The organism is Moraxella canis (assembly GCF_002014965.1).
Classification (GTDB): Bacteria; Pseudomonadota; Gammaproteobacteria; order Pseudomonadales; family Moraxellaceae; genus Moraxella; species Moraxella canis.
Window position 1 is genome coordinate 159,889 of the sequence record NZ_MUXT01000001.1, and the last position, 57,671, is coordinate 217,559.

General features: G+C 45.6%; 52 protein-coding genes and 1 pseudogene (2 of these 53 only partly in view). 33 read left to right on the plus strand and 20 right to left on the minus strand.

What is annotated here, in order from left to right:
- The 4 genes from rpoH to B0180_RS00730 all read left to right on the plus strand — a co-directional run.
- A protein-coding gene (gene rpoH / locus B0180_RS00715; protein WP_204371699.1) for an RNA polymerase sigma factor RpoH crosses the window boundary here: on the plus strand, nucleotides 1–13 show its final stretch. It extends 842 nt beyond the left edge of the window; only the last 13 of its 855 coding nucleotides appear in the window; the start codon falls outside the window, past its left edge; it ends in the stop codon at nucleotides 11–13.
- A 70-nt stretch (nucleotides 14–83) separates the two neighbouring features.
- Nucleotides 84–467, plus strand: a complete 384-nt coding sequence (locus B0180_RS00720; RefSeq protein WP_078255224.1) for a DUF423 domain-containing protein — start codon at nucleotides 84–86, stop codon at nucleotides 465–467.
- 24 nt (nucleotides 468–491) lie between these two features.
- A complete protein-coding gene (gene thiS, locus B0180_RS00725; RefSeq protein ID WP_078255225.1) occupies nucleotides 492–692 on the plus strand; it encodes a sulfur carrier protein ThiS in 201 nt (66 codons plus the stop codon).
- Nucleotides 693–939: 247 nt separating this feature from the next.
- Nucleotides 940–1,794 (plus strand): carbon-nitrogen hydrolase family protein, encoded by an 855-nt coding sequence (locus tag B0180_RS00730; RefSeq protein WP_078255226.1) that lies wholly within the window; start codon nucleotides 940–942, stop codon nucleotides 1,792–1,794.
- 39 nt (nucleotides 1,795–1,833) lie between these two features.
- Here B0180_RS00730 and B0180_RS00735 read toward each other — a convergent pair whose 3' ends face one another.
- Both B0180_RS00735 and ccmA read right to left on the minus strand, forming a co-directional pair.
- Nucleotides 1,834–2,508 carry a heme exporter protein CcmB gene (locus B0180_RS00735; RefSeq protein ID WP_078255227.1) on the minus strand — a complete coding sequence of 225 codons (675 nt, stop codon included), beginning with the start codon at nucleotides 2,506–2,508 and terminating at the stop codon, nucleotides 1,834–1,836.
- Nucleotides 2,505–3,190 (minus strand): annotated as a pseudogene (gene ccmA / locus B0180_RS00740) (heme ABC exporter ATP-binding protein CcmA). Before ccmA ends, B0180_RS00735 begins: the two are co-directional and overlap by 4 nt.
- A 162-nt stretch (nucleotides 3,191–3,352) precedes the next feature.
- Here ccmA and B0180_RS00745 point away from each other — a divergent pair.
- From B0180_RS00745 to B0180_RS00755, 3 genes are all read left to right on the plus strand, one after another.
- Entirely contained in the window at nucleotides 3,353–3,916 is a 564-nt protein-coding gene (locus tag B0180_RS00745; protein ID WP_078255228.1) for a lipocalin family protein, read from the plus strand.
- Between the two features lie 236 nt (nucleotides 3,917–4,152).
- Complete coding sequence (locus B0180_RS00750; RefSeq protein ID WP_078255229.1) at nucleotides 4,153–4,791, plus strand: type III secretion system chaperone family protein; 639 nt, start codon at nucleotides 4,153–4,155, stop codon at nucleotides 4,789–4,791.
- A 36-nt stretch (nucleotides 4,792–4,827) separates the two neighbouring features.
- Complete coding sequence (locus tag B0180_RS00755) at nucleotides 4,828–5,730, plus strand: histone deacetylase family protein (protein WP_078255230.1); 903 nt, start codon at nucleotides 4,828–4,830, stop codon at nucleotides 5,728–5,730.
- Here B0180_RS00755 and B0180_RS00760 read toward each other — a convergent pair.
- The 4 genes from B0180_RS00760 to B0180_RS00775 all read right to left on the minus strand — a co-directional run bounded on the left by B0180_RS00760 (nucleotide 5,720) and on the right by B0180_RS00775 (nucleotide 11,334).
- The gene (locus B0180_RS00760) at nucleotides 5,720–6,586 is read right to left on the minus strand and encodes a hypothetical protein (protein ID WP_078255231.1); all 867 of its coding nucleotides are present in this window, start codon (nucleotides 6,584–6,586) and stop codon (nucleotides 5,720–5,722) included. The genes B0180_RS00755 and B0180_RS00760 overlap by 11 nt on opposite strands.
- Entirely contained in the window at nucleotides 6,583–7,257 is a 675-nt protein-coding gene (locus B0180_RS00765; RefSeq protein WP_227538688.1) for an OmpA/MotB family protein, read from the minus strand. The genes B0180_RS00760 and B0180_RS00765 overlap by 4 nt, the downstream gene beginning before the upstream one ends.
- Nucleotide 7,258: 1 nt before the next feature.
- Nucleotides 7,259–8,365, minus strand: coding sequence for a hypothetical protein (locus B0180_RS00770; protein ID WP_078255232.1), 1,107 nt, complete (start codon nucleotides 8,363–8,365; stop codon nucleotides 7,259–7,261).
- Nucleotides 8,366–8,451: 86 nt separating this feature from the next.
- Nucleotides 8,452–11,334 (minus strand): valine--tRNA ligase, encoded by a 2,883-nt coding sequence (locus B0180_RS00775; protein WP_078255233.1) that lies wholly within the window; start codon nucleotides 11,332–11,334, stop codon nucleotides 8,452–8,454.
- A 292-nt stretch (nucleotides 11,335–11,626) separates the two neighbouring features.
- Here B0180_RS00775 and B0180_RS00780 point away from each other — a divergent pair, with 292 nt between their 5' ends.
- Nucleotides 11,627–13,084, plus strand: coding sequence for a DASS family sodium-coupled anion symporter (locus tag B0180_RS00780; protein ID WP_205276520.1), 1,458 nt, complete (start codon nucleotides 11,627–11,629; stop codon nucleotides 13,082–13,084).
- A gap of 104 nt (nucleotides 13,085–13,188) precedes the next feature.
- Here the strand turns inward: B0180_RS00780 and B0180_RS00785 are convergent, their stop codons facing one another.
- Both B0180_RS00785 and B0180_RS00790 read right to left on the minus strand, forming a co-directional pair.
- Entirely contained in the window at nucleotides 13,189–14,043 is an 855-nt protein-coding gene (locus B0180_RS00785) for an NAD-dependent epimerase/dehydratase family protein (protein WP_078255235.1), read from the minus strand.
- Between the two features lies 1 nt (nucleotide 14,044).
- Entirely contained in the window at nucleotides 14,045–15,892 is a 1,848-nt protein-coding gene (locus B0180_RS00790) for an Lnb N-terminal periplasmic domain-containing protein (protein ID WP_078255442.1), read from the minus strand.
- 123 nt (nucleotides 15,893–16,015) lie between these two features.
- On the opposite strand from B0180_RS00790, the gene ampD reads away from it, so the two are divergent.
- The 5 genes from ampD (at nucleotide 16,016) to B0180_RS00815 (ending at nucleotide 20,256) form a co-directional block, all read left to right on the plus strand.
- Nucleotides 16,016–16,633: a 1,6-anhydro-N-acetylmuramyl-L-alanine amidase AmpD gene (gene ampD, locus B0180_RS00795; protein ID WP_078255236.1), complete on the plus strand. Its 618-nt coding sequence runs from the start codon at nucleotides 16,016–16,018 to the stop codon at nucleotides 16,631–16,633.
- A 150-nt stretch (nucleotides 16,634–16,783) separates the two neighbouring features.
- Nucleotides 16,784–18,334 carry a murein biosynthesis integral membrane protein MurJ gene (murJ, locus tag B0180_RS00800; protein ID WP_078255237.1) on the plus strand — a complete coding sequence of 517 codons (1,551 nt, stop codon included), beginning with the start codon at nucleotides 16,784–16,786 and terminating at the stop codon, nucleotides 18,332–18,334.
- 276 nt (nucleotides 18,335–18,610) lie between these two features.
- Entirely contained in the window at nucleotides 18,611–19,114 is a 504-nt protein-coding gene (locus tag B0180_RS00805) for a hypothetical protein (protein WP_078255238.1), read from the plus strand.
- A gap of 256 nt (nucleotides 19,115–19,370) precedes the next feature.
- Nucleotides 19,371–19,694 (plus strand): ferredoxin FdxA, encoded by a 324-nt coding sequence (gene fdxA, locus B0180_RS00810; RefSeq protein ID WP_049236408.1) that lies wholly within the window; start codon nucleotides 19,371–19,373, stop codon nucleotides 19,692–19,694.
- A gap of 52 nt (nucleotides 19,695–19,746) precedes the next feature.
- Nucleotides 19,747–20,256 (plus strand): protein disulfide oxidoreductase, encoded by a 510-nt coding sequence (locus B0180_RS00815; RefSeq protein WP_167366896.1) that lies wholly within the window; start codon nucleotides 19,747–19,749, stop codon nucleotides 20,254–20,256.
- A 74-nt stretch (nucleotides 20,257–20,330) separates the two neighbouring features.
- Here the strand turns inward: B0180_RS00815 and B0180_RS00820 are convergent, their stop codons facing one another.
- The 4 genes from B0180_RS00820 to B0180_RS00835 all read right to left on the minus strand — a co-directional run bounded on the left by B0180_RS00820 (nucleotide 20,331) and on the right by B0180_RS00835 (nucleotide 25,071).
- Complete coding sequence (locus B0180_RS00820; RefSeq protein ID WP_078255240.1) at nucleotides 20,331–21,680, minus strand: MFS transporter; 1,350 nt, start codon at nucleotides 21,678–21,680, stop codon at nucleotides 20,331–20,333.
- 63 nt (nucleotides 21,681–21,743) lie between these two features.
- Complete coding sequence (locus B0180_RS00825) at nucleotides 21,744–22,565, minus strand: thioesterase family protein (RefSeq protein WP_078255241.1); 822 nt, start codon at nucleotides 22,563–22,565, stop codon at nucleotides 21,744–21,746.
- Nucleotides 22,566–22,643: 78 nt separating this feature from the next.
- Entirely contained in the window at nucleotides 22,644–24,344 is a 1,701-nt protein-coding gene (locus tag B0180_RS00830; RefSeq protein ID WP_078255242.1) for an AMP-binding protein, read from the minus strand.
- Nucleotides 24,345–24,420: 76 nt separating this feature from the next.
- Nucleotides 24,421–25,071, minus strand: a complete 651-nt coding sequence (locus B0180_RS00835) for a TetR/AcrR family transcriptional regulator (RefSeq protein ID WP_049236415.1) — start codon at nucleotides 25,069–25,071, stop codon at nucleotides 24,421–24,423.
- Nucleotides 25,072–25,363: 292 nt separating this feature from the next.
- Here B0180_RS00835 and B0180_RS00840 point away from each other — a divergent pair, with 292 nt between their 5' ends.
- The 5 genes from B0180_RS00840 to B0180_RS00860 all read left to right on the plus strand — a co-directional run bounded on the left by B0180_RS00840 (nucleotide 25,364) and on the right by B0180_RS00860 (nucleotide 32,033).
- Complete coding sequence (locus B0180_RS00840; protein WP_064620927.1) at nucleotides 25,364–26,536, plus strand: isovaleryl-CoA dehydrogenase; 1,173 nt, start codon at nucleotides 25,364–25,366, stop codon at nucleotides 26,534–26,536.
- 151 nt (nucleotides 26,537–26,687) lie between these two features.
- Entirely contained in the window at nucleotides 26,688–28,289 is a 1,602-nt protein-coding gene (locus B0180_RS00845) for a carboxyl transferase domain-containing protein (protein ID WP_049236416.1), read from the plus strand.
- A gap of 27 nt (nucleotides 28,290–28,316) precedes the next feature.
- Nucleotides 28,317–29,105, plus strand: a complete 789-nt coding sequence (locus B0180_RS00850) for an enoyl-CoA hydratase/isomerase family protein (protein ID WP_078255243.1) — start codon at nucleotides 28,317–28,319, stop codon at nucleotides 29,103–29,105.
- Nucleotides 29,106–29,140: 35 nt separating this feature from the next.
- A complete protein-coding gene (locus B0180_RS00855; RefSeq protein WP_078255244.1) occupies nucleotides 29,141–31,117 on the plus strand; it encodes an acetyl/propionyl/methylcrotonyl-CoA carboxylase subunit alpha in 1,977 nt (658 codons plus the stop codon).
- A gap of 13 nt (nucleotides 31,118–31,130) precedes the next feature.
- Complete coding sequence (locus B0180_RS00860) at nucleotides 31,131–32,033, plus strand: hydroxymethylglutaryl-CoA lyase (RefSeq protein ID WP_078255245.1); 903 nt, start codon at nucleotides 31,131–31,133, stop codon at nucleotides 32,031–32,033.
- Between the two features lie 51 nt (nucleotides 32,034–32,084).
- On the opposite strand, the gene B0180_RS00865 is transcribed toward B0180_RS00860, so the two are convergent.
- Together B0180_RS00865 and B0180_RS00870 are read right to left on the minus strand one after the other, a co-directional pair.
- Complete coding sequence (locus tag B0180_RS00865) at nucleotides 32,085–33,587, minus strand: alanine/glycine:cation symporter family protein (protein WP_064611393.1); 1,503 nt, start codon at nucleotides 33,585–33,587, stop codon at nucleotides 32,085–32,087.
- Between the two features lie 148 nt (nucleotides 33,588–33,735).
- On the minus strand, nucleotides 33,736–35,046 hold the full coding sequence (locus B0180_RS00870; protein WP_078255246.1) for a solute carrier family 23 protein: 1,311 nt from the start codon (nucleotides 35,044–35,046) through the stop codon (nucleotides 33,736–33,738).
- 203 nt (nucleotides 35,047–35,249) lie between these two features.
- On the opposite strand from B0180_RS00870, the gene B0180_RS00875 reads away from it, so the two are divergent.
- The 7 genes from B0180_RS00875 to B0180_RS00905 all read left to right on the plus strand — a co-directional run bounded on the left by B0180_RS00875 (nucleotide 35,250) and on the right by B0180_RS00905 (nucleotide 42,841).
- Complete coding sequence (locus B0180_RS00875) at nucleotides 35,250–35,846, plus strand: class I SAM-dependent methyltransferase (RefSeq protein WP_078255247.1); 597 nt, start codon at nucleotides 35,250–35,252, stop codon at nucleotides 35,844–35,846.
- A gap of 194 nt (nucleotides 35,847–36,040) precedes the next feature.
- Nucleotides 36,041–38,824 (plus strand): isoleucine--tRNA ligase, encoded by a 2,784-nt coding sequence (ileS, locus tag B0180_RS00880; protein ID WP_078255248.1) that lies wholly within the window; start codon nucleotides 36,041–36,043, stop codon nucleotides 38,822–38,824.
- Nucleotides 38,817–39,338, plus strand: coding sequence for a signal peptidase II (gene lspA, locus B0180_RS00885; RefSeq protein ID WP_049236427.1), 522 nt, complete (start codon nucleotides 38,817–38,819; stop codon nucleotides 39,336–39,338). The genes ileS and lspA overlap by 8 nt, the downstream gene beginning before the upstream one ends.
- Before the next feature lie 205 nt (nucleotides 39,339–39,543).
- Entirely contained in the window at nucleotides 39,544–40,035 is a 492-nt protein-coding gene (locus tag B0180_RS00890) for an FKBP-type peptidyl-prolyl cis-trans isomerase (protein ID WP_078255249.1), read from the plus strand.
- 68 nt (nucleotides 40,036–40,103) lie between these two features.
- Complete coding sequence (gene metX, locus B0180_RS00895; RefSeq protein ID WP_078255250.1) at nucleotides 40,104–41,339, plus strand: homoserine O-succinyltransferase MetX; 1,236 nt, start codon at nucleotides 40,104–40,106, stop codon at nucleotides 41,337–41,339.
- 55 nt (nucleotides 41,340–41,394) lie between these two features.
- Nucleotides 41,395–42,012, plus strand: coding sequence for a methionine biosynthesis protein MetW (metW, locus tag B0180_RS00900; protein ID WP_078255251.1), 618 nt, complete (start codon nucleotides 41,395–41,397; stop codon nucleotides 42,010–42,012).
- A 259-nt stretch (nucleotides 42,013–42,271) separates the two neighbouring features.
- Complete coding sequence (locus tag B0180_RS00905) at nucleotides 42,272–42,841, plus strand: tetratricopeptide repeat protein (RefSeq protein ID WP_049236434.1); 570 nt, start codon at nucleotides 42,272–42,274, stop codon at nucleotides 42,839–42,841.
- 108 nt (nucleotides 42,842–42,949) lie between these two features.
- Here B0180_RS00905 and B0180_RS00910 read toward each other — a convergent pair whose 3' ends face one another.
- Nucleotides 42,950–45,025, minus strand: a complete 2,076-nt coding sequence (locus B0180_RS00910; protein WP_078255252.1) for a TonB-dependent siderophore receptor — start codon at nucleotides 45,023–45,025, stop codon at nucleotides 42,950–42,952.
- A 301-nt stretch (nucleotides 45,026–45,326) separates the two neighbouring features.
- Entirely contained in the window at nucleotides 45,327–46,799 is a 1,473-nt protein-coding gene (gene guaB / locus B0180_RS00915) for an IMP dehydrogenase (RefSeq protein WP_049236437.1), read from the minus strand.
- A 227-nt stretch (nucleotides 46,800–47,026) separates the two neighbouring features.
- Between guaB and B0180_RS00920 the strand changes: the two genes are divergently transcribed.
- The 5 genes from B0180_RS00920 (at nucleotide 47,027) to B0180_RS00940 (ending at nucleotide 51,590) form a co-directional block, all read left to right on the plus strand.
- On the plus strand, nucleotides 47,027–47,803 hold the full coding sequence (locus tag B0180_RS00920; RefSeq protein ID WP_078255253.1) for a DsbC family protein: 777 nt from the start codon (nucleotides 47,027–47,029) through the stop codon (nucleotides 47,801–47,803).
- Between the two features lie 330 nt (nucleotides 47,804–48,133).
- A complete protein-coding gene (locus B0180_RS00925; RefSeq protein WP_049236440.1) occupies nucleotides 48,134–49,435 on the plus strand; it encodes a homoserine dehydrogenase in 1,302 nt (433 codons plus the stop codon).
- A 159-nt stretch (nucleotides 49,436–49,594) separates the two neighbouring features.
- Nucleotides 49,595–50,281 (plus strand): ribosome biogenesis GTP-binding protein YihA/YsxC, encoded by a 687-nt coding sequence (yihA, locus tag B0180_RS00930; protein ID WP_078255254.1) that lies wholly within the window; start codon nucleotides 49,595–49,597, stop codon nucleotides 50,279–50,281.
- Nucleotides 50,278–51,123: a 16S rRNA (cytidine(1402)-2'-O)-methyltransferase gene (gene rsmI, locus B0180_RS00935; protein ID WP_078255255.1), complete on the plus strand. Its 846-nt coding sequence runs from the start codon at nucleotides 50,278–50,280 to the stop codon at nucleotides 51,121–51,123. The genes yihA and rsmI overlap by 4 nt, the downstream gene beginning before the upstream one ends.
- Before the next feature lie 20 nt (nucleotides 51,124–51,143).
- On the plus strand, nucleotides 51,144–51,590 hold the full coding sequence (locus B0180_RS00940) for a GatB/YqeY domain-containing protein (RefSeq protein WP_078255256.1): 447 nt from the start codon (nucleotides 51,144–51,146) through the stop codon (nucleotides 51,588–51,590).
- A 37-nt stretch (nucleotides 51,591–51,627) separates the two neighbouring features.
- On the opposite strand, the gene B0180_RS00945 is transcribed toward B0180_RS00940, so the two are convergent.
- From B0180_RS00945 to trhP, 3 genes are read right to left on the minus strand one after another with little or no spacing between them, the layout of a single operon-like run.
- Nucleotides 51,628–51,885, minus strand: a complete 258-nt coding sequence (locus B0180_RS00945; protein WP_078255257.1) for a YfhL family 4Fe-4S dicluster ferredoxin — start codon at nucleotides 51,883–51,885, stop codon at nucleotides 51,628–51,630.
- Nucleotides 51,886–51,889: 4 nt separating this feature from the next.
- Nucleotides 51,890–52,621 carry an NYN domain-containing protein gene (locus tag B0180_RS00950; RefSeq protein WP_078255258.1) on the minus strand — a complete coding sequence of 244 codons (732 nt, stop codon included), beginning with the start codon at nucleotides 52,619–52,621 and terminating at the stop codon, nucleotides 51,890–51,892.
- A gap of 9 nt (nucleotides 52,622–52,630) precedes the next feature.
- On the minus strand, nucleotides 52,631–54,052 hold the full coding sequence (trhP, locus tag B0180_RS00955) for a prephenate-dependent tRNA uridine(34) hydroxylase TrhP (protein ID WP_078255259.1): 1,422 nt from the start codon (nucleotides 54,050–54,052) through the stop codon (nucleotides 52,631–52,633).
- A gap of 204 nt (nucleotides 54,053–54,256) precedes the next feature.
- Between trhP and B0180_RS00960 the strand changes: the two genes are divergently transcribed.
- The 3 genes from B0180_RS00960 to B0180_RS00970 all read left to right on the plus strand — a co-directional run bounded on the left by B0180_RS00960 (nucleotide 54,257) and on the right by B0180_RS00970 (nucleotide 57,185).
- Nucleotides 54,257–55,651 (plus strand): FAD-binding oxidoreductase, encoded by a 1,395-nt coding sequence (locus B0180_RS00960; RefSeq protein ID WP_078255260.1) that lies wholly within the window; start codon nucleotides 54,257–54,259, stop codon nucleotides 55,649–55,651.
- A gap of 176 nt (nucleotides 55,652–55,827) precedes the next feature.
- A complete protein-coding gene (locus B0180_RS00965) occupies nucleotides 55,828–56,496 on the plus strand; it encodes a TerD family protein (RefSeq protein ID WP_078255261.1) in 669 nt (222 codons plus the stop codon).
- A gap of 89 nt (nucleotides 56,497–56,585) precedes the next feature.
- Complete coding sequence (locus B0180_RS00970; RefSeq protein WP_078255262.1) at nucleotides 56,586–57,185, plus strand: DUF2939 domain-containing protein; 600 nt, start codon at nucleotides 56,586–56,588, stop codon at nucleotides 57,183–57,185.
- A 46-nt stretch (nucleotides 57,186–57,231) separates the two neighbouring features.
- On the opposite strand, the gene B0180_RS00975 is transcribed toward B0180_RS00970, so the two are convergent.
- A protein-coding gene (locus tag B0180_RS00975) for a M3 family metallopeptidase (protein ID WP_208609372.1) crosses the window boundary here: on the minus strand, nucleotides 57,232–57,671 show its 3' portion. The gene runs 1,771 nt beyond the window's last position; 440 of the gene's 2,211 nt are visible here — the last part of the coding sequence; its start codon lies beyond the right edge, outside the window; the stop codon is at nucleotides 57,232–57,234.

Here is a 57,671-nt window from a genome sequence, read left to right on the forward strand (position 1 = left end):
TATTGATGAATAAAAGGCTTGATTTGGCTGATTTATTTTGACTAATTTGTTGTATTTTAATTATCATCATATAGAAGACTGTTATGACTCCTAAGATCAATTGGCTTTCGGTGGCTGCGCTTAATCTTGCCTTAGGCGTCGGCTTAGGGGCATTTGGGGCACATGGGCTAAAGCGCATCGCTGATGAGTATGCATTGCAGATTTGGCAAACTGCAACGCTATATTTATTCATTCATGCTTTGGGGTTGTTAGTCATTGGAGTTTTACATCATATCGGACGCTATCGCTCCGCTTTGGCAGCGTTATTATTACAGGTGGGGATTGTAATATTTTCAGGCACACTGTATGCCATGGCGCTTGGTGCACCTCGTTGGCTTGGTGCGATCACACCCATCGGCGGGACTTTATTAATCATCGGTTGGCTTGTATTTGCCTTACAAATCGCCAAAACCACTCGCTCAATTTAAGTCAATTTAATCAAAATTTAGACCATGAAACAATTCACTTTAAACGGACAACCGACCGAATCGGATCATTCAACGGTATTTGAGCTGCTTGATGCCCAAGGCTTGACCCAAGGGCGCTTTGCGGTAGAAATCGACGGGATGCTCGTGCCAAAATCACGCTTAACCGCCACAGAGCTAAAGGACGGCATGAGTATCGAAGTCGTGCAAGCCGTTGGCGGTGGCTGATACACGCCTGATAGATAATAAGCACAGTCTGAGCCAAATTTTAAATACGCCAAAAAATACCCAATGATGATCAAATGCCTGTTAGAGATCGTCATTGGGTATGTTTTAATATCGCACAGCTTGCCTAATTTTGCAAGCAGTTTTGTTGTGATCTTGTATTAATCTGCCTGATGCCGCCTTGACAATCCAAACAAATATCGATAAGTTAATTAAAATCATCTGAAAAATCAAGGATCAAGGAGATGTCATGACCATTCGCATTGCCAGTATTCAGCTAAATAGCCAAACCGACATTGATGCCAATCTAAGCACGATCAATGATGCCGTCAGCGAAGCCGCCCGTCACGGTGCTAAGTTCATCACATTACCCGAAAATGCTTGCGTCATGGGTCGGCAGACTGAGCTAGCTGATCGCTTTGATGAAGTTTGCCAGTTTTATCAATCGCTAGCCAAGACGCACAGCGTGCATCTGTTGGCAGGCACTTTGCCTTGCCCGACTCGTCCTGATGGCAGCGATGTGCGTGAAGATCTTGTTAGACAAGTCAGCCTGCTGATCGATGATCAAGGTGATATCAAGGCACGCTATGATAAAATTCATCTGTTTCGAGCGACCGTTGATGATAGCACAGGCAGCTATGATGAAGGCAAAACCTTTGAGCATGGCGACAAGTTGGTGTGTCAGCCATGCATCATTGATGGGCAGGCGGTGAATGTTGGCATGATGATTTGTTTTGATGTCAGATTCCCTACCCTTGCTCAGAGACTAAGGCAAATGGGGGCGGATATTATCACTGTACCAGCGGCTTTTACGCATCGCACAGGCGAGGCGCACTGGCAGATGCTCCTGCAGGCGCGCGCTTTAGACAGTCAGTGCCTGATCGTCGGCTCAGCCCAAGGCGGCACCCGTCAGATCGGTAGTCGCACACGCGAGACTTGGGGTCACTCCATGATTGTGGATGCGCATGGGCAAATCATGGCAGACAGTGGCAGCGCTGATGTCGCAGACAGCGGATATTGTATTGTTTATGCCGATTATGATGCCGATCAGCAAGCCAAAGTCCGCGCTAGCATGCCGATTTTTGATTGTCATCGCTTGGCGTAGTACGCCTGCTAGCAGCTCACTTTAGGATGCTTCGGTAAGTTAGTCCGCCCATGCCATTTTGAGCACCGAGGCGACCACCCATGGCGTCACCAACACCGTGATGATACTGCCTGCCGCCAATAATGCCAATGTCGGCAAGCCATTTAACCCTGTGGCATATAAATCCACTGCACCAGTAGCAAATATCAGCACAGGCAGCTGCATGGGTAGCGCAATCAATGGCACAAGGACCGCGCCATTTTTAAGTGTCAAAGTCAAACTACTAGCGATGGCAGATAAGCCAAGCAAAATCGGAGAACCCACAAAGATCGAAACCATCAAGATACCCGCTTCGCCAAACGGCATCTCAAACAGCACAATCACCAATAAGGATAAGACCGCTACCACGCCTGCACTAAAGAGCCAATGCACCAAAAGTCGCGCCAAAACCCAAATGGTCAAGGGTGCTTTGGCGACCACCATCTGTGCCAAGGTGCCATTATCAAATTCACTGCGGAATAAATCATCCACGCCAATCACTAAGGCAAGCAAGGCAGCAATCCACACCGCCGACGGTGCCAATCTGAGCAAAAGCTGTGGCTCATTACCAATCGCCAAGGGAAATAGCGTAATGATCAATAAAAACAGCACCAAAGGATACAGCCACTGAACTGCGCCTTGGCGTTTAATTTGCCATTCGCGGGCAATCATGGTCAAAAAAGGATGAGTCATCATAACGCAAATTCCGCCAAATTCAGCTGTCGATTTGCAGCTTTTGTCGTCTGATGACTGGTCATCAGCACCGCCCCGCCCGTCTTAGCAAATGCCAAAATACGCGCCTCAAGCCCCTGAACCATGGCAGTATCCAGTGCCGTCAGCGGCTCATCAAGCAGCCAAAATGGCGCCTCATTTGGTGTCAAGACAAATAAGCGAGCCAATCCCACTCGGCGCATCTGACCTGCCGACAGCTGAACGCTTGAGACATCTTGCAGCCCCTCAAGCCCCACTTGCCATAGCGCCTCATCAATCAGGTCATCATCTGCATCCACACCATATAATGACAGCAAAAATCGCAAATTTTGTGCTACGGTCAGCGCCGTACTGATGCCAAGCTGATGCGAGACATATACCATGCTGCCAGTACATAGACAGGTGCCATTAACAATAGGTAATAGCCCTGCTATCTGAGACATGAGCGTCGTTTTACCCAAGCCATTTTCGCCGATCAGATGGCACACATCGCCCGCCCCTAAGCTCAGTTGCACCCCTTGACACAACACAAAATCACCGCGCTGTACATCCAGTGCCTCAATCCTAAGGATCGGCTTATGATCAGTCTGATAAGGTAAAGTCGCTGTGGTCATGGTATGGTCAGGGTTAATCATGAAAAAATGCGATCCGCTGAATGTCGCTGCATAAGGCTAAACCTAAATTTTACCATAACCACACCAAATAAAGCTATGCCAAGCCGATACGATCGCCAAGTATTAAGTAGCACCGTCCCCACCGACTCATAAATACACACAAGCGCACTGTAAATTTATGGTACAATGAACTTTCATACATCTTGGAGCTTATCATGCGCCTAAAAACCTCATTAATCTTGGCTTTGGCTATTGTGACTGTTGGCGTGAGCGCTTGTGCGACCACCGCATCACAATCCGCTCAAACCCCGCAAACTGTCGATCATGTGCGTCTAGATGATTATTTGGGCACATGGTATGAAATTGGGCGCTTGCCAATGAGCTTTCAAAATAAATGTACGCACAATGTCACTGCCAATTATACTCTCAAAGACAATGGCAAAATCAAGGTCTTAAACACTTGCCAAACTAAAGACGGACAAATGTCAGCAGATGGCGAAGCCTACCCCATCGATGGTACCAATGCCAAGCTTAAGGTCAGTTTTTTACCAAGCTTTCTCAAAAAACTGCCAATCGGTCAAGCTGACTATTGGGTGCTAGCTACTACAGAAGATACCCAAAACTACACGTCTGCCTTGGTTGGTACGCCTGATCGCAAATATTTATGGGTGTTGTCACGCACGCCAAGCCTTGATGAGCGCATTTATCAAAACTATCTGGATATCGCGCGCCAAAATGGCTATGATTTGAGTGCGTTTAGCAAAACGCCTCAAAAATAAGCCAAAGTGACATTTATACTAACTCTCAGTTTGATTAATGGTAATGATGCTCTGCCTTAAAGATTGACAATCTACCGATCGCCATCCGAAGATCGGTATCTTTGGTTTGATAGCTTGATTGGCTTTTATTAAATAGTTAAACTAATTTAGTCCAAGCTATCGCACTACCAAAAAGTTTGCTATGCTATCTATAATAGCCCTTCAAATTTTGCTTATTGACCAACTTGCTGAATGCGATGAAATTATTAAAAAAATTAAAATCTTTACTCAAGACATCAGATGCCGAAGTTTCAAAAAAGCGCACTCAGCCCATCGCCGAGCCTGAATCAGAAGTAAGCCAGCAGCCCATCACCGATCGCCTCATGCAGTATTTGGAGCGCCACAGCTGGCACTATGAAGCACGCTCAAGCAACAGTTCGATAACGCCACCAGTTCATCATCTGATCGTATTATTTAGTGATACTGAACACCAGTGGACCTGCGTGTTTCGGATTAATGAAAAAAGCCAACTTGTTTCTATCTTTGGCGTTTTACCTGAGGTGGTGCCGCACAGTCATTTTGCGATGATGCTGATGGCGATCGCGACAGCGAATTTATCCATCCCATTTGGCAGCATTGAGCTTGATCCAACTGATGGGGAGGTGCGCGCCAAAGTCAGCCTAGATGCTGAATTTACGCCACTGAGCGATAAAGCTTTGGGCGTGCATTTGCAAGGCGTAGCAAGCCTAACTGAGCTTGCCCAAAGGCTGTATGATGATGTGCTTTATGAGCCCGACCCTAGCCCCATCGCTACCGATTACCTGCAGCACCCTACCGATGTCCATACCCAAGACTCATCAGAGCAATACTATGAGCCTACCGATCAATATCAGTGATCGGCTTGATCGTATTTTATGTATTTTAGTTAAGTCATGCTAAAAATTGCTTATTCGCCCCTGTTTTGCCATACTGTCCCAGACAGTCATCGTTTTCCGATGGCAAAATATGAACTCATCCCCAAAAAACTGCTTGCCGATGGCATCATCACGCAGGATAATTTGTTTCACCCACAGCTTTTGTCCGAAAATGAAATACTCACCACCCATACGCCCAATTACTGGCATAAGCTCAAAACAGGCACATTGAGCCCCCAAGAAATCCGCAAAATCGGACTGCCAATGTCGGCAGAGCTGGTGAAGCGTGAGCGTTATATCGCGCATGGGACTTATGAATGTGCGTTGTATGCCAAAAAATACGGCATATCCTTGTCGGTATCAGGTGGCACGCACCATGCTTTTGCCGACCACGGCGAGGGCTTTTGTGTGTTTAATGACATCTGTATCGCCAGTCATCTACTCTTAAATCGCAAAGAAGCTCAGCGGATTTTGATTGTGGATTTGGATGTTCATCAAGGCAATGGTAATGCGTCTATCATGGCAAATCATCCCCATGTTTTTGTGTTTAGTATGCACGGCAAAAAGAATTATCCGTTTTATAAACCGCCGTCTGACCTAGATATAGAGCTCGATGACGGCACGGGTGATGAGATGTATTTGGCGATATTGGGCGAGACCCTACCTAAGATTATCCGTGAGTTTGACCCTGATATGCTGTTTTATCAAGCAGGCGTGGATGTGCTGGCGACGGATAAACTGGGTAAACTGTCACTTAGTATGGCAGGCTGCTATGAGCGAGACAAGCTGGTACTCACCACCGCCCACAAGGCAGGTATCCCTGTGGCGGTGGTCATGGGTGGTGGCTACTCACCTGATATTGAGACAGTGGTGGAGGCTCATTGTGGGGTGTTTGGGGTGGTTTGGAAAATCATAAAATGATACCCTGCTGCTTTTTTATGATTTTAACTTGCTCAATTCTTGTATGTGTCATTGGGTTATTTAGCATATGACTATGCATAGGTCTCTTTGAGTGACAGTCTACACACAGCGCTTCTAGGTTGCTGTCATTACACTCATATTTATTACCATTTTTATGATTAGTTTCTAATAGACCTTGATTATTTATCAAAACCACGCCACATTGTTCACACGTCCAATTTTTTCCTTGTCTATAATTACGACTAATTTCAGTCCAATGTGGGGGATATACATTCAGTGGTGATTTAGAGCTTGAAAATCCATCGTTATCTGATAGGAATTTTGGGTACTCTTCAAAAAATTTTGAAATTGTAAATCTTGCAACACAATCATCTTTTTGTGCCTCAGTCCAAGTATTAACAGAATAACCTTCCCAACCTAACACATCTAAACAATTTTTACAAACATTTAATCGCACTTCTTTTTTGATTGGTTTGTTTCCACTAATAATATTAACAAAAAATATGCCTGTTTCATTTTGAGTACGAACGTATCTACCTTTTCTGTTATTTGTAAACATATTTCGCAAGGTTGAACATTTTGCGATATGAAATCTAGGTAAGTTATAATGACCATAATTGCTAACGTCTCTAATATAGACAATAATTCGTTCATTATTGTAAGTTAGTGTATGGTCGCTTAATGGTGTAATTTCTGAAATATTTTCAAAATCCTGACCTTCGCCATTTAGTAAGTCCCTAATACCTTGAATTTGACTATCACCAAAATTTCCATAAGTATATCTGTCAATTCCCATTTTTGCTTTTAGGGAATTGAGTTTATTGTCTTGAAAGAAATTTGGTAAATTAATTATCATTTATTTTGCCCTAAATCATTGATGATTTGTTGAATATGCTCATCCGCATTGGTTCTTACTTTAAACTCAACACGTTGCGAACCTTGTTGGTTTTCTGTACCGTCATCATTGTATATAAGTTTAGATGACGATAAACCATTCGCGGTTAAAATTCCTTTTACCCAATCTTTATTTTGTGTGTTTGTGCTGACAAGAGCATATTGCAAGACACTTAATGTACGAGCTTGTGATAATTGCATATTTAAAAAATAGGCTTGATTATCATTTATACCAATTCTCCATTTACTTGATGTATGACCTTCTATGCGGATTTCTTCAATATTATCTTTATACTTATCTTGACTTAATATTTTAATGTACCTAGGAAAGAAATCATTTAATATTATGGCAAATTGTGGTTTTAGAGTAGATTGACCTGTATCAAATAGTACATCAGGAGATTTAAAGCGAATAACCAAATTTTTGCTATCACATTCGGCATGCCATTTTATTAAATCCTTGGAAAATTCTGCACATAAATCTCTACCTAGTTCATCTTTTGAAGCAGTATAGCTTGATACAGCATTACTTACTCTGAGCATATATAGTACAGCTATAAGCATAAACATCATCATCAAGCCTGTCATCAGGTCAGCAAGTGGTATCCAATGTTGTTCAGAATTTTTAGCCATGTTATCTACCATACTGTCTTGTGATTTGAGATATTTGTGCTAAGGCATTTGATAGCTCATTATAATCTCTTACGAATTTCTCTGTCATGGCTCCAAGTTGTCCACCAAGTCCCGTCAAAGATTCGGTGAGAGCTTTTTCAATACCTTGCTGTAAAGCACCGGTCTGCCTTTCAGTATTGGTAGCTAACTCACCAATTCTTCTATGAAATTCTTCATTTGAATTTTTCATGGTGTTTGCAATACCAAGTATTTGATTTTCTATTTGTGGCAAATTATTGGAGGTCTGATTTACTAAATTAGATAGTGTGGTTAATTGATTTTGGATAGATTCTCTCTGCGTATTTAAATTGCCTAACGTCTTTTCTAAATTATCAGCTATTGATTGGAAGTTTTTAGCTTGCTCAACGAATACATTAAAATCCTTAATTATTTGATCTGAATTATTTACTACGCTATTCAAATTATTACTTATTTTATCAAAATTAAAAATAATATTATTTAATGAAGCTGTACTTGTATCTATGTAATCAGTATACTGTTTTTGCCAAACTAGAATTTTTCCAACAGCTTCATTAAGTTGTTTAAAGTTTTCACCAAACTGCTCGTTAATTTTGGCATTAAAATCTTTAATCACATCCTCTAAGGCTTTTACCAACTCATCAGACGAAGATTGTGCAATATTTTTTAACGCTTCATTTTGTGATTGTATGGATTGTTCCAAAAGACGGTTATTATCTTCTCTAAGCTGTCTAATTTCCTCAATTAAAATCCTATTAAATTCTTCGTCATAATCTTCATCATAAAAAGGCAAGATTATATCTCTAATTTTAAAAGTTAAAGCACCGCCCACACCAAAGACAGAAGCCCAAAAAGCAGTTTTTAGACTATCTAACAATGCAGGTACGCTATCTTGTATATTTGTAACATTAAATTGTAGCAAACCAAATGCAATCGCAAAGAAGGTTGCAAAAATTCCAAAAGTTGTTAAAAGCGTTGGAGCTTTATCAGAAATATTTTTATCATATCGCACATGAAAGATAAAGCAGAGAATTACAATAACTATTATGAAAAACAATGTTTCAAGTGGCAAAGAAGACATAACATTCATAAAAACTCATACAAATTATAGTTGCGGATTTGTGGTAATCAATAGCGTATCAAAGAATACGCTATCTTTAATGCAATGAATGAGAATTACAAATTCCCAAGCTCCCCCAACTGCTTCTCCACTTCCCCAATCTGAGCTTCTAGCTCAGAGAGTTTGGTTCGCTCGGCTTCTACCACAGCCGCAGGCGCTTTGGCGACAAAGCCTTCATTGGACAGCTTTTTGGCAATACCGTCTGCTTGAGCTTGCAGTTTATCGCGCACTTTTTGTAGGCGGGCGATTTCGGCGGTCGGGTCAATCAAGCCTTTCATAGGTACCAGTACTTTGAGTGAGCCAATCAACGCTTGTGATGACAATGGCACTTCATCATTCTCGCCCACAATCGTCAGACTCTCCACCTTGGCAAGGGCTTTAAACTGACTGTCAATGCGTACCAGACTTGCTTGCTGTTCATCGCTCGCCCCTTGAATCAGCACAGGCAGACGCACAGCATTGCCCAGTTTCATCTCGCCACGGATATTACGCACCGCACCGATGAGGCTTTGTAGCCATGCCATGTCGCTTTCGGCTTGTTCGTTGATTTTGCTGTCATCACATTCAGGATAGGCACTTAGCATGATACTCTCGCCGCCCTTACCCAGTAGTGGTGTGATGGTCTGCCACAGCTCTTCGGTGATAAAAGGCATAATAGGATGAGCAAGGCGTAGAGCGACTTCTAGCACGGACAGTAGCACACGGCGGATTTCTGACTTTTGCTCACCACTGACAGCCGGGTCATTTAGCACAGGCTTGGTCAGCTCCAAATACCAATCGCAGTACTCATTCCAAATAAAGTCATAAATCGCCTGTGCCGCCAAATCCAAGCGATAGGTCTCAAACGCCTGTGCCACCGCTTTTTCACACTTTTGTAAGCGGCTGACAATCCACTGCTCAGGCAAGCCCCATAAGTCTGGGTGAGGTTCTGTGCCAATCGCTTGCTCTTGGCAGTTCATCAGCACAAAGCGGGTGGCGTTATAGATTTTATTACAAAAATTGCGATAGCCTTCCACACGTTTTAAATCAAAGTTGATGTCTCGTCCTGTGCTGGCTAGGCTGGCAAAAGCAAATCTCAGGGCGTCTGTGCCAAAAGCAGCGATGCCGTCAGCAAACTCTTTGCGAGTAGCTTTTTCAATTTTGGGGGCATCTTTGGGGTTCATGAGTCCCGTGGTGCGTTTAGCGACCAGACTTTCTAAATCAATGCCATCAATCAAATCCAGTGGGTCAAGCACATTGCCCTTAGATTTGCTCATTTTTTGCCCTTCGCCGTCACGCACAAGCCCATGCACATAGACGGTTTTAAAGGGCACTTGTGGCTTGCCGTCTTTGTCTTTGACAAAATGCAGCGTCATCATAATCATACGAGCCACCCAAAAGAAAATGATGTCAAAGCCAGTTACCAAGACGCTCGTTGGGTGGAATTTTTGCAAGATGTCATTGTCAAAATCTTTGTTGGTGCCTGTCCAGCCAAGCGTACTAAACGTCCATAACGCCGAGCTAAACCACGTATCTAGCACATCATCATCTTGGCGTAGAGAGATGTCGCCTAGGCTGTATTTGGCACGCACTTCGGCTTCATCACGCCCCACGTAGATACCGCCTTTATCATCATACCACGCAGGGATGCGATGACCCCACCACAGCTGACGGCTGATGCACCAGTCTTGGATATCACGCATCCATGCCATGTACATATTGGTGTACTGTTCAGGCACAAATTTAATGTCGCCGTTTTGCACCGCTTCTATGGCAGGTTTGGCAAGGGGGGCGATTTTGACATACCATTGGTCGGTCAAAAGTGGCTCAATCACCACACCAGAGCGGTCGCCTTTGGGGACTTTTAGGGCGTGCGGTTCGATTTTTTCAAGCCAGCCTTCATTTTGGGCTTGTTCGATGAGTTTTTTGCGGGCGACAAAGCGGTCAAGCCCTGCATAGTCGCTCGGTGCCGGTGGATTTTGACTGATTGGCTCGCCTGCTTTGGCTATGTAGTCAAAGTGATTAAGCACGCAGCCATGTAAATCAAAAATGTTGATAAGCGGCAATTCATGGCGTTTACCCACATCATAGTCATTAAAATCATGGGCAGGCGTGATTTTGACGCAGCCTGTACCAAAGTCTTTTTCCACATAGTCATCAGCGACAATCGGCACTTCACGCCCTGTAATGGGCAAGACAATCATTTTGCCAATCAGATGCTGATAGCGTTCATCATCAGGGTGGACAGCAACGGCGGTATCACCAAGCAAGGTCTCAGGGCGAGTGGTTGCCACCACCAAATAATTTTTGCCGTCTGTGGTGGTGAGATTTTTGTCAGCAAAATAATACTTAAAATGCCACAGCGAGCCTTGTTCGTCATGGCTTTCTACTTCTAAGTCAGATAAGGCGGTTTGCAGTTTAACATCCCAGTTTACCAAGCGCTTGCCTCGATAAATCAGCCCGTCTTCGTGCAGACGCACAAACACTTCTTTGACCACGTCCGACAGCTCATCATCCATGGTAAAGCGTTCACGAGACCAGTCCACCGATGAGCCCAGACGGCGGATTTGGCGAGTGATGTTGCCACCAGATTGACCTTTCCATTCCCACACTTTTTCAATAAACTTCTCACGCCCCAAGTCATGACGGCTAAGCCCTTGCTGCCCCAGCTGACGTTCCACCACCATTTGGGTGGCGATGCCAGCGTGGTCGGTGCCAGGCTGCCATAGGGTGTTATAGCCTTTCATGCGATGATAGCGAGTTAAGGCGTCCATGACGGCATTGTTAAAGCCATGCCCCATGTGCAAAGAGCCTGTAACATTTGGCGGCGGCAAAACGATAGAAAAGGAGTTTTCTTTATCAAAAGTGGGCTTAAAATAGCCATGATTTTCCCAAGTGTCGTACCATGTTGATTCGATATTTGCTGGATTATAATTGGTTGATAAATTGTCTGCGCTCATGGGATCACCCTCTGATAATTTATAATAAAAAGTGAAATTTAACAGGCTATTTTACCGTAAATTCACCAATTTGTGGGGATTTTCATGGCGGAATTTACGGCGCATGGCATTTATTTACTAAATGGTTTGGTTTATGTAATTTTAATTCATGACTTTTTATTAAACTGTCATTATCGTATAATAAAATCAAAATAAGGGTAATTTGACTGACTCAAATATAATGAAAGCGCCTGCATTGGGCGTCTTTTATTTTCATTTCTCCAAATAAATAGGTGTAAAAATGTCTATGAAAATCGGCTTTAAACCTATACCATTCGTCATCGCCATCGTACTTGCGGTGATCATTCTCTTAATTCCGACACCTGAGGGCGTGACCGATCAAGCATGGAATTTGCTTGCGTTATTTGTTGGGGTTATCGCAGCGATTATCGGTAAAGCGATGCCCATTGGCGCACTTTCTATTTTGGCGATCACTTTGGTTGCTGTCACAGGGATCACGGTGGCTGATGGCGGCAGCGCTAATGATGCCATGAAAGATGCGCTGTCAAGCTTCGCTAATCCATTGATTTGGCTGATCGGGGTGTCTATCATGATCTCTCGTGGACTGCTAAAAACAGGCTTGGGCGCGCGCATTGGTTATTTATTCATTGCCATTTTTGGCAAAAAAACCTTGGGCATCGGCTACAGCTTGGCTTTTAGTGAGCTCATCTTGGCACCTGTCACGCCCAGTAATACCGCGCGCGGCGGCGCGATCATGCATCCCATCATGCGTGCGATTGCAGACAGTTTTGATTCATCACCAAGCAAAAACACCCAAGATACCATCGGTAAATATCTTGCTTTGGTGAATTATCACAGCAACCCCATCAGTTCAGCCATGTTCATCACCGCCACAGCACCAAACCCACTGGTGGTGAATCTGATCGCTGAAACCTTGGGCAGTGAGTTTCGCTTAAGCTGGAGTCAGTGGGCATGGGCGATGCTGATTCCAGGCTTAGTGGCATTTGCGCTGATGCCGCTGGTGCTGTACTTTGTCTATCCACCCAAAATCAAAAACACGCCCAATGCCGTGACATTTGCCAAAGAAAAGCTGTCTGACATGGGCGCGATGAGCCGTGACGAAAAAATCATGTTGGCGATTTTTGCCATTTTACTACTGTGCTGGGCAGGCGTGCCAAATTTATTGTTTAATTTTCCCATTGATGCGACTGCGACTGCCTTTATTGGTTTAAGTTTGCTGCTATTGACAGGCGTGCTGACGTGGGAAGATGTGACTTCCGAAAAAGGCGCTTGGGATACGATTGTATGGTTTGCTGCTTTGATCATGATGGCGACATTTTTAAATAAGCTTGGATTGATCGCATGGTTTTCATCCAGCCTTGAAACAGGCATCGCAAGCTTGGGTCTGGGCGGCTTGTCGGCAGGTCTGTTGTTGCTGATCGCCTATATGTATGCACATTATATGTTTGCCAGTACGACAGCGCACATCACCGCGATGTTTGGGGCGTTTTTGTCGGCAGGTATCGCTTTGGGTGCCCCACCGATGCTTTTTGCCCTATTGATGGCAGCAGCATCAAGCATCATGATGACTTTGACGCACTACGCCACCGGTACTTCTCCGGTGATCTTTGGCTCAGGTTACACCACTTTACCAGAATGGTGGAAAGCCGGCTTTGTGATGAGTGTGGTTAATATCGTGGTGTTTACGCTGATTGGCGGTCTGTGGTGGAAGGTTTTAGGCTATTGGTAACCTTAAATAAAAAAGCGGATATTGATCCGCTTTTTTAATGTATTTTTTATGGAAAATGGGTGATCGTTTTAGATGCTAAAGCAAGATAAACCCTGATGAACAGCCTAATTCGACCTGCCCAAATGTGCGATCACAGCATCATATCCTATCTGATAATTGGGATAGCTTAGCCAGTCACCATCAATGTTTGCGATGATTCGCTTACCGCTAGGCGGCGCAGGGATGGGCGCTGGAGATGGGAGGTTTAGCCTTTTTGCGATATGGCTAAGCACCTCAAAGCTTGTGGCGGGCGTGTTATCTGTCGCAAGGTACAACGGCTTAGGACGATCACTGACCAAAATTTGATACAAGCAATTCACCAAATCGCTATCCATGATGCGATTGGTATAATGATGGCGTGGGATGCCTTCTAGGTGAGCTCTGCGCGCCTGCTCAATGAGCCTTGTGCTATTTTTATGATAAATCCCACCGGCGCGTACGATGATGGCGCGATCACCAAACGTCTGCCAAAGCAGATCTTCAGCATCTTTTAATACTTGAGCGGTATCGGTCGCAGGCTGTGCAGGCGTGGTCTCATCAACCCACTCGCCTTGATTTTTTTGACCATACACAGAGGTGGATGACACGAATAATACCTGCTCAAGCTTTTGGTGCCATTCGCACGACTGATTCGCCAAATCTACAATGTGCTGACACACCGCCAAATAGCTTTCTTGATAATCCAAAGCCGACGCTCGCCCTGTGCTCGATGGCGTGACAATGATGGCAAGATGAGTGATCTGTTTGACATCATCCAAAACCAAATCCCTGGCATCTTTTTGTAAAAAATAAATACGCTCAGCCAAAGCCCCGTACTCATGCAAGCTTCTGGCCACTGTTTTAACGGTATGAGAGTTTGCCAGGCTTTTCGCCAACGGCTTGCCAATACTGCCTTGACCGATAATTAAATAAGTTGCCATCTTAAAAATACCTTTGCACCGACAGCATGGCTTGTGTCGCATAATCGCTGTTGAGTTTTTCGCGCTTGGCGGTCAGACGCACGGCATGATAACGCGCGACATCTGCCTGCATACCGACACTCACAGCAGGCTGTAGATAGCCTGAGCGCATGCCTGGTGCGTCATCAGAATGATAATAATAAGGCAATGATACCTCCACCAAGCCGCGCAACCGGTCTGTGGCATAATGTACACAGCCCAAATCAGCACCAAGCCCAATGCGATAGCCTTGATTGATCCGCCCTGCTTGGACACCCCCTCCTGCCAATGCATAGCAGGTGGTGTCAGCGATCTCGCCGCTGCCTGGACGCGGCTGACCAAAATTCCAAGCTTTGCCTTTTTTAATGTGTGCATCAAATACCAAGTGATCGTTATTGGCCTGATTTGACGCATCAATGACCTGCGTCAAGCCCACGCGAAGTGCTGAGGCTTGACCCACACCTTTTTTGGCAGTGGCGTTATTTTTGGCGGTATTTGCCGGATTCAGGCTTCGGGTTGAAAAGATGGTAAAATCTTTGATCTTAACCTTTTGATCATCAGCGATTATCTCAAGTGACATCGCCTGCAGATCAAGCAAAGGACGCACTCCATGTGGATTATCCAGCCAGTCTTGATATGCGGTGTTTAATTGAATGCCGTAAACTGCGCGATCATCCAGCCGAGTATCCATCCCAGCACCGACACCGATACGATGCACTGGCATTGAGTGGATGGGATTATTACGGCTAGGGACGATATGAGCAATATCAAAATCTTCGCCATTATTCAGTTTAGCTTGGCGGATGGTTGAATTTGAGGGGATAAATTTTTGGTCTGTCACCATGCCTGCCTCGCTCAAGATCGCTGCGATGCGCGAGGGAATGACGACATTGCCGACTTCCGCTTGCACACTGCCTTCAGGACGAACCACATCAATCAGTCTGACAATTTCGGTCGCGCAATTATCATGGGTAAAAAAATACGGACGCTCCATATCTTTGACTTCCCAAATATGGCGGACAATTTGTGCTACTTCTTCGGGAGTAAGGTCTAAGCTAAATTGCCACAAATCTCGCTCATCTTTGACCAAATAATCATCTGCCTTTTTTTGATAAGGCATGATTTCCATCACACCCGGATAGCCGCCAGAGATGGATTTGAGCGTCGAGACGATGGCGCCATCAGGGCTGTTAGACTGTACGGTGTAATTGATCGCGGTGGCAGCTTGGTCTTCGTCTTGTCCATTATCAGCGCGCATCAGCACATGCGCAAAGGCAGACGCGATGTTATTGGGGTGCTCTTCAGCAAAAATCAGCGACAAACGCTTGGCATTCAGCGCATCAGCAAAGGCTTGAAAATCGCTGCACATCGTCTCATCAATACCACTATCAATGCCGTGCGCCGCCAAAGCCTGACTTAAAAAATGTACGCGTGCAACAAAACGACAAATCGCATCGTCATCACCTTTTTGCATAGCAGAAAGTGTGGCGATAAGTTCAGCATGCGCATCTTGCCGCCCCTGATCAGATAAGAAAAACTTAGGATGATCAATACTGCTGACATCGCGCCTTGACGGCTGATCTTTGAATAGCAGCAGTCGTCGCCAGCCTACGGATTGACTGATGCTTTGTAAGGCTTGATCACTGAGTCCATAAGGTGTCATCGCCTGACTGGCTGCTGTGGCGGCTAACTCGTCTTGCATGCTTAGCGCTCTTGACTGGATTTGGGTGCCGTCAGTAATGGCATTGGCAGCATAAGTCGGCAAACTTATCACAAATGGCAGCGTAAAGATGCCCAAAGAGATGGCGCTAAATTTCGTGGCGTGCTTCATGGTATTTTCCAACAATCCAAATAACATGGCTCATTGTAGCACAGCTTAAGCTGAGTCATTGACTGTTTTTGGTGTGATAAACTGTGCTAAAATGAGGGATTATCAGTCAAATCGGTATGTCTTATGTGTTCAGCTTTTGTGATACAAGATGGCATCTTACAAGGTGCAACATTCATCAAATCTGAAAATTTCAATGCTCGCCCTGCCGATAAAACAGGCTTAATTACCGGCATCGTTATCCATAATATCAGCCTGCCCCCGTCGCAGTTTGGACAAGTCAATGCCGATGGGCTGCATCATGTGAAGGCTTTTTTTCAAAATCAGCTAAACCCCGATGACCATCCTTATTTTCAAGACATCCACACCCTAAAAGTCTCAGCGCATTTATTCATTGAACGCGGCGGCAGCGTCACACAGTTTGTCAATTTTAATGATCGCGCTTGGCATGCCGGCAGATCATGTTATTTGGGTCAGGCAGAGTGTAATGACTTTACCATTGGCATTGAGCTTGAAGGCTCAGATGATAAGGCTTTTGAGAAGGTTCAATATCAGGTGCTTAGCCAAATCATTGCTGCCATTTATCGCGCCTATCCTGCCACACGCCGTCATTTGATGGGGCACAGCGACATCGCACCAGGACGCAAAACCGATCCAGGCGCCTATTTTGATTGGCAAAAGCTGCGTGCTTTGGTCGCTCAAATGATGACTGATTCGCCCATTGAGTCAGCCAAAACTGCCTAAAAAAACTGCCTAAATTGATCAAGTCATGATCGCTTGACATGTTAGCTTACAAAATTTTTATAACTTTTATTGACAAAGTATCCAAGAAAACTGAGCAAATTACTAAAAAACCAAGTAAAATAATGCATTTTTTGGCAAGTGCGTACTACTATGGCAAAATCTCGGCTTTTTCGCTCCACCATGATCGTCAGCTCGATGACCATGCTCTCTCGCATTTTGGGCTTGGTCAGAGACATGGTTTTGATGGGCGTTTTTGGTGCGGGCGGGTTGATGGATGCGTTTTTGGTCGCCTTCAAGATTCCCAATTTTTTGCGTCGCTTATTTGCCGAAGGGGCGTTCTCTCAAGCTTTTGTTCCTGTATTGACCGAATACAAAGAAGCGCGCACCTTAAATGAAGTTCAGCTACTCATCAGCCGCGTCTCTGGCGTGCTATCCTTGGTGTTGCTTGTATTGACGGTTGTGGTCATCGTTTTGGCACCGCAAGTGGTGTATTTATTTGCGCCAGGTTTCGCCGATGATCCTGAAAAATTTAACACCGCCGCTGAGCTTCTGCGCTTGACCTTTCCGTATTTATTATTCATCTCGATGACGGCGTTTTTTGGCAGTATTTTACAAAGTTATGGGCGGTTTGCCGCGCCTGCTTTTGCGCCTGTCTTGCTCAATTTATGCATGATTGGCGGCGCCTTGCTTGTCTCACCGATGCTAGATAAGCCGATCATGGCACTTGGCTATGCGGTGGCGATCTCAGGCATATTACAGCTACTAATACAGCTGCCACAGCTTTGGCAACAAAAACTGCTTGTGCCGCCCACAATGGGCTTTAAGGACGAAGGCGTCAGACGCATTTTAAAACTGATGCTGCCTGCGATTTTTGGTGTGTCAGTCACCCAAATCAATCTGCTGTTAAGCACTGTCTTTGCATCGCTGATGGTGGCAGGCTCAGTATCATGGATGTACGCTGCTGAGCGCCTAAGCGAGCTGCCACTTGGACTGATTGGCGTAGCGATTGGTACGGTGATTTTACCAAGCTTATCTTCTAGCCGTGCCAAATCTGATGACGCCACTTTTCGCCAGACACTTGATTGGGCGGCGCGCCTGATCATCGTCATCGGATTGCCAGCCAGTCTTGCGATGTTTGTCTTGTCGGATGTCTTGATGGATGCTTTGTTTGTGCGTGGTCAATTCACCTATCAAGACGCTCTGATGAGCGGCATCGCCCTAAAGTCGCTGTCAGGCGGGATTTTAGGATTTATGCTGATCAAAATATTTGCGCCAGCTTTTTTTGCTGGTCAAGATACCAAAACGCCTGTCAAAATTGGCATCATCTCCGTATTTGCCAATATGATTTTTAGCGTCGTGTTCATTGGGCTATTTTATGTGGCGCAGCTGCCTTTGCATGGCGGCTTGGCTTTGGCGACGACGGCTGCAAGTTTTGTGAATGCTGGGCTGCTTTATGCCATCTTACACCGTAAAGGCATCTACCGCTTTGGCGCTCACTGGAAAAAGATGATGATCCAATTTGCCACCGCCAGCATTGCCATGATCATTGCACTTTATGCCATCTTGCCCTACTATCCACTTGATGGCGGTCAATGGCTAAAAGTTTTGATTTTATTGGGCATATGCGCCTTGGGTGCAGCGGTGTATGGCGTAGTACTGCTTGCCACAGGGTTTCGTCCGAGTCAGCTGCGCCATGGTTGAATTGGGTTTATTAAGCCTTTAGGCGTTATTGACACAAGCGATACAAAGCGCACACAAAAATTACTTGTAACTTTTCATAATCACCGTAAAATACTAATTATAGTATGAAATGCTCAAAGATCGCCGACTAGGCTTGATTATTTATGATAATTATTCAGTGTCAGGCGGTCAGATTGATCTTTAGCATTTTTATGAATTATTTACTGTGATTAATGGTTGCAGATGATAATTTAATCAGTACATTTAATTAAATTTAATTGAAAAAAGGAAATAATTATGCCAACTTCTGTCAGTCAGCCTACTGCCACTCGCATTGACCCTAGCCTAAATCTTGAACAAATCCGCGCCGAATGCCAAGCTATGGTCAAGTCTCGCGCCAAAATCTCAGCAGGCGTGGCGGTGATTCCTTTGCCATTTTTAGATGTGGCTGTCGACGTGGCGATGTTGACCAAGCTATTGCCTGAGATTACTGCACGCTTTGGCTTAAAAGACAAAGCTAATCTGGATGCCTCAACCGAAGAAGCACGCAAACAAAACATCAAAGATCGCATTATTGCTGTCGGTGGCTTAGTGGCGGCGCGCGGCGTTGTGAATAAGACGGTTCAAGGCTTTGGCGGACGCTTTATCGGCAAGCAAGTCAGTAAGTTTATCCCATTGGGCGGCTCAATGGTTGCAGCGACTTTGGGCTATATGATTTTTAAGAAAATTGCTTTTGATCATATCGAAGAGTGCTATAAAATTGCCAAACAATCTCAGCGTCAAAGCGTTTCTAATCACTAAAATCAGCCATGAAGAGCTTTAAAATTTGATTCTTTGAGCGAACTTAAACCCTGAGCGATTTTCATTTGCGATTGCTCAGGGCTTTTGCGATTTTTAGGCATCTTTTTTCACTTTTGGCATAATAAATGCATGACTTTTATTTGAGAAAATTTCACAAACAAGCTAAAATAGCACAGGTTTTGGGCATCTGCCCATTTTGACTTTTTCATTGACGGGTAATTACTCCCCCGCCCCAGCCAATCGCTAAGGTAAGAACATGACTTTTGTTGTAACTGATAACTGTATCCGCTGTAAATACACCGACTGTGTTGAAGTTTGCCCTGTTGATTGTTTTTATGAGGGTCCCAACTTTTTGGTCATCAATCCTGATGAGTGTATCGATTGCGCCTTATGCGAGCCTGAATGCCCTGCCAACGCCATTTTCTCTGAAGACGAGATTCCAGCAGGTCAAGAAGAGTTCTTGAAGCTGAACGAAGAGCTGTCTGCGGTTTGGCCAAATATCACTGAGAAAAAAGACGCCCTACCCGATTACGAAAAATGGGATGGCGTTGAAGGTAAGATTCAGTATTTAGAGCGCTAATTCACCTAACACTCATGCCTAAAACATGGGTGTTTTTATTTTCGGTGATTTGATGAAGCCATTCAAATTATTACGCACAACCCTTGGCTATTTGCTGATTTTTATTATCCTATATACCGCAGTCAATGCGTGGCGAGCACCTGATGTGCCCAGCTCTGATCATCTGCACCTCAATGCTACTTTTATTGAGCAAAATCAGACTGTGGATGTGATGACACAAAGTTTTGATACGCCAGTTTTGGTATATTTTTGGGGGACGTGGTGCGGTATTTGTAGCCTGACCAGCCCAAGCATCCAAGCGCTCAAGGATGAAGGATATGCTGTCATTTCTGTTGCCATCTCATCAGGCAGTGATCAGACGATCAAGCAGTATATGCATGCTAAGGGCTATGATTTTGCCACGATGAATGATGATGACGGCAAGATCTTTAAAAGGTGGCAAGGTCAAGTAACGCCTTCATTTGTCATTATCAGCCAAGGTAAGCCTGTGCAGCGGTTTACAGGCATCGCACCACTTTGGTCACTCAAGCTAAGAATGCTTTGGGCTCGTGTTCAACAATAAAATCCCCAAAACACTTAAAAAGACATAAAAAACACCCCAAAATCGATCTTTGGAGTGTTTTTTGGACGATCTGATTAAGCGCGTTTTAGGACCGCCATCGCCAAGGTAGCGATCAAAGCAGGAATACCGATTGCCAAGAAGTTGTACGCATGAGGCAAATTCATCGCTAATAGCATACCTGTGAGAATCGGACCGACAATGGCACCGATGCGGCTCACCGCTGAAGCACACCCAATCCCTGTCGTGCGAATATTAAGCGGATAAAACTGCGCCAAGTAGCTATATAACAAAATGGAAGTACCGATCGTCGTCGCGCCTGCCACAGCCACCAGCGAGTATAGAATGATCGGAGGTGAGTTGATCGCCAATGCTGAGATAGAAAGCGCAGCCAAGGCACACATGGTCACGATGACAGGTTTTAAGTGGAATTTATCAGCCAAAATACCACCGCCAATTGCGCCGATCATCGCGCCGACATTCAAAGCAAACAAGAACAAAATACTTGCGCCCAATGAATAGCCTGCCGATAGCATCAGTTTTGGTAGCCAGCTTGACAAAGTATAAGTCATGAGCAAGCACATAAAAAACGCAATCCAAAACATGAATGTTCCAAACGCACGACCTTCAGTGAATAGCATTTTGAATGATGACTGACTGCCCGATCCTTTGGTGACAGGTGCAGCTTCATTTAGAACAAGCTGAGTGTTGTCCGTGATCGGTACATTGGGTGCCAGCTTTTTCACGATATGGCGTGCTCTGCCCATTTGGTTATCTTTGACCAAGTAAGTTAGCGACTCTGGCAAATATCTCCAAATGATCGGAAAGCCCACCAGCGGAATCCCTGCCAGATAAAACATGATCTCCCAGCCATAGTCCTTGACCAAAAAAGAGCCTAATAATGCCGAGATAATACCGCCAACAGCATAGCCACTGAACATGATCGAAACCATGGTGGCACGCGATTTTTTGGGAGCGTACTCTGAGGTCAAGGCGACCAAGTTTGGCATCACACCGCCAATGCCTAAGCCTGCCAAAAATCTTAAAATCGCAAACTCAGTCGGTGACGGTGCAAATGCACCCAAAAAAGTAAATCCACTAAAAAATGCCGTACAGGTCATGATGACTTTTTTGCGTCCGATGCGGTCAGCCAAAGTACCAAAGAACATCGCACCAAACATCATCCCTGCCAATGCCGAACTTGCCAGCATACCTGCTTCAGTGGGGGTGAGCGACCACTGCTCCATCAATAATGGCAACGCCACCCCATAGATCACCAAATCATAACCATCAAAAATAATGACCAATAAACACCAAAACAGCACTTGCCAATGAAATGGCTTAAACGTTGCGTTATCAATCACGTCATTGACATTAACCGTGTCCGCGTGATCGACCTCTTGCGCCTGATAACTGACATTCGTCATACACATCTCTCCTTGTCCATGTGACGATTTTCCATAAATAAATGCGTCAGGCAATTTGGCGATTTATCTTACCAATTGCCGTACTGTTAATATTTGTTCGCTGTGACCAAATACCCCTTTTTCATCATGTAATACACTACTGGTAAGACCTACGCCATCTTCACTGATCTGCTGCGTGCTCTCAAGCCCAAGCCATCTCCCCTCAGGGGCTCTAAGCAAATGAATCTGCAAATCCACATTGGGAAATACCCACTCAATGCTATCAGGCTGATAAATTTTGGGCGCAATGCCGTTGGCGGTGTCAACCAGACCCATCAGGTGGGCAAAATCTGAAGTTGGCAGTACTTGACCTTGATCACTAACCAGCTCCACATCAGTATTGATCCACACGATCCCTTGACCGCTGCGATTATTGGGATCGGCTTTGGTGTAGATCGTATTGATATATCCTCCGCCCCAGCGGCGCATACCATCCCAATCAGGCAGCTCATCAGGCTTTAAGATATCAGCATCTTCAAGCCCTGCAACCGCCTTGGTATCACGAGTCTGTAAGCGCCATGCTCGAGCGACGATACAGACTTTGTCTGGTGTATGCAAGGTCGATTCGATCAATTCAATGGTACGCCCAGGGCGAATGACTTTGGTGGTGATGGTAAATTCACCAAAATGGATTAAACCAAAAATATCAAGGCTGATACGCACAATGCGCATATCCTGCCTAGGCATGAACGCTTCAAGCTCGGTCGTCAAAAGCCCTGTGGCAGGCGCCATATGCTGCTCATTTGGATTCCAAGCGCCTTGGGCATGGATATGGCAATCATAGTGCGCCACCACTTTATCATCAGTGATTTGGCGGGATTTTAGGGTGTAATAACTTTCGGTCACAACATCTTCCTATTGAGTGATAAAACACTCAGCCATCAAAGCAGCGCCTTGATATGGCTGAGTTTGACTTAATATGAATTATTCATAATCAGAATCTGTGCACAGATTCAACACGTCACACATCTGCTCTCTGAGTTTGAATTTTTGGATTTTGCCAGAGGCAGTCATCGGAAACTCAGTGACAAATTGCACATAACGCGGGATTTTGTTGTGCGAAATTTTGTCTTTACAAAATGCGCGGATCGTGTCGCTGTCGCAGGTGGCGTGTTCATTTAGGATAATACAAGCGCACAGCTCTTCGCCATATTTAGGGTCTGGCACACCCACCACTTGCACTTCACCAACCGCGGGATGCTTGTATAAAAAGTCTTCAATCTCTTTGGGGAATAAATTTTCACCGCCGCGGATCACGATGTCTTTGATGCGACCTTTGATTTGTACATAGCCATCGTCATCGACTTTACCGATATCGCCTGTGTGCATCCAGCCATGATTATCAATGACTTCGCGAGTTTTTTCGGGTTCATCCCAGTAGCCTGCCATCACCGAATAGCCGCGCACACAAATCTCGCCCAACGCACCCACAGGGACGATACTGCCATTTTCATCAACAATCTTAATCTCAACATGCGGATGGATGTGACCCACAGTACTGACACGCTTATCAATCGGATCATCCACTCGGCTTTGTAGGCTGACAGGCGATGTCTCGGTCATGCCATAGCAAATGGTAATCTCGCTCATGTGCATACGCTCCATGACGCGGGTCATGATTTCTTTTGGACACGGTGAGCCTGCCATGATGCCTGTACGCAAGGTCGATAAATCAAACTGATCAAAATTTTCTTGCTCAAGCATATTAATAAAGATGGTCGGTACGCCATACGCCGCTGTACAGCCTTCATTTTCAATGGCTTTTAAGGTGTCTTGAGGATTGAAGACCGAGCTTGGGTATACCATGGTCGCCCCATGCGAGACCGCCGCCAAATTTCCCATCACCATGCCAAAGCAGTGAAACAGTGGTACGGCGATACAGATTTTATCATCTTCGGTCATGCGGATGCCTTCGCCCACAAAATAGCCATTATTTAGGATATTATGATGGGTGAGCATGGTACCTTTAGGGTTACCTGTAGTGCCTGAGGTGAACTGAATGTTGATGACTTCGTCAAACTGCAATGAATTGGTCAGCATATGCAGCTCATTGATCTGCTCGCGCGTCGGCGTATCTAGCAAATCATAAAACGAATAGCAGCTTGGTAAAGGATTTTCTGACAGCTTAATGACTGTCTTAAGCTTAGGTAGGCGTGCACATTCCAAAGACTTATTGGTCTGCTCATAGATTTCAGGTGCAATCTCGCCAAGTAGTTTTTCGTAATCTGTGGTCTTAAAGGCATCTGCGATGATCAAACCTTCACAGCCGACCTTATTAAGCACATATTCGATCAGCTCGGTAGATTTGTAAGAAGGGTTTAAATTCACCAAAATAATGCCAGTTTTAAAGGCGGCGAACTGCGCCACCGTCCACTCCCAGCAGTTCGGCGACCAGATGCCCAAACGCTCGCCCTTTTTAAGCCCAAGCTCAAGCAGTTGGCACGCCAGCGCATCAACTTTTTCTTGAAGCTCATGATAAGACAGGCGCTTGTTTTGATGGCAGCTGATCAGCGCTTCTTTATAAGCATAGCGCTGGCAAGCATCATCAAAAACCGCGCCGATGGTCTGACCGATCAGCGGCTGGCTGCTGGTGCCTGACAAATAGCTGGATTTAAATCTTTGCATGAATCACACTCCTTTGACTCTATTCACCGATTTTGATCGGCTCAGCACTTCCTTGATACTGCTAAAAAAGTCGGTTTTAGGTGACCAAAACCTTCGCTGAACTCAAACAAAAATCAGCAACTTCTTGGCTAAAATACGCTCGATACCCTTCTGGATTTTGAGTAATATTAGGGGTATCAAGCGAGCTATTTTGATTGGCGTTTAATGGCTCAATCACTGAATACGTCATCGCGCCAACAATACACAGCGCCCCAATTTTAATGTCATTGACCATAAACACGCCTGCGCGCTTGCCTTCGTGTAAAATGCGCTCAATCGGTTTTGCGATATTGGCTTTGACGACCATGCGAGCTTGGATAAATTCGGCATCATCCACAGGCTCAAGCATCAACGAATACGCCATGTGCGGATCATTGAGCGCACGCTTGACAAACACGCGCACTGCATTATGTAGCTTATCTGCCACCGCCAAATCGCTGTCGGCGATGTCGTTTAAGATCTGAACCTCTATGCTGGCAACTTCATTAAGCACATTAATCATCAGCTGGCTTTTGTTCTTAAAATAGCGATAAAGCAAACCATTGGAGACGCCAGCAGTCTCTGCAATGGTCGTAATTTGGGCATTTTTAAAGCCACCTTCGCCGATCAGTTGTTTGGCTGCCCCAAAAATGGCTTTTTTATTTTGCTCGATGCGGTGCTGCATCAGCTCAGATCTTTTGTAGGTCATGATTCATTGTACCACTTTAAAATGACTTGTAAACCATTTTTTGAATTTTTATTCACTTTTTTCAAAAAAGGGTGTATGATACTCACAAGCCACCCAAAAATGGGTCGCTTGAATGGGTATATTATCGCATAAATCGCAAGTTATGTATGCCAAACATACTAATAATGCGCCATCTTTATGCACCGCCCAAAATTTATCACTGATGGGGCATATATCAGATCATCAAGCCAATGAAATTGAATTGATTGTATGTGCCAAGCATGATCTACAAACGTTTGAAAAAGGAATTACGATGAGCTACAAAACCTTAGATTTTGGATTGGATGATACTTTGGTCGCACTTCAAGATGCGGTGCGTGCATTTTGTCAAAAAGAGATCGCCCCCCTTGCCGAAGAAATTGACAAAGAAAACCACTTCCCTGCCCACCTTTGGAAAAAACTTGGCGACATGGGCTTGCTTGGCATGACTGTTTCTGAAGAATACGGCGGCGTGAATATGGGCTACTTGGCGCACATGATCGTCATGCAAGAGATCTCTCGTGCTTCGGCGGCGGTCGGTCTGTCTTATGGTGCGCACTCGAATTTATGTGTTAACCAAATTTTCCGTAATGGTAATGATGAGCAGCGTCAAAAATATCTACCAAAACTGATCAGCGGCGACTATGTGGGCGCGCTTGCCATGAGTGAACCTAATGCCGGCTCAGATGTAGTAAGCATGAAGCTAAAAGCCGAAGACAAAGGCGATCATTATGTGCTTAATGGCTCAAAAATGTGGATCACCAACGGTGGTGATGCTGATGTCTTGGTGGTCTATGCCAAAACTGATATCAATGCAGGTCCTAAGGGTATCACCGCATTTTTAATCGAAAAAGACATGGCAGGATTTAGCCACGGCACGCACTTAGATAAGCTTGGTATGCGCGGCTCAAACACTTATCCGATTTTCTTTGATAATGTTCAAGTGCCCAAAGAAAATGTCTTAGGCGGCGTCGGTAATGGTGTCAAAGTACTGATGAGCGGCTTGGACTATGAGCGTGCTGTGCTGTCGGCAGGTCCATTGGGCATCATGGATGCGTGCATGGATGTGGTCATTCCTTATATCCACGAGCGCAAGCAGTTTGGGCAATCTATCGGTGAGTTTCAACTGATCCAAGGTAAAATTGCCGATATGTACTCAACCCATCTTGCCTGTAAGGCTTTGGTGTATGCTGTCGGTCAAGCGTGCGATAAGCTTGATCATGACCGCAGCTTGCGTAAAGATGCTGCCAGCGCCATTTTATATGCTGCCGAAAAAGCCACTTGGATGGCAGGTGAAGCCATTCAAATTTTGGGCGGCAATGGCTACATCAACGAATTCCCGACAGGTCGTCTATGGCGCGATGCCAAGCTGTACGAAATCGGCGCAGGCACATCTGAGATTCGCCGTATGCTGATCGGTCGTGAGCTATTTAGCGAAACGGCATAAGGTCTGCTTAAGCTGGTTTTGCTTATTTCAAGATGACTTAAGCAAAACCACTTTTATCAGCCTTTAAAGGACAGATTTAAAAGACATATTTTAAAATAGCCAACCATCATTTAAACGTCGTCGAAAGCATTGCTATATAAAAGGGAGATTTATGAACATCATCAGCAATCAACTCAACACGCGCAGCGAATCTTATCAGCAAAATTTTGCTCAGATGCAGGCGCTGGTGGATGATTTAAAGCAAGTTTCAGGCAAAGTCAGTTTGGGCGGTTCAGAATCAGCGCGCCAAAAACATCTTGAGCGCGGTAAATTATTGGCTCGGACGCGCATTGACAGACTCATCGATACAGGCACCGCTTTTTTAGAAATTGGTCAATTGGCTGCCTTGGGCGTCTATGAAGATGACATCCCATCAGCAAGCATGGTCGCAGGCGTGGGCTTGGTCAACGGCATCGCTTGTATGATCGTGGCAAATGACGCAACGGTCAAGGGCGGCACCTATTATCCTTTGACCATCAAAAAACATCTGCGCGCCCAAGAAATCGCGCGCGAAAATCATCTGCCCTGTATTTATATGGTGGATTCTGGGGGTGCTTTTTTACCCTTACAAGATCAAGTTTTTCCTGATAAAGAGCATTTTGGGCGCATTTTTTATAATCAAGCCACCATGTCAGCTATGGGTATTCCCCAAATTGCGGTCGTCATGGGCAGCTGTACAGCGGGCGGCGCTTATGTACCCGCCATGAGTGATGAGACGATCATCGTGCGCAACCAAGGGACGATCTTTTTGGGTGGTCCACCGCTGGTCAAGGCAGCCACAGGTGAAGTGGTCTCAAGCGAAGACTTAGGCGGCGGTGATGTGCATACGCGCTTGTCAGGGGTGGCAGACTATTTGGCGGATAATGACGAGCACGCCATCAGCATCGCCAGAGACATCGTCGCCAATCTGGGTAAAGATAAGCAAAAACTGCCCACCGATTTTGCCGAACCTTTATATGATACCAAAGAGCTGTACGGCGTGATCCCAACAGACAGCCGCCAGCCTTTTGACATCAAACAAATCATCGCTCGCTTGGTGGATGGCTCTGAATTTCATGAGTTTAAAGCACGATTTGGCACGACACTCATCACAGGCTTTGCCAAAATCTATGGCATGAATGTTGGCATCATTGCCAATAATGGGATTTTATTTTCAGAATCTGCCCAAAAAGGCGCGCATTTTATTGAGCTTTGTTGCCAACGAAATATTCCATTGATTTTCCTTCAAAATATCACAGGTTTTATGGTCGGACGCCAATACGAAAATGAAGGTATCGCCAAGCATGGTGCCAAGCTTGTGATGGCGGTCGCCAATGCCAAAGTGCCCAAAATCACGCTCGTGGTCGGCGGCTCGTTTGGGGCAGGCAACTATGGCATGTGCGGACGCGCTTATTCGCCGCGCTTTATGTGGACTTGGCCAAATTCGCGGATTTCGGTCATGGGCGGTGAGCAGGCTGCCAGTGTACTCTCCACGATTCGCCGCGAACAAATAGAAGCCAAAGGCGGCAGCTGGTCTTTGGAAGAAGAAGAGACTTTCAAAGAACCCATCCGCGCACAATATGAGCGCCAAGGTCATCCTTATTATGCCTCAGCCAGACTTTGGGACGATGGCGTCATTGATCCTGCCGATTCACGGCGCGTGCTTGCCTTATCGCTCATGGCAGCCATGAATGCACCGACCGAAGAGACGAAGTTTGGCGTCTTTAGAATGTGATTTTGGAATAATATAAAAGGATTTATCATGTCATACGAGTATTTACACATTGAAAAAACAAATCAAGTTGCGACCGTTTGGCTCAATCGTCCCGAGGTGCATAATGCTTTTAATGAAGGGGTAATCAGCGAGCTACAACGCGCGTTTGAGGATTTGGGCGCGGATGATGAGGTGCGTGTGGTGATGCTGGCTGGTCGTGGCAAGAGCTTTTCAGCAGGCGCAGACCTCAACTGGATGAAAAAAGCAGGCGAGGCTGATTTGGATGAAAATATCGCGGACGCTGAACGCTTGGCAAAAATGCTACAAACCTTAGCTACCCTGCCTAAACCCACCATCGCACGCGTGCATGGCGCAGCGCTCGGCGGCGGTATGGGTCTTGCCAGCACCTGTGATATCTGCATCGCAAGTACTGAAGCTAAGTTTGCCACCAGCGAGGTTCGCTTAGGTCTTGCACCTTCCACCATCAGCCCCTATGTCATTCGTGCCATTGGCGAAAGACAGGCGCGCCGATACTTTTTGACCGCCGAGCGCATCGATGCCCAAACCGCTTATCACATCGGACTTGCGCATGAAGTTTGTGCGCCTGATGAGCTGGATGCCACCGTTGATAAGATCATCCAAGCCATTTTGCAAGGCGCGCCAAACGCTCAAGCCGACTCCAAGACACTGATTGATATGGTTGCCAAAAAGGTAGTGGATGAGGCGCTGCTCACTGAGACCGCCAAACACATTGCCAACATCCGCCAAGGCAGCGAAGCCAAAGAAGGCCTGCAAGCTTTTTTAAATAAACGCTCGCCTGCTTGGATTGCCAAATAATTCATGCCGCATCAATTTTTAGAAGGATTTTAATTATGTTTACCAAGATACTGATCGCTAACCGTGGGGAAATTGGCTGCCGTGTGATCGCTACTGCAAAAAAACTGGGCATCTCAACCGTGGCGGTCTATTCAGATGCCGATAAAAACGCCCAACACGTCAAACAAGCTGACGAAGCTGTGTATATCGGTGCCAGCCCACCTGCCCAAAGTTATCTTCAGATTGATAAGATCATCAGCGCCGCCAAAGCCACAGGCGCTCAGGCGATTCACCCTGGCTATGGTTTTTTGTCCGAAAATGATCAATTTGCCCAAGCGTGTGCTGATAACGGCATCGTGTTCATCGGTCCACCAGTATCTGCCATCTTGGATATGGGGCTAAAAGCAACTTCAAAAGCCTTGATGGAAAAAGCAGGCGTACCGCTGACGCCAGGCTATCATGGCACCAATCAAGATGCTGATTTCCTAAAACAGCAAGCAGATACCATCGGCTATCCACTGCTTATCAAAGCCAGTGCAGGCGGCGGTGGTAAAGGCATGCGTCTGGTCGAAAAATCAGAGGATTTTGCTGAGCTGCTTGACTCATGCCGCGCCGAAGCCAAGTCAAGCTTTGGCAATACCGATGTGCTGATTGAGCGCTATGTCATCAATCCACGTCATGTCGAAGTTCAGGTTTTTGGTGATACGCATGGCAATTATGTGCATCTGTATGAGCGCGACTGCTCAGTGCAGCGCCGCCACCAAAAAGTCATCGAAGAAGCCCCTGCCCCCAATATCTCAGAAGATAAACTTGCCATCATGCGACAAGCTGCCATCGATGCAGCGCGCGCGGTCAATTATGTTGGCGCAGGTACGGTGGAGTTTATTGTAGAGCAAGACGGCACTGCTTATTTTATGGAGATGAATACTCGCCTGCAAGTTGAGCATCCTGTGACAGAGATGGTGACTGGTGTGGATTTGGTTGAGTGGCAATTGCGAGTCGCAGCAGGAGAGCCTTTACCAAAATCTCAAGATCAAATCACCTGCCAAGGTCATGCGATGGAAGCGCGTATTTATGCTGAGATTCCTGAAGATGGCTACCTACCTGCCATCGGCAAAATCACCCATTTATCGCCCCCTGCCCTAAACGCGCGTGTTCGTGTGGACAGTGGTGTCATCGAAGGCGATGAGATCAGCACATTTTATGATCCGATGATTGCCAAGCTGATCACTTATGGCGATGACCGCACTCAGTGCTTGGTGCAGATGCATCATGCCTTGAATGACTTTCATGTCGGCGGTTTGGGAAATAATATCGCGTTTCTTGATCGTATTGTGCGCTCCGAAGCGTTTAGCAGCGCAACGCTTGATACAGGATTGATCGCCAAAAACGAAAGCGAACTACTCACGCGTGATGAAGTGCGCAGCGAAGAAGTGGCAATGGCAGCCGTCATCAGCTTTTTGTTGCAGCTTGATCAAAGCAAAAGCCCATGGCATGATCGCCCACTTTGGCGCTCAAATATCGTCATGACGCAAACTGTAGAGTTTGAACATGCCGATCAGTCATTAGTGATTGAAATGAGACATGCAGGCGATGATTATGAAGTGCATGTTAATGGCGAAACCATCCATCTAAACGCCGCACTGCTATCAAATACATGCGCTGAAATCATCATCGATGGCAAGCGTCAAATCGTACCATTTTATCATGACACTACGCACCATAAGGGCAACTTGACCTTATTTCGTCGCGCCAATGCCTTTGTGTTTGCACCAAAAGCCGTCAATTATGGTGCAGATGATGACGCCGACGCGGCAGGCGGCTTAAAGGCGATGATGCCAGGCATGGTGACTGCTGTCATGGTTGAAAAGGGTCAAAGCGTCAAAAAAGATGAAACCCTACTCACACTTGAAGCCATGAAAATCACCTACACCATCAAAGCGCCTGCCGATGGCATCGTCCAAGAAGTGTTCTTTGGGGTAGGCGATCAACTGGCTGCAGGTGATGAATTGGTCGCCTTTGAAAAAGCATGATAGGAGTATGAGGATGGATAATTTTGTAAGAATTGTCGAGGTTGGCGCACGAGATGGACTTCAAAATGAGTCGGTCGTGCTTGACATGCAAGACAAGATCACTTTGATTGAAAATCTGATCAAAACTGGTCTAAAAGATATTGAAGTGGGTTCTTGTGTTTCGCCAAAGTGGGTGCCACAAATGGCGGGCAGCACTGAGATTTATGAAAAAATCTCAAAACCTGACGGGATTAATTTTAGTCTGCTAACGCCTAATTTACGCGGCTATGAAGCTGCCCGCGCTGTAGGTTGCCAAGAGGTGGCGATTTTTACAGGAGCCAGCGAAACTTTCACCCAAAAAAACATCAATTGCTCAATCGCCGAGAGCCTTGAGCGCTTTGAAGATATCATGAGCCGCGCCAAATCTGACGGCGTGCGGGTGCGCGGCTATGTGTCGTGCATGGTCGACTGCCCTTATGAAGGCGCAATCGACCCAAGCGCTGTCGCCGAGGTGACAGGTCGGCTACTGGATATGGGCTGCTATGAAGTCTCACTGGGCGAGACGATTGGCACAGCCACGCCAGACCGCGTCGAGGCGGTGTGGGATGCCTGCCTTGAGCGCTTTGACGCCGGTCAGTTGGCTGGGCATTTTCACAATACTTATGGGATGGCGATCGCCAATGTTTATGCATCGCTTAAAATGGGCATTCGCACCTTTGACTCATCGATTGCTGGATTGGGCGGCTGTCCTTATGCCAAAGGCGCTTCGGGCAATGTTTCGACCGAAGATTTGCATTATTTGCTCACCAATATGGGCTATGACACAGGCATTGACGAAGAGGCGCTCATGCAGGCAGGCAAAGCAATCATGGAGCGGCTTGGCAGACCGACACGCTCAAATGCTGCCACTGCCTATTGGAAAAAACGAGAAGCCTAATAATAAAAATCCAGTTTATCTAAACTGGATTTTTATTATTAAGCGGTTAAATTACCAAATATCTGATTTTACTTTTTGCTTGAGTTCAGGGTAGTTATCCAGCTTAAATACAGGATGTGCCACGCCTGATTTTAGCTGTGATTGATAGTCACGAATCAGCACAAACACATATCGCGAAAGCAGCGTAATGGCGATCAAGTTAATAAACGCCATCGTCCCCATGGTCAAATCACCCATATCCCAAACAACATCGACTTTCACCACCGCACCAAAATACACAAACCCCAATACCGCCATGCGAAACAGCGTCAAAACTGTGGTATTGTTTTTCAAAAATTGCATATTTGACTCGGCATAAGCATAGTTACCGATGATCGTGGAAAAAGCAAAAATAAATAAAATCGTCGCCAAGAAATACTGACCCCAGCTGCCCACATGACTTTCAAGTGCTGCCTGCGTCAGCTGAATGCCAGATAAATTGGCTGCATTTTCAGGCATTTGTGCCAGCAGAATAATAAACGCTGTGCATGAACAGACGATCAAAGTATCCACAAATACCCCAAACATCTGGATCATGCCCTGATCCAAAGGGTGTCTTACGCTAGCAGCAGCAGCGGCATTGGGTGCAGAGCCTTGACCGGCTTCATTGGAATACAAACCGCGCTTGATGCCCTGCATCATGGCGACAGACACCATCGAACCAAACAGTCCGCCACCTGCCGCTTCAAAGGCAAATGCCTGCTCAAAAATCAGCGCAATCACCGATGGCAGCGCACCGATATTCATGACAATGATCACCAAGGCTACCAACAGATAGATCAGCGCCATGATCGGCACGACCACTTCTGCAATCTTGGCGACGCGGCGAATACCGCCAAAAATGATCGGTGCTGTCAAAACCACCAACAGCGCGCCAACCATATGCTTATAAATTTGCCACTGGCTTTGGCAAGTCGGATCTTCAGCGGCACAGCCTGAAGCTGACTGCATGGCGAGCGTGATGGTGTTTGATTGAATCGATTGATACACAAAACCAAAGCACACAATCAGCGCCAACGCAAATAAAAGCCCTAGCCACTTTTGACCAAGTCCTTGCTCGATATAATACGCTGGTCCACCGCGAAACTGACCGGTGCTACCATCACGCACCTTAAATAACTGCGCCAAGCTTGACTCCGCCAATGCCGAACACATACCAATCAAAGCAATCAGCCACATCCAAAATACCGCCCCTGCGCCGCCGATGCTGATGGCGATCGCAACGCCTGCGACATTACCCACGCCTACACGGCTTGCAAGCCCGGTCACGAACGCTTGAAAGCCTGAAATACCTGCATCATCGTCATGATTGGCGCGGCTGCCCAACATAGATTTGATACTACGACCAAACAATCGAAACTGTGCCACGCCCGAAAACAGCGTAAAAAATAAACCAATGCCAATCAACATCCAAATAAGCACATCCCAAAGCGGCGCGCTCACAGTTGTCACAACACAATGCAGCCCATCAACAAATCCAGGCTGAGCCAAACAAGATATAGGATTATCGTACATATTTTTTTTCAATCCAAAAAAAAGGATGGCGAAATCACCATCCTTTGTTTTATTACCACTCTTTTAAATTGCCCTACTTGGCAAATTGTATAGATTATATGACAAATTGTCTCATAAATCACGAAAATTTTACTTATTGTAACCGTTTTTAAACCAGTGACTTGCCATTCTCCGGCTCTCTCAGACTCAAAAACCAGTGCAAAATGATTGCGGCAAAAGTCGCGGTCCCAATCCCGCCCAAATTAAATTCACCAATCATCAAGCCAAAATCACCCGTACCCAAAATCACTGTGATGGCAGCGACCATCAGGTTTTTGTTATTGGCAAAATTCACTTTGTTATCAATCCAAATCTTTGCGCCAGCAATGGTGATCAAACCAAAGACCACAATGGATGCTCCGGTCAAAACAGGACCAGGAATGGTCTGAATCATGGCACCAAATTTTGGCGAGAACCCCAAAACCACCGCAAAGACCCCTGCAATCACAAAAATCAGCGTCGAGTACACGCGCGTTACCGCCATTACGCCGATATTTTCGCCATATGTGGTCATACCTGTACCGCCCACGCCTGCTGATAATGCCGTCGCCACACCATCAGCGACAAATGCCTTGCCAAGATGCGGCGTCAGATTTTCGCCTGTCATTGCACCCACAGCCTTGATGTGCCCAAGGTTTTCAGCCACCAAGATGAATGCCACAGGTGCGATGATCAGCATGGCGTTGACATCAAAAGTTGGGCTACTAAAATTTGGCATTCCAAACCAAGCCGCATCTGCGATCAGGGCAAAATTAATCGGCTCACCCAAGCCTAAAACATTGGCAGCGATTGCATAAATGACATACGCCATCACAAGACCAATCAATAAAAGCAGGCGCTGTAAAAATCCACGCGCAAAAACAGCAATCATACCCATACATAAGACGGTAATTAGCGCCATCCATAGCTCAAAGGGCTTGCCTTGTACGCCGCTCACGGTAACGGGCGCTAGGTTTAGACCGATGATCATCACCACCGCACCTGTCACCACAGGCGGCATGAGTTTTTCGATCCACTGCGTGCCTGTCGCCATGACCACAAAACCGATGGTAGCATATAAAATACCGCAAGCAATGATACCACCCAATGCCACTGACAGATTTGGGTTCGCGCCGCTGCCAGTTGCGTGTGCTGTGGCTGCCGCAACTACGCCAATAAACGCAAAGCTTGAGCCCAAATAACTGGGGACTCTACCCCCTGTCATAATAAAAAATAAGATGGTACAAATCCCGCTCATCATAATCGCAAGATTGGCATCAAAGCCCATCAATAAAGGCGCAAGAACCGTCGCCCCAAACATCGCCAAGACATGCTGCAAGCCCAACATGATGCTCTGCCCGACTGGCAGATACTCATTTGTTGCGATGGGCTGTGTGTTGATATCACCTGTATAAGGTTGCCATTTTGGGAACCAGCTCATACTCACTCCAAACTGCGCTTTGGCAGATTTATTGCCAATTTTAACGTCAAACCGAACTATTGTACTACACTTGTGTAATAAAATTGTAAGAAATTTATCTCCATGGACTGATTTGATCAACCATAAAAAGTCGCCTAGATTTTATACCTCAAAGATGTTAAAATTTTTTAAAACGACATGAAAAATCCATCAGGAAGATGCTAATGACTGTTTCGGCGGTAAATGATCCTGCGTACTGGGAAGCACGCTATTTGGCTAATCAAACCGGCTGGGATGCCAAAAATATCTCCACGCCCCTAAAAGCTTATTTTGATCAGCTCACCGATAAATCTGCCAAAATTCTCATCCCTGGTGCAGGCAATGCTCACGAAGGTGCGTATCTGCACGAGCAAGGATTTGAAAAGGTATTTATTTTGGATTTTGCCAGCCTGCCACTGGAGCAATTCGCCAAACGCCATACTGGTTTTGATTCAGCGCACTTATTGCACCAAGACTTTTTTGAAGCAACAGGACAATACGATTTGATCATTGAGCAAACCTTTTTTTGTGCCATCGATCCCAGTCGCCGCCCTGAATATGCCAAACAAATGCACGAGCTTTTGGCGCCCAAAGGCAAGCTTGTTGGGCTGCTGTTTGGCATTGAGATGCCCGATGGTCCGCCATTTGGCGGCAGCATGGATGAGTATCGCGCGCTTTTTGAGCCCTATTTTGACATTGATGTCATGGCGCCTTGTTATAATTCAATCAAGCCCCGCGCAGGCAAGGAAATTTTTATCAAACTCATTAAAAAAAGCGGCTAAGGCGCCCATTTACCTTGCCTACTGCAGCCATAGTTTGCCATCAAAGGCGCTACTTTGGTGGCAAACTAATCTTATGCTGATCATTTTTAGTCTATTGATAATATTCTGCTCGCCCCCACCAAATGCTTTGTAACTTTCTTTATTTTGTCTTATAATAAGCAGTTTACAAAAATTAGCCAACAGCGAGAGACACCATGACTGAGTCCATCGACTACAAGAACACCCTAAATCTTGCCGACACCGCTTTTGCCATGCGCGGTGATCTTGCCAAGCGCGAGCCGATTTGGTTGGAGCAATGGGAAAAAGATGATGTCTATGGACAGATTCGCAAGGCGCGCCAAGGTCGCAAAACCTATACCCTGCACGATGGACCTCCTTATGCCAACGGTCAGATTCACTTAGGTCATGTGGTCAATAAAGTTTTAAAAGACATCATCGTAAAATATAAAACCTTGGATGGCTACGATGCACCTTATGTGCCTGGCTGGGACTGTCATGGTCTGCCAATCGAGCAAAAAGTCGAAGGCATTCTTGGTAAAGTCGGTCAACAAAAAGACGGTCAAGTGATCAGCGCAAGACAGTTTCGTGGTGCGTGCCGTGAGTATGCCAAGAGCCAAATCGCTCTACAAATGGCTGATTTTAAGCGCTTGGGCGTGCTTGGCGATTGGCAAAATCCTTATCTGACCATGAATTTTCAGCAAGAAGCCGATACCGTGCGCGCTCTTGCCAAGATTTATGAAAACGGTCATATTGTGCGCGGTCTAAAACCTGTCAATTGGTGTCTAGACTGCGGTTCGGCTTTGGCAGAAGCTGAAGTTGAATATGAAGATAAAACCTCTGACGCCATCTATGTGGGCTTTGACATCGTCAATCGTGACGCACTGCCTGCCACGGCTGACATTCAAGGCACGCTTTTGGCAGTGATTTGGACGACGACGCCTTGGACCTTGCCTGCCAACCAAGCCATCAGCGCGCATCCTGAGCTTGACTATGTGATCGTCTCAAGTGGTGAGCGTCACTTTATCTTAGCCAAAGACTTGGTTGAAGCTTTCGCCGAAGCGATCGCATTGGATAATTATCACACTTCTGATACCATCAAAGGTGCACAGCTTGATGTCTTAAAAGCTCAACATCCTTTGATTGCCGAGCGTCAAGTCCCTATCATTTTGGGCGAGCATGTTACTGCCGATAGCGGTACAGGTCTTGTGCACACTGCCCCTGCGCACGGTGTTGATGACTATAACATCGGTCTAAAATATCACCTAAATGTCGACAATCCTGTGGCAGGCAACGGCGTCTACTTGCCTGAAGCCAAAGTATTTGTGGGCGAGCACATTTATAAAGCTCAGCCCAAAATCATCGACACGCTGGCACAGACAGGACACCTGCTTGCTCATAATAAAATTCGCCACAGCTATCCACACTGCTGGCGCCATAAGACACCGATCATCTTTCGGGCGACGCCGCAATGGTTTATCAGTATGCAGGCGCGTGGTTTGCGCGAGCAAGCACTCAATGACATTCCAAAAGTGACTTGGACACCAGCTTGGGGTCAAAATCGTATCGAATCCATGATGAATGGTCGCCCTGATTGGTGCATCAGTCGTCAGCGTACCTGGGGTGTGCCGATTCCATTTTTTATTCATAAAGATTCAGGTGAGCTACATCCACGCACCAGCGAGCTGATGGAGCAAGCCGCCAAGCTGATCGAAGAAGGCGGCGTTGAAGCGTGGTTCGATACCGACGCTGAAGTCTTCATCGGCGCAGATATTGATACTTATAATAAGTGTAATGACACCTTGGATGTGTGGTTTGACTCTGGGGCGACCAACTTTGCTGTCCTAGACCGCCGTGACGAGCTATCTAATCCTGCCGATTTGTATTTAGAAGGCTCTGATCAGCATCGCGGCTGGTTTCAGTCGTCTTTATTGGTTGGTGAGTCCATTTATGGGCGCCCACCTTATAAACAAGTACTGACGCATGGCTTCACGGTCGATGCCAAAGGGCATAAGCTTTCTAAGTCCAAAGGTAATACCAAAGGTTTTGAGCCATCGGACATTGCCAATAAAATGGGCGTGGATATCTTGCGTCTGTGGGTAGGCTCATCCGATTATCGTTATGAGATGGCGGTATCAAAAGAAGGTTTTGATCGCACCACTGATATGTATCGCCGCATTCGTAACACCATCCGATTCTTGCTTGCCAATACGGACGACTTTGATCCTGAAACTGATATGGTTTCAGCTGATGAGCTCATCAGTTTGGATAAATATATCTTGCATCGCACCAAGTCCATCCAAGATGAGATCGTCCGCTCATATACCAACATGGACTTTCACCAAGTCTGCCAAGCGGTGATGGGTTTTTGTTCTCAAGATTTGGGCGGGTTTTATCTTGATATCATCAAAGATCGTACTTACACCACCAAGGCAGATGGCTTGCCGCGTCGTTCGGCTCAGACAGCGCTGTATCACATTGCGCACGCTCTGCTTCGCTGGATTTCGCCAATTTTATCTTTCACCGCTCAAGAAGCTTGGCAAGTGCTCAAAGGCACACAAGGCTACATTTTTACCGCCGAATGGTACGAGCTGCCAAGCTTTAGCATGGATGACATCAGTAGCGAAGATTGGGATCAAGTTGCCTTAGTCAAAGATTTGGTCAATAAATCCATTGAAGATGCGCGCGGCGAGAAAATCGTCAGCAGTAACTTGACCGCCAAAGTCGCCATCACAGCACCACAAGACATCGCCGATATCCTAAATAAGTTTGGTGATGAGCTGCGCTTTGTATTCATCACTTCTGATGCGACGGTTGAGTCAGGCGACGCGCTATCTGCGACCATCACGCCTGCTGATGGCACCAAGTGCGTACGCTGCTGGCATGTGCGCACCGATGTCGGCACACATGCTGACCATCCAGAGATCTGCGGTCGCTGCGTACAGAATTTAGGCGAAGGGGAGGCGCGCTTATATGCCTAATCCACAACCGATTTTGGTTTCAAATGGTAGCAAGGCGATGGGATATTATCTCATCGCCATCGTGGTCTTGGTGATTGATCAGCTCACCAAATATTATTTTAAAACTGCCTTAAATCTTGGTGAGAGCATCGCTGTCATTCCACCTGTGCTTAACTGGACTTTGGCGTATAATTACGGCGCAGCTTTTAGCTTTTTGGCGGATCAAGCCGGTTGGCAAAAATGGTTTTTTGCGATTTTAGGCTTGGTGGTTTCAGGCTACATCATTGTCTATCTAAGAAAAGTCCCAAGAATCGCAAGCACGCTTAGCTTAGGCCTAGCGCTTGTGCTTGGCGGTGCAATTGGTAATGTGATTGACCGTATTTTGCGTGGTCATGTGATTGATTTTATTCATGTGCATTATGCCGATGTGTGGCATTATCCAATTTTTAATATCGCAGATATGGGCATCTGTATCGGCATGGCGATGGTGGTCTATGACATGTTATTTTTAGAAAATAAAAGACAAGTCAGCTAGCATCCGTATCTTTTTGTCTGATTGATCGCCCTGCCAAAGCCAAAAGTAGATTTTGGCTTTGGTGCTTTTAAAGGTGGTTTAAGGCAATTTAGATCATAACGCTTTTGGTATTGCCATAAACACAGATCCAGTTTTGCTCGTGCTTGTCAAACGATACTGTGCTAAAATATTTCAACCTTTGAATCAAAAATCCCAATAAAAACTTATGAATACACCCATTTTACCTAACGAAGAAATCCGCATCACCCAAGGCAGCCGCGTTTCTTTGCATTTTGAGGTCAGTTTGATGAGCGGCGAGGTGATTGACTCTACTTTTCATCGTGATGAACCCGTGATGCTCACCATTGGCGACGAAAGCCTACTTGCAGGATTTGAAAAAGTCTTGATGAACCTAAAAGCAGGCGACACCCGCACAGCAGCACTGCCAGCAGAAGATGCGTTTGGGCAGTGGAATCCTGAGAATGTTCAAACCTTTACGCGCGCACAATTTGCCCTATCCGAGCCCAATCCTGTCGTCGGCATGATGATGGAATTTGCTGACAAAGGTCAAAATTCTTTGGTTGGTGTCATCAGTTCAGTGACCGATGATGAGGTTTTGGTTGATTTTAACCATCCTTTGGCGGGTCAAGAAGTCCTCTTTAAAGTGCAAATTTTTAAGGTCACGCCCCAAGGTCAGACCGCCTTTGAATTAAAATAATGCCGTCAGCTTGATATGACACCTCCATCATGCTTCATCAGAGCCATTAATAAAGTTTAGGAAAATTTGTGCATCAAAACGACCAAATCGCACCACATCTTGATCCAAGCTCAGTCGGTATTGTTGAGCCGCAGACGCTGTTTTTTGACGAACCTTTGACTTTAGAATGCCAAAGAGTGTTGCCCGCCTTTGAGCTTGTGATCGAAACTTATGGCACGCTCAATGCCGATAAATCTAATGCCATTTTAATTTGTCATGCGCTTTCAGGCAGTCATCACGCGGCAGGCTATCATGCTGCTGATGATGCCAAACCAGGCTGGTGGGATAATTTGATCGGAAATGGCAAAGCGATTGATACCTCTAAGTTTTTTGTCGTCTGCTTAAATAATATCGGCTCATGCCATGGCTCAACAGGACCCACCACGATCAATCCCCAAACTGGCAAAATCTACGGCGCTGACTTCCCTTTGATCACCATCAAAGACTGGGTCAAAACCCAAGTCATGCTCTCTGATCGATTGGGTATCCAAAAATGGCACGCTGTCGTCGGCGGCTCTATGGGCGGCATGCAAGCCCTGCAGTGGTCAGTGGACTATCCTGATCGCTTAAGCCGCGCGGTGATCATCGCCAGTACGCCCAAATTATCCGCACAAAACATCGCCTTTAATGAGGTGGCGCGCCAGTCAATCTTATCGGATCCTGATTTTCATGATGGGTGGTATTTAGAGCACGGTACGTATCCGCGGCGCGGTCTGATTTTGGCTCGTATGGTTGGGCACATCACCTACATCACCGAAGATGCCATGAAAGCCAAATTTGGACGCGACTTAAAATCTGGCAAATTTATGTATGGCTATGATGTGGAGTTTCAAGTTGAGAGCTATTTACGCTATCAAGGTGAGCGCTTTAGCAAAAATTTTGATGCCAATACCTATTTATTGATGACTAAGGCGCTTGATTATTTTGATCCGACACGCGGCTATGCACCTGACGGCTTGTCTGATGAAGATGCCCTGAAACTGACCTTGGCGCGTACCCAGTGCCAATTTTTGGTGGTGTCTTTTACGACCGATTGGCGCTTTAGCCCCGAAAGGTCGATCGAATTGGTCGATGCCTTGATTGCCAATCAAAAGCCAGTCAGTTTTGTCAATGTGGACGCCCCGCACGGTCATGATTCTTTTTTATTTGATATTCCTCGCTATAGCGATGCACTCAAAGGCTTTTTATCTGCGCCCGTCATCGAAGCCAATCCTGTCTCAGAGCCCATGAGCCCCACACAAATCTCTAAATTAGCAAGGCAATAAACATGGCTGTATGTCATCTTATCGTCATTGCGCCATCATATAATAAGGATCATGCATGAATAATATTGATCATCAGCTGGCAGGAAAGTGGATTTTGCCCAAATCTCGTGTGCTAGACTTAGGCTGTGGTGATGGCACCTTGCTTGAACACCTCCAAAAAAATCTTGGCGTGACTGGTTATGGGCTTGAGATTGATGAATTTAAAATCAATCAAGCCATTGCCAAGGGCTTAAATATCATTGAGCAAGATCTCAATGAAGGCTTGGCGCGTTTTGCTGATAATAGCTTTGATACGGTCGTCATGGCGCGTGCGCTTCAAGCGGTCAAATCACCCGATCAGCTACTGATTGATATGCTGCGAGTTGCTAAAGAAGGCATTGTCACTTTTCCAAACTTTGCATATTGGCAAAACCGCGTTTATTTGGGCATCAAGGGCATCATGCCGATGAGCGAAACTTTGCCGCATGAGTGGTATAATACGCCCAATATACATTTGTGCACATTTAAGGATTTTGAGCGGCTGTGTGATGACAATAACATTCGCATTCTAGATGCGGTTGCCATCAGCGATAAACCCAATCCCAAGCTGCCTTCGGCGTTATTAAATCGCATGGTCAAGCGCGTGCCAAACTTGCTTGCTGATGTTGCTGTTTATCGCATTGCCAAGAACTAAAAACCTTAAAAAAGTTATTTAAGACTCACCCAATTTTTTAAAATAGTGGTAAAATGTCACTTACAGTTACCTTTTGTTTACTGATTGTTCGTTATAATCACGGTATAATAAATTGTTTAGCTGCGTGATAAGATGCGTGTGGCATATTATCACGCCATACTTTTTTATAGCCGCCTGCCTGCAACAGCCTTTGAGATACGATTGAGCTTTTGCAGGTCTACTTTTAACTCCTTTTTATTCTTTGCCATAGGACAGCGTCATGAAATTGTTTAAAATCGCCCTATTAGCCAGCGTACTAGGCACCACCACCTTAACGTATTCTCTGACCTCTTTGGCTAATAATCGCTTTGAAACAATCGATATCACAACCTTGACTAATCAAGCTGCCAGCGGTGATTATCATGCTCAGTTCTTTCTTGCCAAACGCCTACAAAAAGGCGAAGGTGTCGCCAAAGATGCTGCAAAAGCTGTCTATTGGTACACCCGTGCTGCCGAAAAAAACATCGCTCCAGCCCAGCTAAACCTTGGCATCATGTATCTGCGTGGTGAAGGCGTCAAGGCAGACATGGCAACGGGTCGAGCGTGGCTAGAAAGAGCCGCAAATTTGGGTGATAATCGCGCCAGCTATGCTCTAGCGATGATCGATGAGCAGCAGCAGCGCTTGGTTGATGCTTATAAATGGTATGATCTATCGACTCGTGAAGGGATGCTCGATGATAATGTACGCAATCGCGCCAAAGCCAAAGTCAGCCAACTTGCACTCAATTTATCTTCTAGCGAAATTGAGTCCGCCAAACGCAGTGCCAATGCTTGGTTCTTAAATCAATAATTCAAGCAAATAAAGCCAATCTTTTTGATTGGCTTTTTTATTATTCAAAAAAAGAACACTTAAGCCTAGGCTTAAGTGTTCTGGTGGAGAAATTAAACTTTAACTCAATTAGAAAGTATAATTCACGCCAACACGAAACTCACGACCAGTACCAGGATAAGGTGTAATAGCGGCACGCTGCGAATGTGGGAAATAAAACTTATCTGCAATATTGTTCACCGCAAAGTTTACATTCATCTTATCATTACCATAAGGCTTCCAGTTGGCAAAAGCATCGGTTACGCTATAACCAGGACGAGAGCTGATATCCGCACCTGCTACCACTGCATCATTAGAATCCTCAACAGTGCGATTGCGTACGCCAATTTCTAGATTTGGCTCAGCAAAACGATACGCCAAAGACGCTGTCCAAGTGCGCCCCACAGGAATAGCAAACTCTGGGGTTACTTCATTGGTTGAGCTCAAGAAATATTCAGGATTGCTTTCAGAGACGCCCACACGAGCAGTAAAACCACCTTGGCGATAAGAAGCACCCAATTCATAGCCATGGTTTTTAGAATAACCATCATTCACTGCTTCTTTTTGACCTGCAATACCATGTCTATCCTGCGGATTGACTACCACATCATCTACTTTTTGCCAAAAATACGTACCATCTAGCCCAAAATTACCGTTATTATAATTAAACCCAACCTCGGTATTGCGTGCTTGCTCTGCCTTAATATTTGGATTAATTGAGGTGCGACGAATGCCGACCATCAGAGCATCATACAGCCGAGGGCTGCGCGAGGCATAGTTATGATTAGCGCTTAAACTTAAATTTGGTGTTGCTCGATAAATTAAGCCCAAACTTGGATTTAGATTATCGCCTTTGGCTTTAACCCCATCATTAGCGGTAATATCAAAATGATCATAACGCACCCCACCTGTAATGGTCAGATTCCCCACATCGCTGATCGCCTCAATATAGACGCCTGTATCAGACTTTTCTGGAGTATGGGTCATGATAGATGCGTTCACATTACCAGGCTCAATTTCTTGATGACGGTAATTAACGCCGTATTTAACGACTGTATTATCGCCTACACCGACATCTAAATTTAAATTAGCGCCTTTGGTTTCAATGGTGGTTGAAGTTGGTACTGGGTTTGGATAAACAGCGGTAATATCATTCCAAGTTTTGGCATTTCCAACAGCATAGCCACAATAACCGCAGCCACGGTCATCAACCGAATAGCGCTCATTTTTCATCAAATAAGCATTGGCGGTTAATTTTTCTACAAAACCAAGATCGTTTGCTGTCCATTCAAGGTTGGTGTTGGTGAGCGAGGTTTCACGATAAGCAGGCGCTTGGCGAAGTAAAGTTAAACGACCGCGTGCTAGACTCTCATTAAATGCCGAGAATTCTTCTCGTACCGTACGCACCCCAGCTTGTTCATCCTTTAAATGACTGAGTACAAAGCGATGATTCCCAAAATTCGCTCCTAATTTTGCCAAATAGCTGGTGGTCTCTAGTGCACTATATGGTGCATAGTCACCGCCATCAAGACCATTCTTATAGTCTTTGCCAGGTTTAAAATCATCTTCATCTTTGACATTGTAAGATAACAAAGCATCAAAATTACCCATGCGCCCAAAGACAGTTGCGCCATAATTATGACTGTCATTGCTTGAGTAGCCTAAATTGATTTTTGCGCCGTAATCTTTATCGCCATCTTTAAGCAAATCACTTGCATCTACCGTCTTGGCTACAATGGATCCATTGGTCGCACCAATCCCTGCCGAGGCGCTGCCTGCCCCTTTTTGCACGCTAACAATCTTCACCAAACTTGGGTCTAAAATAAATCTACCTTGATGATATAAAATTTGACTGTCAGAATAAGCGTTATCCACCTTAAAATCTACCGAGTTTTGTCCCATGCCACGAATGGTCAAAAACTGCGAACTACCTGTACCGCCGCCGATATCAATGGCAGGCTCGTTGCTCAATAGCCCACGCATATCTGTCTCGGTACTTTCATCTTTTTCTTGAGTGGTGACCACATTGGTAACTACTTTTGTGCCTTGTCGGTCGCTCGTCACCACTTCTTCAGCCAAAACCACTGTTGGCTCAACGGCATACGCTGCACTTGTACAAGCAGCACTGACTGCCAATGCTAGCGGCAATAATTGAAACTTTTTCATAATAACTCCGATGATGAGATTTTCAGTTCGATTTACTCAATTAAGTTTAATCCCTTGCCAGTCCACTTACTAAAATCAACCAAAACACCGCTAAGAAAGACAAATAAGAAAAAACAGCAAGGTACGAGAAAGGATTTTAGCAAAAAAAATTTTCTTTGTAAATGATAATTATTATTATTTGTTAAAATTAATAGGAATTATTTTTATTTAATTTTATAGAATCAATATTATATGAGTTGTTTTATTCAATAAAAATCGCCCATCAACAGATGAGCGATTTCATATTAATCGAACCAATAAATCAGTTTTGGCGATAGTTTGGTGCTTCTTTGGTAATTTGTACATCATGCACATGAGACTCTTTCATACCTGCTGATGTCACCTTGACAAAGGTGGTATTCTTACGCATCTCTTCGATGGTGCGGCAGCCAGTGTATCCCATAGATGATTTTAGCCCGCCTGCCAACTGACCGATGATGCCAGTGACTGGACCTTTATAAGGCACGCGACCTTCGATACCTTCTGGCACCAGTTTTTCAACACCATCTTTGGCATCCTGAAAATAGCGATCTGATGAGCCATTTTGACCACTCATCGCACCTAAGCTACCCATGCCACGATAGGCTTTGTAGTAGCGACCTTGGAACAGCTCAACCTCACCAGGCGCTTCTTCGGTACCTGCCAATAAGCTACCCACCATGATGCACGACGCACCCGCTGCGATGGCTTTGGCAATATCACCTGAGAAACGAATGCCGCCATCAGCAATCAAAGGAATTTGATCTTTAAGGGCGGTTGCGACACTGTCAATGGCACTAACTTGCGGAACACCGATACCTGCAACGATTCGGGTTGTGCAGATAGAGCCTGGACCGATACCCACTTTGACAGCGTCTGCACCTGCATCTAGCAGCGCCAAGGCAGCATCGCCAGTGGCGATATTTCCGCCAATGACTTGGATGTTTGAGTAGTTTTTCTTAATCCATGCTACGCGGTCGATCACGCCTTTTGAATGACCATGCGCGGTATCTACGATGATCACATCGACTTGCGCATCAATCAAAGCCTCTACGCGAGCTTCGGTATCTGCGCCTGTGCCGACCGCCGCACCTACCAATAGACGACCTTTGCTATCTTTGGCAGCATTTGGGTTGTTTTCTGCTTTAGTAAAGTCATTGACAGTGATTAAGCCTTTGAGCTGATAATCATCATCAATCACCACCACTTTTTCGATACGATGGCGATGTAATAGCTCTTTGATGCGCTCTTGGGTTTCGCCTTCTTTGACAGTCACTAGCTTGTCTTTTGGCGTCATGACATTGGTCACAGGCTGTGACAAATTGGTCTCAAAGCGCAAATCTCGGTGCGTCACAATGCCAACGACTTTATTAGTGCCTGCCTCAACCACTGGTACGCCGCTGATTTTATGCTCGCGAGTCAAAGCAATCAAATCCCCCACCGTAGCATCGGCATTAACGGTGATTGGATCTGCAACCGTCCCAGCCTCAAACTTCTTAACATGACGAACACGGCGTGCCTGATGGGCGATGTCCATGTTCTTATGAATGATCCCCATACCGCCAAGCTGCGCCATAGCGATCGCCATCTTAGATTCGGTCACGGTATCCATCGCCGCAGAAATGATCGGCAAATTTAAATTAATATCTTTGGTTAAGCGAGTGGTTAGGTTGGTTTCTTTTGGAAGGACTTCAGAATAGGCAGGCAAAAGCAAGACATCGTCAAATGTCAAGGCGTCGTAGGCAATGCGTAGCATAGGTTATTTCCTGTATGAGCGCCTAATTGGGCTTTAAATCGAGTGATAAAACACCAAAGGCAGGTTTGAAATAACGCCGTATTGTATCAAATAATTATGACAATTTGCAAGCAGATTTGTAAAATTGTACAGCGTTTTATTTGCTAAAAATTGGAGTATTGAAATAAATTTCTTGGCGCTATCATAAAATTTTGGCATAATAGCAATTTTATCAATCAAAACACATCATGCGCCAATTACTGCCAATCATGCTTGCAAGCACAGTATTCATCAGTGCTTGCAGTACTGCCAATGATTCTGCCCAAAATCATACTAAGATCAATCAGCCTGCCGCCGCCCAAAGCAGTGACGAAGTCGTCAAAGCGCTTCAAGAGCATCTGACCAAGTCAGGGGCTAAAATCACCGCCGTGAGTGCCCTGCCAATAGCGATGCCCGACATTTATTGGGTCAGTTTTGAAGATGCGCCAGCGATGTTTACCAATAAGACGGGCGAGTATCTGATTCAAGGTCAAATTATCAAGCTTGGCGATGGTCAGCCTGTGGATATCACAGCAGAGATTCAGGCTAATCTAGCCAAGGAAAATTTGGCCAAAGTCAGTCTTGATGAGATGATTATTTATCCTGCCAAAGGTGAGCACAAAGCAGCCGTCTATGTCTTTAGCGATCCGACTTGCCACTATTGTCAGCTGTTACACAAAGATATTGACGACATTACCGCAGGCGGCGTAGAAGTACGTTATTTGGCATGGCCACGCGCCGAAAAAGACATTCCGCTGACGCAAGCCATTTGGTGCAGCCAAGATCGACACGCTGCTTTGAGCGCCGCTAAGCTTGGTAATATGATCACTGCCAATGATTGCGACAATCCTGTCCAAAAACACCTAGCGCTTGGGCGCAGTCTAGGCATTTCAGGAACGCCAGCGATTTTTACCGAATCTGGTGAGCATATCGGTGGCTATATACCCGCCAAAGAGCTGATTCAAGCTGCCATCGAGCGCCGATAAGCGCTTGTGTGACACCTTTAAGTTAAATCAGCTAAATTCATCTTCTTGGAATGAAATGGGCAGATTTTGGGCGATAAAATTCGCCCAATTTCGCCAAAAAAGCCTAGCACAAAGCCTCAACTTATGGTAACTTAGGCAACTTATTAAACACTTAAATTAGACGCTTAAATGGGTTGGTGATTTGACCTTCATTTGGCAAGATTGTCTTCTTTATCCAAATCAAACCAAGCAGCGCTTGGATTGATCATTTAACCATTTTTAATTTTTGAATTTTGGCTATGGATTGATTAGCCAAACACTTAAGCAAACATTCCGATCACGGAGCATCTTGTGAATAACACCATTAATCTTGCCGTACTGGGTCTAGGCACTGTCGGCACTGGCGTACTAAATCTCATCAAAGATAACATTAATGAGCTGACTCGTCGCAGCGGTCATCAGCTTGTCGTCACGCACGCGGGCACTCGCCGCCATCGTGATGACATTGATCCAAGCATCCATCAAACTGCAGATCTGATGGCGATTGCAGAAGCTGAAGATGTGGATATTGTCATCGAAGTGATTGGTGGCACAGATGTGGCTTATGAAGTCATCACCCACGCCATCCGCCACAAAAAACACGTGGTCACCGCCAATAAAGCCCTACTTGCCAAACATGGTAACGAAATCTTCAGACTTGCCGAAGAGCATGGCGTACAGGTGCGTTATGAAGCTGCGGTGGCAGGCGGCATTCCGATCATCAAGATCGTTCGTGAAGCATTGGCAGCCAATAAAATTGATTGGCTGACAGGCATCATCAATGGTACAGGCAACTTTATCATGACCGAGATGCAGCAAAAAAATCGGAAATTTGGTGAGGTACTTGCCGAAGCTCAAGCACTGGGCTATGCTGAAGCTGATCCGACTTTTGATGTTGAAGGTATTGATGCGGCACACAAATTATCTCTGCTTGCGTCGATTGCCTTTGGTATTCCTGTGCAGTTTGATAAGGTCTATTGTGAAGGGATTACCAAAATCAGCCTACAGGATGTGATTTATGCCAAAGAACTTGGCTATACCATCAAGCACTTAGGCTTTGCCATTCGCCGCGAGCATGGGATTGAGCTTCGCGTGCACCCTGCTTTGATTCCATCTCAAGCGCTATTAGCCAATGTCAATGGCGTCAAAAATGCGGTGATGATTGACGCCCATCCTTTGGGTCAGTCTTTATACTACGGCGATGGTGCTGGTGCTGGTGCGACAGCATCGGCAGTGGTGGCTGATGTGATGGACTTGATTTATGTGATTGATGCGGCTACCCCAAGCGATGTGCCGCACCTAGCATTCATCCCTGAAGAGCTGTCCGACATTGGTATTTTACCAAGTGATGAGATGACTTCTGGCTTTTACTTACGCCTGACCGTCAAAGATGAAGTGGGCGTTTTGGCGGATACGACGCGCATTTTGAGTGATAACGGCATTAATATTGATGCCATCTTGCAGCGCGACGCCCATAAGTCGGGACTGGTGCCGATCATCATTTTGACATTGCCCGTCCTTGAAAAGCAAATGAACACCGCCATCAGCCAGATTGAGGCGCTGGGTGCGGTGGTTGAACCTGTCGTGCGCATTCGCTTAGAAAGCTTAGAATGACTAAAAATAGTAAAACAAAAAAGGATGGTAAATACCGTCCTTTTTTGTTGCCAAAAAGATCAATCTACACTGATATAATCAATCAAACAAAAGCTGTCATATCGCTATTTTTGGTCTTTCATGATACACTTAGCTCATTATGTTTGATGATGAAACGATATGAATAGCCAAGAGATATTAAAACAAATTCACCAAACCAAATTCTTGCTTTCGGCGCCGACTTTTAAGCTGTGCCCTGAAGACATGGGCTTTGAAGTGGCGTTCGCTGGTCGCTCAAATGCTGGCAAATCCTCAGCCATCAATACCATTACTCATCAAAAACAGCTTGCCCGCTCATCAAAGACGCCCGGGCGCACTCAGATGATTAATTTTTTTACCGTCGGCGATGAGCAAGCGCGTATTGTGGATTTGCCAGGCTATGGCTATGCTGCTGTGCCCGAGAGCATGAAAATCAAATGGCAAAAAGAGCTTGAAGAATATTTGGTATCCCGCCAATCCTTAGTAGGACTGGTTTTGATGACCGACATTCGCCATCCGCTTAAATATTTTGATGAGCAAATGCTGCACTGGGCAAAAGATGGCGGACTGCCTGTGCATGTTCTACTGACAAAGGCAGATAAGCTCAAACGCGGCGCACAAAAGGCGGCGCTACTATCCACCAAAAAACAATTAGAGGCGCTGGAGCTGCCCTTTAGCATTCAGCTGTTTTCTGCGCTTAAAAAAGAAGGTGTCGATGATCTTGCCAAAGTGCTTGGTGAGTGGCTGCACTTGACCGATCAAAGTCAGCAAGATCATGATGTTATCCTAAACACCCAAGATCAGAAGCAGCCCGAGGTCGGTTCATGATGGGCAAATTATACCTCGTCAGCACACCGATCGGTAATTTGTCAGACATGACAGAGCGTGCGATCACCACCCTAAAATCTGTGGATATCATCGCCTGTGAAGACACTCGCACCTCCGCCAAGCTGCTTAAACATTTTAATATCACCACGCCAACAAGCGCCTATCATGAGCATAATGCCGACGCCCAAACACAGCGGCTCATCGAGAAACTCAGCACCGGTCAATCCATCGCCCTGATCAGCGATGCAGGTACGCCGCTCATCTCCGATCCTGGATATCGCTTGGTCAAGGCAGCTCACGAACATGGCATCGATGTGATTCCCATTGTAGGCGCGTGTGCGGTGATCGCTGCCCTGTCGGCAGCAGGACTGCCTTCAGACCGATTTACTTTTGCAGGATTTTTGCCTGCCAAGTCACATGGTCGCCTAAAAGCACTGGAAGCTTGGCGCGATCGCACAGAGACATTGATATTTTATGAAGCGCCGCATCGCATCATCGAGAGCCTAAGCGACATGGTGTCAGTCTTTGGGGCAAGTCGTGAAGCGACACTTTGCCGCGAGCTGACCAAGACCTTTGAAACCATCAAAAAGCTCCCCCTTGACGAGCTGCTGCAATTTGTTCAAAATGACAGCAATCAACAAAAAGGTGAGATTGTTTTGGTGGTAGCAGGCTGTGATGATGCAGCACACCAAAGCACAGACTATGATCAGTGGCTACTTGCCATCGCCAAAGAATTGCCACCAAAAAAGGCTGCCGGCGTGGTCGCTGATGTGCTTAATCTCAAAAAATCAGATATTTATGACAGATTACTCACCCTTCAAAATCAACAAAAATCCATTTAAATGACCAAAAGGAGCACCAGATGAATTTAAAAGACTCTCTATCAGAAGCCATCAAATCCGCTATGAAAGCTCGTGAGATGGACGTGGTTAAAATCCTGCGCAATGTCCAAGCAGCGATCAAAAAAGTAGAAATTGACAGCCAAACAACTTTGGGTGATAAAGCAGTGCTTGAGCTATTACAAAAGCAAATCAAACAGCGCCAAGAATCGCTTGATATTTATGAAGCGAATGGTCGAGATGATTTGGCCGCCAAAGAAAAATTTGAGATTGAAGTGATTGGGCAATTTCTTCCAGCACAGCTTGATGAAGCGGCGCTGAATGATATCATCATTGCGACCATTACCGAGCTTGAAGCTGATAGCATGAAAGACATGGGACGCGTGATGAATGCGGTCAAAGAAAAGACCGTCGGTCAAGCTGATCCTGCGGTCATTTCAGGATTGGTTAAAAAGGCGTTGTCCGCCTAATCAAACACCCCAATCAAAAGCGCGCCAACAGGTGCGCTTACTTATTCCAAATCTTTTTATATTTTTGGATAAGTTCATCTTCTGATTCGATACGGTCAGGGTCTTTGATGATACAATCAATCGGACAGACCTTATCACAAGTAGGCTCGTCATAAAAGCCGACGCATTCGGTGCATAAATCAGGGTCGATGACATAGGTTTTTTGACCTTTTTGGTCATAGCTGATGGCATCATTGGGGCATTCAGGCTCACAAATGTCGCAATTGATACAGTCGGTGGTGATTTTTAGTGCCATAGTTTTAGGTATTAGCTGAATTTTTAGGCGATTTTTTATTTTTAATGATGTAATGACTGTCGTTTAGTTGAACTTCAAACAAATCAATGGCTTTCACCAAATCGCTCAATTGTTTATAGCCATAATTTTTACTATCGAACGAGGATTGATTTTTGATGATACTGCCCACTGCCGATAATGAAGCCCAGCCCTCTTCATTTTGGGCTTCTGAAATGGCGCGACGCAATAAATTCATCAGCTTGGCATCTTGTTTCAGATCATGACTTGACTTTTTGGACATGCCTGTATGATTTTGATTGGTATTTTCACCATCCAAATATAAAAATCTTGAACATGCCTGCACAAGTGATTTTGGCGTTTTTTGTTCACCAAACCCAATGACAACCTTACCCTCATGACGCAGTCGCATCACCAGTGGCGTAAAATCGCTATCTGACGATACAAGGCAAAACACATCAACTTTATTTTCGTGCAAGATATCCATGACGTCAATCGTCATCGCCATGTCGGTGGCATTTTTGGATTTGGTGTAGGCAAACTGTTGAACTGGCTTTAAAGCATTGTCTAACAAGACATCCTCCCAGCCTTGCAGACCGTGATTTTTCCAATCCCCATAAATTTTACGGATATTGATTGTGCCAAATTTTGCCAATTCACTTAAAATAAATTCAATCTTTTTGGCAGGGGCGTTGTCAGCATCGATAAACAAAGCCACGTTCTTATTTGCAAAATCCATAAATCCTCATCAAGTATAAATCGGTTCGCTCACGCTTTTCATCACTAGGGCAAATTTTAGCACGTCTTTATCCATATCCTTGAAGGGATTGGCAATTTGACACACCCAACCAGAGCCTAACGCCCCGTCTATCACTGCGCCTTTTTTGTCCCACATCTCCGTTAGTGTGTAGCTAACATTCCCCTGCGGAGTCATGATTTCAATGCTATCACCTACCATCAGTTTGTTTTTGACGGTCAAAGTCAAACGCTCATCGCTGATGTCCGCCACTTCAGCGACAAATTGCTGATTGTCGGTCTTAGATGAGCCGTAGTCATAATTTTGATAATCAGAATGCACATGACGACGTAAAAAACCTTCGGTATAGCCACGGTTGGCAAGCCCATCAAGCGCAGTGATGAGACTGGTATCAAACGGCTTGCCCGCCAAAGCATCATCAATGGCACGGCGATAAACCTGAGCGGTACGTGCCACATAATAATGCGACTTGGTACGCCCTTCAATCTTTAACGAATGCACGCCCATATTGACCAAATCAGGCACCAGCTCCACCGCACGCAAATCCTTGGAGTTCATGATATACGTGCCGTGCTCGTCTTCATACATCGCCATGAGCTCACCTGGACGGCCTTGTTCTTCTATCAAGACCACGTCATCGGACGGCTGCTCCACATAGTCATCGCCCATCACCACATCGCCGTTAAGGTTCACACTACCAATGGCATTGGCATCTTGGGCTTGATTTGGCACAAACACTTCGGGCGTGGCAGGCACGATGTCGCCAGTTTCGTTTTCTGTCGCTTTATAAGTGTTATACGACCAACGGCAGGCATTGGTACAAGTGCCTTGGTTGGCATCACGCTTGTTGATATAGCCAGACAAAAGACAACGCCCCGAATACGCCATGCACAACGCCCCATGCACAAACACTTCAATCTCCATGCCAGGGACTTTTGTGATGATTTGCTCAATCTCTTTTAAGGACAGCTCACGGCTGACAATCACCCGAGTCACGCCCATTTGTTGCCAAAATTTGACGGTCGCCCAGTTCACTGCATTGGCTTGTACCGACAGATGAATGTCCTGCTCAGGAAAGGCTTCACGCACCATCATAATCATGCCAGCGTCCGACATGATAAGCGCATCAGGTTTCATTTCAATAATGGGGCGAATATCTTCAATAAAGGTTTTAAGCTTGGCGTTATGGGCTTGGATATTGACCACCACATAAAACTTTTTGCCAAGTGAATGGGCGTATTCAATGCCCTTCGCCAAATTTTCTTCATCAAAATCGTTATTACGCACCCGCAATGAGTAACGTGCCTGCCCTGCGTACACCGCATCCGCCCCATAAGCAAAGGCGTATTGCATGTTTTTAAATGTTCCTGCTGGGCAAAGAAGTTCAGATTTTTTGGTGATTGGGGAATTCATAAAGCTGCTCTGTTTTTATAGTCAAAATTGCTCCATATTATAGCAAATTTTTCGGCATTGATGGTGATTATCCTGCCTTAAATGAGCGATGATACTGGTTTTAATGTTGCACAAAAATCACACCATCTTGTCAAAAGCCATTAAAAAATTCTCAATAATCTGCTATCATAAGGCAATTATTTTTTTGAAAATTTTGAGACCACTATGAACCCACATCACGCATTTTTACAGGCGCTATCAGACGCCCTGCCTGCTTTGAGCATCAAAACCGATACCGAATCCACGCAGCACTGGGGACGCGATTGGACAGTGCACTTTAGCACTGATTGCCAAGCGGTGCTATTTCCAAAGAGCACCGAAGAAGTGGCAACCATTGTCCGATTGGCTAATGAGCATGGCATGCCCCTAGTCCCTAGCGGTGGTCGCACAGGTCTGTCGGCTGCGGCGGTGGCGTCAAAAGGTGAAGTGGTGGTCAGCTTCGATAAGATGAATCACATTGGGCAGTTTTATGATGCCGATCGCATGGTAGAAGTCGAAGCAGGTGTCGTGACCAAGGCTTTGCAAGAGTTTGCCGAAAGTAAAGATCTGTACTATGCGGTGGATTTTGCGTCATCTGGCTCAAGTCAAATTGGCGGCAATATTGGCACCAATGCTGGCGGCATCAAAGTCATTCGCTATGGCATGACACGCAATCAAATTTTGGGCTTGACCGTCGTCACTGGCAAGGGTGATATTTTAGAATTAAACGGCGGTATGCTCAAAAACGCCACAGGCTATGATCTTCGCCATCTGTTTATCGGTGCTGAAGGGACGCTCGGCTTTGTCACCAAAGCTTTGATCAAGCTTGAAAAACAGCCAGTAAACTTGACCGCCATGGTGCTGGGCGTGCCTGAGTTTAATAGCGTTGTGGCGCTGCTGGATCGTTTTGGGAAGGCGCTGAACTTAACTGCTTTTGAATTTTTTGATCAAATTGCCGTTGATAAAGTCATCGCAGCAGGTCACACCAAAGCACCTTTTGACAGCCAAGCACCCTTTTATGTGTTGCTAGAATTTGAGGCGATGACAGAAGAAGTGCTGGATTTGGCGATGAGCGTATTTGAGCAATGTGCCGAAGATGGCTTGATCATTGATGGCGTGATGAGCCAAAGTGTCGGTCAGCTTCAGGAGCTTTGGAAATTGCGTGAAAGCATTTCTGAAACCATTTCAGTGTTCACCCCTTATAAAAATGATGTATCCGTACTGATCAGCCATTTGGCAAACTTCATCAGTGATATCGAACAGATCGTCAAAGATAATTATCCAGATTTTGAGATCTGCTGGTTTGGACACATTGGTGATGGGAATCTGCATTTAAATATCCTAAAGCCTGCCAATTTAAGCAAAGATGAGTTCTTTGAAAAATGTCAAACGGTCAATACCTATGTGTTTGATACCGTCAAAAAATACAAAGGTTCCATCTCAGCTGAGCATGGCGTGGGCATGACCAAAAAACCTTATCTGACCTACACACGCACCCAGACTGAGATTGACTATATGAAAGCCATCAAAGCCGTCTTTGACCCCAATGGGATCATCAATCCTGGGAAGATTTTTGATTGAGCTTGGATAAGTGGCGCATAAGCTTGTCGTACGCAAGGCTTATGCGTGCATTTGTACAATCTATTTAGGTGTTTTGTTAAAATCACTGAATTTGGGCGCAAATCTTAAGATCAGCACTCGAAAATCTTGGCAAGATCAGGTATGATGACGGTTCATTTCATGGATAAAATTGATTTATGTCTCGCAAAACTCATGTCTTAAAAGAATATTTTGATCCAGTTAAGCTGAGCGAACATCAGCTTGATGGTACGCTAATCGCAGGCGTCAGTTACCACTTTACCAGTCTTGAAAAACAAGGACTGGCTGCTTTACTTGCCAAATTGCCGCTGGCAGACGATGCGCCTGTTGCAATGGATCTTGACCTGTCATGTTTTGTTTATGATAAAGGATTTAATGTCATTGATGTGATTTGGTATGGCAACCTGCGTAACGCCGACGAATCCATCCGCCATCAAGGGGATGCTTTGGTGGGCGCCAAAAGTTTTGAAGACAGCTTGATCCAACAAGAGCAAATCCAAATCAAGCTTGATCAGCTGCCTGATACTGCCCATCATCTGATTTTTGTGTTAAGTAGCTACCACAATCAGCCGCTTCGCAAAGCCCAAAAAGGCATGATCTATTTTGGTGATAAAGAACTACCCAAGGCATATCACATCAGCTTTGACCAGATCGAGCCTGATTGCCAATCTTTGGCGATATGGCAGCTGTCTCGCTATCGTGGGGATTGGGAGCTGAGCTCACCGATGGCTGACATCAAGCTCACCAAGCTTTCTAATAAATCCCTTGATAAGATCACAGACGCGGTGACGACTCGCATTCAGGCTGTACAATCTAAGCGGTGGTAAACATCTAAAAATTAGGCGCCAATCAGTTGTGCGTCCTTTGGTGATGCGCCTACTTTCCTTGACTGTCAAATCTTAACAGGTCTTTTATAATGCGTAAATCTCTTACGGCGCTCATCGTTATTTTTTTGGTTCTTTTTGGCGGCTACTATGCCGCATCGCCTTATCTTAAATTACACCAATTCAAACAAGCGATTGATGCGCAAGATGTAGCACCAATCATTGAGTCGGTTGATTTTGTCAGGGTAAAGGCAAGTGTCAAAGAACAAATCAAAACCCAAATGATCGCTCAATCGCCAGAACTGAGTCAAATGCTGGCGATGCCCCACGAGCCAACCACTACCAATTTTGAAGATGGCTTTGCGATGATGGGGGCGATGTTTGCAGTTGCGATGGTCGATGGCTTGGTTGATACGCTGCTGACTCCAAGCATGATCGAGATGGTCATGCAAGGTCAAGAGCTGAATTTGGGCGAACAAGCTCAGCTATATGGCGCCAATCCAAATGAGCTCTCAGAATTATCAAGCAATTTTCGGGCTGATGCTTTTGAGTACGACACCGCCTACCGCGGTTTGGATGAATTTCATGTTACAATCACAAAACCCGATAATCAAAAAACCACCACTTTGGTGCTTGAGCGTGATGGATTATTTGACTGGAAAGTGGTTGATGTGATTTTACCGCTGAATTAACTTAATATACCTTGGCTTAAATAGTTAAGCCAAGGTATCATTTGGCTCATTCGATGCCATAATTGGCAAGCAGTGCCTTTAGGCTAGGCTCTCGACCTCGATAAGCCACATACAACGCCATTGGTGAGCGTGAGCCACCTTGAGCCAAAATGGTATCCTCCAATCGCTTGCCCACCACTGGGCTTAAGATACCCTCTTCTTCAAACTTAGCAAATCCATCATTGGCAAACAGCTCTGACCACAGATAGCTATAATAGCCTGCCGCATAGCCGCCTGAAAAGATATGGGAGAATGTGTTCGGTCGGCGGACAAAGTCAGGCAAATCGATGACGCCAATTTCTTTATTGACTTTTAAATACAGCTCTTGGGCATGCTGCATCGTATGAGCTGTGCTGTCGCTGTGCAAGCGCATGTCAAAAATACCAAATTCAAGCTGACGAATCAGGCTCATCGCACCTTGATAATGTTTGGCTTCAATGACTTTAT

What these genes read in the sequence shown, in the direction of transcription:
- B0180_RS00720 (WP_078255224.1), top strand. Translation starts at nt 84, where the DNA reads ATGACTCCTAAGATCAATTGGCTTTCGGTGGCTGCGCTTAATCTTGCC.
- thiS (WP_078255225.1), top strand. Translation starts at nt 492, where the DNA reads ATGAAACAATTCACTTTAAACGGACAACCGACCGAATCGGATCATTCA.
- B0180_RS00730 (WP_078255226.1), top strand. Translation starts at nt 940, where the DNA reads ATGACCATTCGCATTGCCAGTATTCAGCTAAATAGCCAAACCGACATT.
- B0180_RS00735 (WP_078255227.1), bottom strand. Translation starts at nt 2,508, where the DNA reads ATGATGACTCATCCTTTTTTGACCATGATTGCCCGCGAATGGCAAATT.
- B0180_RS00745 (WP_078255228.1), top strand. Translation starts at nt 3,353, where the DNA reads ATGCGCCTAAAAACCTCATTAATCTTGGCTTTGGCTATTGTGACTGTT.
- B0180_RS00750 (WP_078255229.1), top strand. Translation starts at nt 4,153, where the DNA reads ATGAAATTATTAAAAAAATTAAAATCTTTACTCAAGACATCAGATGCC.
- B0180_RS00755 (WP_078255230.1), top strand. Translation starts at nt 4,828, where the DNA reads ATGCTAAAAATTGCTTATTCGCCCCTGTTTTGCCATACTGTCCCAGAC.
- B0180_RS00760 (WP_078255231.1), bottom strand. Translation starts at nt 6,586, where the DNA reads ATGATAATTAATTTACCAAATTTCTTTCAAGACAATAAACTCAATTCC.
- B0180_RS00765 (WP_227538688.1), bottom strand. Translation starts at nt 7,257, where the DNA reads ATGGCTAAAAATTCTGAACAACATTGGATACCACTTGCTGACCTGATG.
- B0180_RS00770 (WP_078255232.1), bottom strand. Translation starts at nt 8,365, where the DNA reads ATGAATGTTATGTCTTCTTTGCCACTTGAAACATTGTTTTTCATAATA.
- B0180_RS00775 (WP_078255233.1), bottom strand. Translation starts at nt 11,334, where the DNA reads ATGAGCGCAGACAATTTATCAACCAATTATAATCCAGCAAATATCGAA.
- B0180_RS00785 (WP_078255235.1), bottom strand. Translation starts at nt 14,043, where the DNA reads ATGGCAACTTATTTAATTATCGGTCAAGGCAGTATTGGCAAGCCGTTG.
- B0180_RS00790 (WP_078255442.1), bottom strand. Translation starts at nt 15,892, where the DNA reads ATGAAGCACGCCACGAAATTTAGCGCCATCTCTTTGGGCATCTTTACG.
- ampD (WP_078255236.1), top strand. Translation starts at nt 16,016, where the DNA reads ATGTGTTCAGCTTTTGTGATACAAGATGGCATCTTACAAGGTGCAACA.
- murJ (WP_078255237.1), top strand. Translation starts at nt 16,784, where the DNA reads ATGGCAAAATCTCGGCTTTTTCGCTCCACCATGATCGTCAGCTCGATG.
- B0180_RS00805 (WP_078255238.1), top strand. Translation starts at nt 18,611, where the DNA reads ATGCCAACTTCTGTCAGTCAGCCTACTGCCACTCGCATTGACCCTAGC.
- fdxA (WP_049236408.1), top strand. Translation starts at nt 19,371, where the DNA reads ATGACTTTTGTTGTAACTGATAACTGTATCCGCTGTAAATACACCGAC.
- B0180_RS00815 (WP_167366896.1), top strand. Translation starts at nt 19,747, where the DNA reads ATGAAGCCATTCAAATTATTACGCACAACCCTTGGCTATTTGCTGATT.
- B0180_RS00820 (WP_078255240.1), bottom strand. Translation starts at nt 21,680, where the DNA reads ATGACGAATGTCAGTTATCAGGCGCAAGAGGTCGATCACGCGGACACG.
- B0180_RS00830 (WP_078255242.1), bottom strand. Translation starts at nt 24,344, where the DNA reads ATGCAAAGATTTAAATCCAGCTATTTGTCAGGCACCAGCAGCCAGCCG.
- B0180_RS00835 (WP_049236415.1), bottom strand. Translation starts at nt 25,071, where the DNA reads ATGACCTACAAAAGATCTGAGCTGATGCAGCACCGCATCGAGCAAAAT.
- B0180_RS00840 (WP_064620927.1), top strand. Translation starts at nt 25,364, where the DNA reads ATGAGCTACAAAACCTTAGATTTTGGATTGGATGATACTTTGGTCGCA.
- B0180_RS00845 (WP_049236416.1), top strand. Translation starts at nt 26,688, where the DNA reads ATGAACATCATCAGCAATCAACTCAACACGCGCAGCGAATCTTATCAG.
- B0180_RS00850 (WP_078255243.1), top strand. Translation starts at nt 28,317, where the DNA reads ATGTCATACGAGTATTTACACATTGAAAAAACAAATCAAGTTGCGACC.
- B0180_RS00855 (WP_078255244.1), top strand. Translation starts at nt 29,141, where the DNA reads ATGTTTACCAAGATACTGATCGCTAACCGTGGGGAAATTGGCTGCCGT.
- B0180_RS00860 (WP_078255245.1), top strand. Translation starts at nt 31,131, where the DNA reads ATGGATAATTTTGTAAGAATTGTCGAGGTTGGCGCACGAGATGGACTT.
- B0180_RS00865 (WP_064611393.1), bottom strand. Translation starts at nt 33,587, where the DNA reads ATGTACGATAATCCTATATCTTGTTTGGCTCAGCCTGGATTTGTTGAT.
- B0180_RS00870 (WP_078255246.1), bottom strand. Translation starts at nt 35,046, where the DNA reads ATGAGCTGGTTCCCAAAATGGCAACCTTATACAGGTGATATCAACACA.
- B0180_RS00875 (WP_078255247.1), top strand. Translation starts at nt 35,250, where the DNA reads ATGACTGTTTCGGCGGTAAATGATCCTGCGTACTGGGAAGCACGCTAT.
- ileS (WP_078255248.1), top strand. Translation starts at nt 36,041, where the DNA reads ATGACTGAGTCCATCGACTACAAGAACACCCTAAATCTTGCCGACACC.
- lspA (WP_049236427.1), top strand. Translation starts at nt 38,817, where the DNA reads ATGCCTAATCCACAACCGATTTTGGTTTCAAATGGTAGCAAGGCGATG.
- B0180_RS00890 (WP_078255249.1), top strand. Translation starts at nt 39,544, where the DNA reads ATGAATACACCCATTTTACCTAACGAAGAAATCCGCATCACCCAAGGC.
- metW (WP_078255251.1), top strand. Translation starts at nt 41,395, where the DNA reads ATGAATAATATTGATCATCAGCTGGCAGGAAAGTGGATTTTGCCCAAA.
- B0180_RS00905 (WP_049236434.1), top strand. Translation starts at nt 42,272, where the DNA reads ATGAAATTGTTTAAAATCGCCCTATTAGCCAGCGTACTAGGCACCACC.
- B0180_RS00910 (WP_078255252.1), bottom strand. Translation starts at nt 45,025, where the DNA reads ATGAAAAAGTTTCAATTATTGCCGCTAGCATTGGCAGTCAGTGCTGCT.
- guaB (WP_049236437.1), bottom strand. Translation starts at nt 46,799, where the DNA reads ATGCTACGCATTGCCTACGACGCCTTGACATTTGACGATGTCTTGCTT.
- B0180_RS00920 (WP_078255253.1), top strand. Translation starts at nt 47,027, where the DNA reads ATGCGCCAATTACTGCCAATCATGCTTGCAAGCACAGTATTCATCAGT.
- yihA (WP_078255254.1), top strand. Translation starts at nt 49,595, where the DNA reads ATGAATAGCCAAGAGATATTAAAACAAATTCACCAAACCAAATTCTTG.
- rsmI (WP_078255255.1), top strand. Translation starts at nt 50,278, where the DNA reads ATGATGGGCAAATTATACCTCGTCAGCACACCGATCGGTAATTTGTCA.
- B0180_RS00940 (WP_078255256.1), top strand. Translation starts at nt 51,144, where the DNA reads ATGAATTTAAAAGACTCTCTATCAGAAGCCATCAAATCCGCTATGAAA.
- B0180_RS00945 (WP_078255257.1), bottom strand. Translation starts at nt 51,885, where the DNA reads ATGGCACTAAAAATCACCACCGACTGTATCAATTGCGACATTTGTGAG.
- B0180_RS00950 (WP_078255258.1), bottom strand. Translation starts at nt 52,621, where the DNA reads ATGGATTTTGCAAATAAGAACGTGGCTTTGTTTATCGATGCTGACAAC.
- trhP (WP_078255259.1), bottom strand. Translation starts at nt 54,052, where the DNA reads ATGAATTCCCCAATCACCAAAAAATCTGAACTTCTTTGCCCAGCAGGA.
- B0180_RS00960 (WP_078255260.1), top strand. Translation starts at nt 54,257, where the DNA reads ATGAACCCACATCACGCATTTTTACAGGCGCTATCAGACGCCCTGCCT.
- B0180_RS00965 (WP_078255261.1), top strand. Translation starts at nt 55,828, where the DNA reads ATGTCTCGCAAAACTCATGTCTTAAAAGAATATTTTGATCCAGTTAAG.
- B0180_RS00970 (WP_078255262.1), top strand. Translation starts at nt 56,586, where the DNA reads ATGCGTAAATCTCTTACGGCGCTCATCGTTATTTTTTTGGTTCTTTTT.